Here is a 45020-nt window from a genome sequence, read left to right on the forward strand (position 1 = left end):
GTACAGGATCACTTTCTTTCGTATTTTTTGTTTGCAAACTTATTATACATCAGAAAGTCCTGTATGACATTTTTTTATGGAAAAGTTGTAAAGTGGTGATAGTAAGGATATTGAAAGAAATTATGGTGTGACACTACAAATGTTTAAAAGTCTTGTACATATGAACAGAATACGCCTGAAATTGATCTTCACCCCATTCAGAACAAGTCTGGATAAAAGCTGGCAAACGCACAGAGGGAGATGAGATAAGTGAAAAAAGGGACTGAAAGAGAGAAATTTCACAATTATTACGGTTTTATATGCCATAGGGAGCCAGACAAAAAATTTGCGTTAAAGTTACAGCGCAAATTGGAACGATACCGCATTCCGGGGAAAATCCGAAAGGAGAATGGTATTAAAACCAGCCATATCCGTCATATTTTTGTAGATAATCCGGATCTGTATGGGGCGGAATTAAAACAGAATATTATAGACAGCCTTAACATTTCAGATAAATTGATTGTGCTATGTTCCCGGGCAAGCGCTTCTCCGGTAAATGGGGAAAAAGAGTGGAGCAGTCCCCAGCAGATAGATTGGAGGCAGAATCCAGCAGAAACAGGTTGGATTGGATTTGAGATCCGTACTTTTATGGACAAAAATCCAGAGGATAAGCCTTATAAAAATATCATCCCAGTTGTCATAGACGGAGATCCGAAAACGGGAGACTGTTTTCACTATCTTTTAAAGGAGTACATAGACAGGAATGAAATCAGGTGGTATGACTTCAGGGAATGGGGAAAATGGAAGGCTCCCCGGAACAGGCAGGGAAAGCGGGATGCATGGACCGATCTGATCATTGAACTGCTGTCATTATCGGATGTGGAGGAATTCAGGAGAAGGGACAAAATAAGGCGTCGGCTGCAGACGGTTTCTGCCGGCATGGGTGCGGCAGTTTTGGGGCTGTGTTCTGTCTGGGGATATGATTACTGGGTACCCCATGAAAGGATTTATCAGGATTATGTTCTTGTAGATGAGAAACCAGTAGGCGTCCATGAATTGTCAGACAATGAGAGGAAGAAAGTTTCGGATTATTACAGCATTACCACCAGAAAATCCAGCAGGACGATTCGGTTAGAGCACCTTAATTCCTGTAACACGCCGGTGGAGGAGGATGCCTGGAATCATCCATATGGGCCGATGATTGCTGTTTACAAATGCAGGGATAATGGAAAGCTGGATGTGGCGGAGTATTTAGATCGGAATGGAATCGTGCAGATGACCTATTCTTATGCCACGGATATGGCGTTCGTCAGTTTTCAAGAGAATCAATATGTCAGCAGGCAGGTATATCCCATTTCCAGTATAAATGCTTATGGAATTCCCAACCGGATGAAAATAGACAGGTACGCCCTGAACATGGATGAAGAGGGAAAATTGTTTCGGCGCATGTATATGTCCGGGGTAAATTATGCCATCAATGAAGAAGGCATTGCAGGCGAGGAGTATATCTATGATTCTCAGGGGCGCATTACTTCTGTTTACTTTCTGAACAGAAAAGAGGAGAGAACGGTAAATCAAAATGGGGTTTCCGGTTTGAAGCTGACCTATGGAAAGAATGGCGCCGTCAGCTGTGCGGCTTATTATGGGCTGGAAGATGAACTGACCTATGGGCCGGATGCCTTCGCTTATATGAAAATGAAAGAAGATGGAGCGGAAAGGGTTACAGAATATTACGGGATAGATGGAAATTTAGTGATTTCAGGAAAGGGATACGCTGTCTGCCGGGAACGATATAATGATAAAATGCAAATAGAACACAGGGCTTATTACGGAACGGAACAAGAGCCTGTATTTTGTGAAGATAAATTTCACGCCGTTTCCTTTCAATATAATGAATTTGGCGATCCTGCTGTGACGGAATATTTGAATGGAGACGGGGAACGGATCTTGTGCAAAGACGGATATGCTGTCCTTAAGCTGGATTATGATCCCTGCGGGAATATTTTACAGGAAGATTATTACGGTTCAGACAATCAGCCCCTTGTGATGGACAACCAGGCGTTTCGCATCAAGCGTAAATTTGACGCCAAAGGGTATTTGAGGGAGGAGGCTTATTATGGCGTTTCCGGGGAAGAGATTTTTTCCAGGGAAGGATATTTCTGCAAAAAAAATGAGATTGACACGAAAGGGAGATTAGCGTCAGTGTCTTATTATGGGACAAAGGGAGAGTCTGTGTATTGCACTGAGGGCTATCATAAAGCTGCTTTTGGATATGATGATCGGGATAACCTGTGGCTGGTTGAGGTTTATGGAACGAAAGGGCAGTTAATTCCCTTCAGCGGCTCCTGGGCCAAGCAGGAATTATATTATAACGGCGGCGGAAATGTTGAAAGCGTCACGTATTATAACCAATTTGATAAATTAGTGAACGTTCCAGGCAATTATGCGAGGATAGAAAATGAGTATGACGACAGGGGATTGCTGGAATCCACATCCTATTATAATGCAGAGGGAAAACTGTCAGCGGATCGTTCCATGGATGCATCAGGCGTTCAGTCAGGAGAACGTTTTTTTGCGAAAGTGGTCTTTGCATATGACGAAGGGGGAAATCCTGAGAAAACAGAATATTATGACGAAGAAGGAAACCTGACGTCAGACTATCCCTTTTCCGCAAAACTCCAAAAATATGATGAGACAGGAAAATTAATCCGGGACAGTTATGTATTGCCGGATGGGACAGGGCCGGAAAATTATTTTAATGATGTGTATTATACCTATGACGATTACGGGCATTTGTCAAAAGCAGAGTACTATGGAGCGAAAGAAGCGCCTATGGAGACCCGGACCGTAACCGGAACAAAGGCTCACAGGATTATACAAACCTTGGATTACCGGGGGAATGTGCTGGATCGGAAGGTCTATGACAAAGAGAAGAAACAGACAGAGCATGTGAGATATCAGTATAATAAGGATGGATTTGAGACTTTCAGGGAGTACCTGGATGAAAAGGGGCAAAAGACTTTGTGCAGGTACGGGTATGCAAAGGCAGAAATGGAATATGACAGATGGAATAATCTGATTGGGTGTGCCTATTATGACGAAAATGATAACCTGACGGTTACAAAGGTGGGATATGCCTTTTATCGATGTGAATTTGATAAAAATGGCATGATGACAGAGCTCTCATTCTTCGGTGCGGACGGGAAATCGATTAAGATTCCAAATGGATATTCTTGTATTCGTGAAACTGTGGATCAAAGAAGAAATATTACAGAAGCAGTATTTCTGGATGAAACAGGAGAAGAAATCCTTACCTATCATGTGTCCTATAATGAAAATGGGCAAAAAATAATGGAATCCCGGGAGATTTCGGGAGCGCCGGATAATGTCCAGCGGATAGCCAGGAAAAATCTGTACTATGATTCTTATGGAAACCAGTGCCGGGAAGAATATTATGACGAGGCAGGAAACCCGGTATTAGCATATAGCGTACTCGCCGGATGGGAGTCCGTATACAATGAATTAGGTTTGGAAACAAAAAGAACTTATTTAGACACGGATTTGAAGCCGGTGTGTATTCCGGAAGGGTTTGCTTCTGCAGAATTTCAGTATGATGACTATGGAAGGGAAAAAGAGAGAAAATTTTTGGATGAAAATGGGATAGAATCAAATTGTAAGTTTGGATTCAGCCGTTATGAAATTACGTATACGGAAAATGGTGAAATTAAAGATACGGTGTTTTATGATGCGGCAGGGAACGTATTGACGGACGTGAACGGGGAAGTATCATTGGCAGAGTTAAATATCAATGGGCGTACAAATCCGGACGGCGCAAGATACCATGCAGAGTTGGGGCAATGGAGCAGAGGCCCTGTAGTGAGCCAGTCCCGCAGGGTTACCCGCATTGCGTTTTACGATGAGGATGGAAGCTGTGATTTAATGCTTCAGCCCTATGTTCCTTTGCGGCCTTATGGAATGTAAGAAATTACTTTGCAGACTGGAAAGTATCCTGAAGAAGATAGAAAAACACGAAATAAAGGGGCTGCCGGGAAATGGCTGTTTTTCGCAGCATATGGTGAGCGTTTTGATATTATGGCAATCTATTGTGAGCGAATTCCATTTTCCGACAGACACCCTTTATTTGGAAGCAGCAGTTGTTATGTGTGAAGTGCTGTGCGGTTAGATTTCAAGGTTCATGCACATATTTCAATCTATCGCATTTAACAGCCGCCGAATCATCAGGCGGTGATTCACATTATAAAACAGACTTTCATTGAGATCCTTATCCCAGGGATTCAATTCAGACCAGGCATCTTTTTGAATCATTTCATAAGCGTATTCGCTGGAACGTCCGCCTACTGTTCCAACTAAAGCGACCGGAAGATTTACGCTCCTTGCCAGCTTGACTTCTCTGTCCACGCCCTGTTTGGATTTATCTTTTTTTATTTTTCCGCCAAGGCAAATTAATAGTTCGCTTTTTTGGCGGCAAATCATATTTTCACGCATTTCCTGCAATCCGTCTGATAGTATAAGCGTACATGTTTCTTCCAATTCTTCTAAATTATATTCAGGAAGATATGCTTTGTCCATGTGCATTTCAATGGAATACCTGAGATCGGAGGCATATAATGTTCCAATGTCAAAGATAAGTTTTTGAAAGGTTGGATGCGCCCCGAAAACCAATGTATATCCATTTTTAATGATTTCCCTGGAGTATACCAGAACTGCTTCTAACAAAGAATTTTTGTAAATCTCATCACAGTCCGGGAATGCGCCGGAAAGAATAATTCTCTTGTTGCGTTTTTGGCGTTTCACACCGGATACATTTTCAAGATTCATAATATAATCATCAAAATTTTCTTCTGTTACCTTTGCATCGCCTATGGATTTTTCCCTCTGCCCATGGTTGGAAAGCAGGAATAAGCGGTCGCTTTTTTCGTATGTCTGTGCTTGCTTTACCTTTTGAATAAATCTGTCTATGTCGCTTTTTTGGGGATTTCTTCCAAAACATTGAATGTAATGTTTTTTAATTCCTTTGTCATAGATATCCTTTGTTTGTTCTTTATACTCTATCTCATAGGCCAATATGGCATTTGTATCTCCTATTAATTTTATCTTTTTTGCATCGTCTAAGTCCCTGAGACATTCAATATAGGAGAATACCTGATTGGATGAGTTCATGATAAGTTGAAAACATGTTTCTTCAATCTCATCAGTAATTTCAATTAACCGTTCCTGACAGTCAAACTCTTCGCTTTTATAGCAGAGCATGGGACGCTCTCCTGGACGTATTTCCATATTGGAATAAGGTGCATTATCAATTTGAATCCACAAAATAGGGATATCATAAATTAGCGCGTAGCATAGCTCTTTCATAATATAAGGAGAATTCTGCGCTTCCTCTGTCTGCAGAAATATCAGCACATCGCTCATGGCAAGATTGATATCAATATCTTTCTGGGCGTCGTCTCCCACCTCCACATGAACCACATCCCGGTAAACATTCCGTTCCCTTGTTAAATGCTTCAGTTCATCTGCAAGCTTTGCCGCTATATGCTCTCCGTCTATGCGCCGGTGGCTGATAAAATATAAAACTTCGTCGCGATAGAGGGGCGAAAGAGTTTGGGCAATGATTTTTCTGGCAAAAATCTGTGCGATTGCCCTCATATTGTTTTTCAGCGGGTTTCGGTTCTCATTCCGGCAGGATACGTCAAAACTCTGTTTGTCAGACACCGGCTCTGGAGGACGTCTGCATTCCGGATTTTTTTCCATAGCGATTGCCCATATCCGGCTTTGAACGTCCGCATATTTTTTTATCAGCTTGAGGAAATTCTTTTGATAAGCGCCTTTTTCTGAATTGAAAAAAATAAAAATATCATTGGAGTCGGCAGCATCTTCTAAAAGCTGAGCTATTTGAAAATCTGTGGAAATATATAATCTGTTTGTTACATAGGTATCTAAAATTTCACGGCATGACGCAAAAAAAGCATTTGCATTGTCAACTGTTTGCATGGTTAACTGTGGTTCGCAAAAAATTACTCTCATGATTCTCCTCCTTCTATAAAAATTATTGTTACACACAAATAAAGTTATACCTCATATCCTGTAACCGTTCTTTTTTATTTTATTACTCCGGCGGTTAAATATCAATGATTTTAACCGCCGGAGTAATATACTGGCGTTATAAGGAAAACAAGGGAGGAATTCCATTTACATGGATTTTTACTGGATGAGTTTGGAATAGTTCTTTCAATCATTATGCTGCCATGATATAATTCAGACATGGAGGAATGACTTCGGGAATGATTTATGGATATGCTATGATAGATGAGAGACGGAGAATGTTTTAGGTGAACCGAATATTTATTATGGAAAAGAGAGGAGAAAAGTATGCCGAATTATGGAAATGAAATTGCGTCCATCAGCCTGGGCAGCATTATCGGAGGGGCGCTGAACGCCATCGTGGAGGCTCAGAGCCAGGCGGCTAATACAACGGTGGAATTTATCAAGTCCGTGGGCTTTACCACTGATAAGGCCACAGGCGTGATGGAGCCGGTTTATGTGGATTTTCAGTATGCCAAAGGGCAGGTGGAGAATGAGAAGGGAGAAAAGACGCAGACAGTGTCCAATCTGAAGGTGCCGGTTCTTTCCATGGTGCCGATTCCCTTTATCCGGGTAGACGACGCCACCATTGATTTTAATGTGAAAATCAATTCCGTGGAAGAGACGAAAAGTTCTAAGGATACTACGGCGGGCGGAAGTACAGAGGCCCACGCAGGCTATAATGGATGGAAATTTAAAACGGGAATCAAGCTGAACGCTTCTTTTTCCAATCAGAAGAAAAGCAGCATGTCAGATACGGTGAAGAAGGATTATTCCCTGAATGTCCATGTCCATGCCGTGCAGGATGATATGCCGGCAGGGGTGGAGCGGCTGCTGGGAATTCTGGAGGATTCCATTATCCAGGTGACAGAGGAAGGAAAGAAACAAACGGAAAAAGATAAGACGGAAGTTGCGGAGGAATCGTAAAATGATAACGTTAGGTGAATTTACAGGGCTGTTAATGTCTGATTTTCTGCAGGCAAGAAAGATGGCGGACGCATGCGCAGCCTCTATTTCAGAGGAATATCATGTGAATCCGCTGTTAAAGGGAATGCCGGTTCCGCGCTATACCATTTCAGAAGCGGAAATAGACGTTCCGGTTCAGATTGCAGGCGTGCAGCAGGTGAAGGTGGGCGAGGAAGAGATGAAAAAGCTTTTGATGAAAATAGAAAAAGTCCTTCCCACGCTGTTATACCGCAATATCAAAAACTGTTACTACGAAAAGCAGGAGGAGCGGGTATTCAGGCAGAACGGCACAATTGAGCCGGAGGAGGTGGGAGTGAAAATTACGGCTGATTCCGGGGAGAAAGAAAAAGCGGTGGTGATCAAACTGAGTGAGCTGCCGGACTTGAAAGAATCCTATAAACGGTCGGCGGCTTCCATCTGCACATTGATGAACCAGTATATGGACACTTATATTAAGGAAAATGTGATTTCCGATATGAAGCTTCTGGATTTTACAGATGTATTTACAGAGACGTTAAAGAGCGTGACGAAACAGGAATTCGGCATATATCCCGATGAGCAGACGCCTTTTATCAATAAAAATTCCCTGAAGAAAATGTGCCGGATTATAGGAAGCACAATGTTTTTTGAATTCAAGGAGATTTTTGAACAGCAGGAGGGAGTGCTGATTATTCCGGAAACCGGCAAGATGGAACAGAACTGCACGCCGGAGCAGGTGATGCGGATGAAAATTAAAATCCGGGAGCAGGACGTTGATTTTATTGTAAACAGAGATGATGAAACAGGAGAGACAGACAGGTTTTTAGCCCTGAGTTAATAAGAGTATGCTGAGTATAAAAGTAATAGAAGAATTTCATTCCCTGTTAATCAAGCTGCCCAAAGCTGCGGATTTGGTGTCTGCCGGCTCCTATTCTGCCATGGGAGCGGCGGCAGAATGGCTGTCAGAGGCAGAAAGGCTTGCAGAAAAGCATCAGCTGCCCATCTGTGCGGATTTTGCTCTGATACGGGGAGAGATGCAGAATTATCTTCCGGCCAGAAGGGAATCGGGCTATGAAAGCGGAAGGACGGCGCGGCTGATGAAACAGAAAAACGGGATTGAATGTCTGAGGCGGGCGAAGGAGTGTATCGGGCAATATTTCAGCGGGACGGAAACTTTAATTTCCGAGAGCAGCGTATTATGCAGAAAACTGGCTGCTGTGGCTGTTTCAAAAGGATATGTGAAGGGGACTGCCCAGGCAGAGGATGTGGGGGCGCTTATGGAGATGCTTCAGCGGGATACAGAGCTGATGCCGGCGCTTACCAATGTGATAGGAACAGTGGGCTATGGCAACGCCCGGTGTCTTTTGCAGAAAGAACTGCGGACGGTTCTGCCGGATGAGTGACAGTTCGATACGCAAAAGACAGAGGAGAAGAACAGGAGGAAAAGGATGTATAACGATAACATAGGATGTATTGCCATGCTGGATATTTCAGGCTCCATGCAGGGAGAAACAGTAGAACTGGTGAAACTGGACGCCAAAGCTTTTGTGGATAAATTTTATGACGGGGATCAGATGGGAGTAAATGCCTTTCATTCAAAAGCAAAATGGATTTACCCGGAAGGCGCCAGTCCCCATATTGTGACGGTAAATGTGGAGGAGAGCGGGGGCGTGGAGACCAGCCGGGAAAAGGACGAGGCCAGAGCGGCCATTGACAGGATTTCTGCCGGCGGCCGAACTAATATTTCATCTGCCCTTACCCTTGCAAATGAAATGATCAAAACATCCGACGCAGGAAAAAAGGCTTTTTTCCTGTTCAGCGACGGCTGTCACAATGAGGGGCAGAATCCCTGTGAAGTATTAGGGCCAAAGCCGCCCATTTACATCGGGGCTCTGGGAAACTGGATCAAGGAGGAGTATTTTAAAGAATTAAAGGATAAGAATAAGAAAAGCAGAATCTACACCAGGCCCACCCGGCAAGTGGAAGTGCCTAATTCAGTATGCGGGCCTGGGAGATGATATGGGCGGTACCATCGGCGCTGTTTCGCTGGACTGCAAGACAAAAATCGACATAATAGCTCCGGGAGTTTCAGAGAGAAATCAGCCGGTATCTTTCCGGCTGCAGGCGGAATGTGAGAAAGAAATCTTAGAGGGGCTTACGGTGAGCGCTGTTATACGCAAGCCTATTCTGGAGAAGCCGGAGGTTCCGGGGGTGTATGAGGCGGAGTTTACGGTGGAGGGGATCAATCAGGTGACGGGACAGCCCTTTTCCTGCGTAAAATCAGAATCTATATGGATCGGATAGGAGATGGAGCATGACAGAGAAGGAGCGCAGGCAATATGATGCTGCAGTGGGAAATCTGAAAATCAGAATCGGGGAGAACTTTGGCGGAAAAAATGTTTCCAGTCATCTGAAAAATCTGGAACGGTTTTACTGCGGAGAATGCACCCAAGAAACAAGGGAAGGGATTATCTGCTTTCTGGAAACGCTGCAGACCGGGCAGGATTTTGCGTACTTTTTAGAGTCCTGGGAAGTCCTGCAGAAGGTGGAAGGGTCTCTGGGAACCGGGTTTTCCATTTGCAGAAAGAATCCCTATATCATTCAGTATCTTCTGCAAAAGACAGCAGAACTGCGCCGGGTGTTTCAGGAGCGGGCATATCAGGCGGTGTCATTGCTGTTGGGAATGGGGACAAGACTTGAACTGGATGAGAATTACAGAGCAGATATTCAGTCCAGGTTCTATTTTTTGTTTGATCAGAAACACAGGAATTATCTGAAAAGCTATGAAATGATCCGGGAAAAATTATCTGCCGTGACCGGGGAAGCACAGCTTTTGTTATATCCCACCAGCGGAGATTTGCACTGCGGCGGGAAGAATCCATATGTTTTTATATGGAAGGGAAAGCAATATGTGTATAAACCCCGGGATATGCGGGCGGACGCCCTGCTAAATGAGGCTTTGATTCAGTTTAATGAACTGCTGCCGGAAGAATTGAAGATTCCGGCGGTAGGGATTACCCTGCTGGATGATGAAGAGCATACTGGATATATGGAGTATGTAACCTTTGCCGGGGCTATGAGTGAACAGAATGCGGCAGCATATTACAGAAAATTCGGCGTTTTATTGTATTTCTGCAAAATATATGGAGTCAGCGATCTGCATTACGAAAATATAATCGCCACAGAATCCGGGCCTGTGCTTATCGACGGGGAATGTTCGTTCCAAAAGAAAATTACGATGAGCAAGAAAATGAATGATATGAGCCTGGAGATATTGAAACACGCGTTTCTGCCGTCCTTTCGGATAGAAAATCAGGTGAATTTTGAGGTTGTGGAGGATGAAACAGGAGCAAAGAGAACACTCAGATTCAACGATCCGCTGATTCGGGAAAATGTGCTTGAGGGATTTCAGACAGCAGCTTCCCTGGGCAGACAGGGAAAGGAAAAGCTCGGAAAAACTTATGCTGAAATTCTGGGCAGGGAATATCTGGCCAGAATTGTTCCGGTAAAGACCGGGGATTTCTATTCAAAAATGGAATTTTGCTGTCGGGAATCTCAGAGGCGGGGCGAGATGATCTGCGTTACAGCAGAGGAAATTTTAGAAGAGCTGAAGCGGATATTTCAGGGGGCCAGGCTTATGGAGGAGCCCCAACAGCTAGAACAGCGGCTGGCTGGCATCGTGGAGCGTGATTTTTTTCAGGGAGATATCCCCATGTTTCAGGTAAAAAATGAAAATGGAGTAATGACGGGGCTGTATGCAGACGGCAGCCTGCTGGTTCCGGTAGAAGAGAATGGCTTTAAGATCAATGAATGGACGGTTATTTTAAAAAATGAGATAGAATGGTGGGCGATGGCAGAGGCGAAAGAGAAGGTGGAGGGGATTTTTTGAGTGCATTCCGGGAGACTTTCGGCAAGAAAATTTTTTTCCTGCAGCAATGGGGTGTATTGCTGCAGCTGCCGTTACCGTTCTCTCCGAAACACTTGGAAATTCTCCGTTTCCCCCACCAGTTCATATCCCATAGTTCCAAAATAATCTCCCAACCCTTTATTCTTATTGGGAATGGCATACTGAATCTGATGTTTGTCCATTTGTTCTTCCAGAATGGCAGGCTCGATCTGAAGTCCGTAGTACATGACAAGCGTCAGAATCCGCCGGCTGTTTTTCTTATTGAGAACCCGCTGAACCCAGTCCGGGTCTGCAGGATTTACCTGCCAGTCTGCCATATCTTTTCTTCGGATGGCGTTTAAAAGTGAAGCGTCATACTGACGCAGCTCCAATAACTGCAAATCTGCAAACAGGCAGGATTTGGGTTCGTCAGTGCCGGCGTCTTTTTCAATCATATCGGCGATTTCTATTGTTTCGTTTTTAATTTTATATCCGTTTTCAGCGGGAACCATATGCTTCCACTGGCTTTCGCCGAAAAAGGCAGCCGCAAGGATACACAAACTGACGGCTGCGGCCTGTTTCCACCGTTTGGACAGCACGTAAATCAGCCACGTCATGGCAAAGGCCAGTACCAGATTCACCGGCAGAAGCCAGTAAATCCGCCGGATTCTGGGGGCAAGTCCGATTTTGTCCGCAATGGGTATCATAAGATAAGGATTGAACACCGTAAAAAATGCAAACACAGCCGGATATACAAAGAATGATTTCAGATTTTGTTTTTTCCGGAGCCAGAATACGGCCAAGGCTGCGGCATAGGCCAGGAAGAAGAACTCTATATTTGAGAAAGAATCATCAAAAGCTTTATTCAGGAAATCCATTCCCAGTTCATATAAATTCTGCATTGCGCGCCTCCTATGTGTAGAAAAAGAAGTAATGTTTGGTCACAAGATAAGCCCCGCCGTACAGGATACAGGGAATCATGCAGAGGGCATACCGAAACCAGATGGAAAAACTTTTCTTTGACAGCCCTAAGGGAATCAGGCAGATGCTGAGTTCAAAGGGCAGCATATAAATCGCTGACATATTCAGTCCGAAGCTGGCGGATATGACTAAAAGCAGCTCCCACCAGTGACTGCGCTTCTGGTGGTTTCCGGCGATTTTCAGAAAAAGGAGAAAGACCATCGGCAGAATGATGCAGGCCAGAACGGTTTTTCCTTCAAAAGCCCGGAAAAATAAAAATTCCGCGCCGGTATACAGATTGAAGCTGAACAGGTTCAGCAAGAACAGGAAACAGACAAGGGAAACGCCTTTTTTTCGGTAATTTTTCCCAAAAAGCTGCAGGCCAAGCTGATAATAAATCAGGTTAGCCAGAATTACCATTATGGAAGCTTCTGCAATTCTGGTTTCCATTAACGGGGGAACTCTCAGTAACTGGCACAGGACGGCGCTGTGGTTCTGATATGTTTCCAACAGATACTCTGCATTTAATTTGCTCAGCAAAGCGCCGGTGTAAGGGTCATACTGGCTGATGGAATCGGTATATACCGAAGCGCTGACGTCTCCGATATAATAAGACTGATCCCACAGGGCGTAAGTTTCTCCGTTATAATTCACCATGATAAGCTGAATCAGGATGATCAGAACCAGGCACAGAAGGGGCCGTTTCTGTTTTGCGAAAAGCTCCTGCAGGTAAGCTTTCTGCACCGGAAAAGTTTTGCGGCGCAGAAAAGAAAACAGGATCATCACTGCCAGAATAAAAATCCACCAGAGCTTTGTCAGCAGGGACAAGGGCTGAAGGGTCAGCTTCAGCGGAATGGCCATAAGCTGAAACAGAAAATAATAGCAGAAAAATCCAAGCAGAACCCGGTAAGAGACAGATTGCTCCTCAGAGGATACCATGTGCAGAAATAAATCTCCCAGCATGTAGCTGATGGTCAGATAAAAGAATACAATTCCCAAACATAACAGATAGTAAATCATATCAATTCCTCCAAAGTGATTTCATGGCAGTGCTTATCTTGTTCCAGAGGCGCTCCGTGTCAAGGATACTGTAAAGGAACAGCAGAATCGGATACATGGCCGCAATCTGCGCCCGGGAGGCAGAGGCTGCGTGGGCCAGTCCCCGGGCGGGAGTCAGCAGATAAAACACAAAGGGCAGCAGGCTGAGAAATACCAGGGGAACCAGGGCCAGGCAGGCATTTTTGATTTTGTGGCCCACGGCAAATAAAGCAAGGTATGATACTGTTAAAATCAACAGCAGAATGGCCAGCGTTTTGATTCCGAAGTCTGCCCGGGAGAGAAATTCTTTCAGGTTACTGTACAGAGATAGTAAAATCTGGGGCAGAGAACAGGCGGTGCCGAAATTCTCCTCCCACAATCGGCGAATATATTCCGGAAAGAAATTTTTCCCGGTGGCCCAAAGGGCAATCAGCCATTTGGATGCCGTCAGCAACAGACAGCCAAGTCCCCAGAACAGGGAGCAGCGGGCCAGAATTTTCCGGATGCCGGTCATATTGCTGAACTTTCGGATGGAAAGAAAAGCAATGGTAAGGGGGATGCCCAGCGTAAGGATTGGGATTGTTCCATCGTCCAGAAAAACAGTTGCCGCTCCAATGGTGTAAAAAATCAGGTATAAACGCTGGGGGTCCTCTTTCTCATAGCGGGGCGTTTTACCCAGCAGCACCAGAACTGCTGAAAATGTGATCAGAAAACAGCCTGCCTGGGACAGAGAATAGGACACCGGCAGAATATCTGCCCATAAAAAGGAAAAAAAGAACATAAATCCAAAGGGAGGAGCCAGTTTTCTGCTGATTTGCATGGCGGCGCCGAAAAACAGCAGGAAAAAAGCAATCATGCACAGATAACGGATCTGGGCGGTGTGAAACAGGTATAAAAGGGGGCGCAGCAATACCTGGATGCCGTTCCAGCGGTAGCCGCTGTCCTGATTCAGCAGGCTGTTCCAGAGTGTGGAATATTCCGGATTGTGAGGAAGAAAAGAGCTGGAATGCTCCAGAATCCGTTCTTCCGGTATCCAATTTGCTGCAAACAGCAGAAAAAGGAATAAAATAGTCAGAAAAAAATGTAACTTGCAAAAAGAAAGAAATTTATTTGAGACAGATTTCATGATTAATACCCCGAATCTTTTGCTTTTGTTGCTTGCACGTTGTATTTCTGGTAATGTAAATTACATTACTAGTGTAACCTAGTTTACATTACATCAGGCAGGAAAGCAATAGATGAAATGGAAAATATGTGTAGAAAAACCCCTTGTTTTATGGTATACTCACTAAGAATCAGTGGGAAAACAACATAATATTTGGTTTACAGGTAAGAATAAGAACTGGTAAGGAGGACAGGAACATGGCGAGAAATACAGGGAACCAGACAGAATACAGCAGAAGGAAAAAGAAGAAAACCAACCGGAAAAAGCGTCAGCAGAGGAAGGTTATACTGGCAATACTGGCGGTAATCCTTGCATTAATTGGACTGGCAGCGGCCTATGTCTGGAGTAAATACGGAAAGATGGGAAGAATTGACATCAAGGACAAGGATGTTAAGATAAATGATTTGTCTGTGGATACAAAAAAAACATTGGACGGTTATGACAATATTGCGCTTTTTGGACTGGACAACCGTTCCACCGGCAATTTTGAAAGAGGAAACAGCGATACAATTATTGTGGTGAGCATCAGTAAAAAATCAGGCGAAATTCGAATGGCTTCCGTTTATCGGGATACGTATCTGGATATCGGAGACAACACCTTCCGCAAGGCCAATGCAGCTTACGCCAACGGCGGGCCCAAGCAGGCCATTGAGATGCTGAATAAGAATCTGGATTTGAATATTACGGATTATGTCAGCGTGGATTTCAGCGCGCTGGTGGACGCTATTGACGCTTTAGGCGGCATTGAACTGGATATTACGGCGGAAGAGGCAGAATGGCTCAACGGCTATATTGTGGAAACCAACGAGGTAACCGGCCATAACAGCGGCCCGGTGTCGCCGGGAGAAAATGTCCATGTGGACGGGGTGCAGGCCACTTCATATGCCAGAATCCGTTACGTGGGCCTGGATTATCAGAGAACGGAGCGTCAGCGTACGGTGATTACCAAGATGTTTGAAAAGGCAAAACAGTGTGATTTGATGACGTTAAACGCTCTTCTGGACAAGATGCTGCCCCAGATTTCCACCAGTTTAAGCCTGACAGAGATGCTGGGGCTTGCGGGAAATATCACCAAATATCATATGGGAGAGAATACGGGCTTTCCATTTGATAAGGCAACGCCAGGCAATGTGGGAAGCGCCGGAGATGCGGTGGTTCCGGTGAATCTGGCAGAAAATGTGAAGCAGCTTCATGCTTTTTTGTATGACAATGAGAACTATACGCCTTCAGAGACAGTTCAGAGCGTCAGTGCAGCCATTCAGTCCAATACCGGATATTAATATAGGAACAGATAAGTTGTGCCTGCGGTATCCCTTCGGGGAGGCCGCAGGCAATTTTGTGTAAAATTTATGTAAGTTTCTGGCAGATGGTTGTGCGGGAGAAAAAATTATGATAGGATAAAAAACGACCCGAGATGACAGGATGTACAAAGAATTTTGAACAGAAACGGAGTGTACAGAGATGAAAACGTCAAAAAGAATGGCGGCAGCCCTTTTAGCGGCATGTATGATGATTACTTCCCCTGGAACCCAGGCATGGGCGTATCAGGGAGAGAAGGCTTCATCCGAGCCGGCAAAACTGGAACGCAGGCTGAAAGACACAGAAGAAATCACGGATGAGACAGTACTAACGAAGAAAGATACAGGAGAAATCACAGATGAAATAGAATCACCTGCGCAAGATACCAAAACAGCGGAGAAAGCTGCGGAAGAACCGGGTATTTTAAACTTTATTATGCAGGAAAGCGAATGGATTCAGACGCCGGGCATACAGAATATTGCAGTCAGTCTGGGAGAAGAAGGAAGCGCCCTGGAGTCTGCCATGCTTTGGTATCAAAACCGGACAACCGGACAGGAGCTGACCGCTCAGGCAGCGGGAATTGCCGGCAATATGGCGCGTTTTTCCATGGAGTACCAGAGTGAAGATTCGGCAGGAATTTACGAACTGACGAAAATTACCTGGGAGCAGAACGGCAGGTCTTACCGGGCGGTTCTGGCTGAAACCGATATGGAAGTGGTATACGGCGTCAATCAGGCCGTGGAAGCTGAGCCGGATGAACTGCTGCTGAACCAGGAATTGTTAGAAGAAGTAAAAGCCAGCGTAGTGACCATGGATGAAAACGGCAATCCTGCTTCTGAGGACAGCGTTGCGGGTGTTCTGGGGAACACAGAGGGCAATTTGGGCCTTTCCCGCAAATTTACAACCCGGGGCGCAAAGAACATGGTGATTATACTGGACCCGGGCCATGACAGCACCCATTCCGGGGCATCCTACCATGGATACAAGGAACAGGATCTGGTGCTGAAAATTGCCAAATACTGCAAAACAGAGCTGGAGAAATACGGCGGCATCACCATTTACATGACAAGGGAAACACAAAGCTGCCCACATGGAGGGAATATTGTGGATTCCGGAACCTGCAATGCCAAACGGGTGGAATTTGCCGCAGCCAAGGGCGCAGATGTTTACGTAAGCTTTCACTTAAATGCAAGTGCAAGCAGCAGCGCCAAGGGTGTTGGGGTGTATTATCCCAACAGCAATTACCGGCCGGCCATCGGCGCAGAAGGGAAAGGTCTGGCAACCTCAATTTATCAGAAGTTGGCTTCACTGGGACTTTCCACCTGGGCCACGGGAGTTTTAATCCGCAATTCAGAGACAAATACCCAGTATCCGGACGGTTCCCTGGCAGATTATCTGGCAATTATCAGAAGAAGCAAACTGGCAGGTTTTCCGGCAGTGCTGATTGAACATGCATTTTTAAGCAATTCCGGAGACGTCAGCAAATTTTTGAACACAGACGCCAAGCTGAACAATCTGGGAGTTGCAGACGCCCAGGGGATTGCAGCCTATTATGGATTGACGCTGAAAGGCGAGGCGGATGAAAATGAAAAGGACGCGCCGGAGATTTCCTCGATTCAGTCCAGAAGCAGCACGCAGCTGAGAATTATCTGGAATGAGGTTCCCGGTGCAGTGTCCTATGAGATTCACCGGAGTACGGCGGAAAATGGAACTTATGCCCCTGTGGGAACCACAGCCAAAACCCAGTATGACGACGGCACAGCGGCGGCAGGAACATATTATTATTATAAGGTATGCGCGGTATTTGAAGATGGGGAACAGTCGGAGCTGTCCGGCGTTCATGCAGGCAAAACCCTGACGCAGCCAAGCATTACAAAAGCAGTGTCCGTATCAAACGCACAGGTGGATCTGGCATGGAATCCGGTTGCAGACGCAACAAAGTATGAATTGTTCCGCAGTGAGGCGAAGGACGGAACTTATACCAAGATTGCCACGCTGAAATCGGGGAAAACTGCTTACAGCGATAAAAATGTCAAGGCCCAGACTACATATTATTACAAGCTCAGGGCCAGAGGCGGAGAGAAAACCGGCTACAGCAGTTATTCTGCCGTTTATTCCGGCTGGGCGGTAAAGAAAACGAAGATAGAAAGCGTAAGCTCCAAGACCAGCACTTCCCTGGAGATAAAATGGAAGAAGGTTTCTAAGGCATACGGGTACCGGGTGCAGAGAAGCGCCTCCAAAAACGGCAGGTACAAAACCGTTGCTACCATTAAGAATGGAAATACCACGAAATATGTAGATAAGAAATTAGTAACCGGAAAAAAATATTATTACAAAGTACAGACCATGAATCGGGTAAATAAAAAAACAGGTTACAGCGGGTACTGTAAGGCAGTCTCAGGTTCTACCATTACAGGAACCACCATGGTATATGCAAGATCTAAAAGCAGCGCCAGTATGGAAGTATCATGGAACCGGGATTATAAGGCTACAGGCTACCGGATTAAACGCAGTACCTCCAAAAAGGGAACTTACCAGGTGATTGCCAATATTTCCGGAAACAAAACGGTGAAGTATACGGACAAGACCATTTCCACCGGAAAAAAATATTATTATGCGGTGGAAAGCGTGGTGAAGAAAAACGGCGTATCCAATTACAGCGGCAATTCCAAACCGGTGACTGCAAGAAATCTGAAGCGTGTCTCGGGCATTGCCATGGAGACAGGCGAGTACGGGGTGGTTTTAACCTGGCTGGATGTGATTGCAGCAACCGGTTACCAGATTATGCGCAGTGAGGAAGAAGGCGGGCCTTACCGGGAGATTGCCAAGCTGAAAACGGATGAACCCGGCTATTCTGACACTACGGCAGTGGTGGGAAACAGGTATTATTACAAAATCAGGCCCTATCGGAGCGGAAAATATACAGGATACGGAAGCTACACAAAAGCATTGGAAAAATGGGTTTTGGAGACGCCTGATAATCTGACAGCGGCTTCCCAGTCCGGGCAGATCAAGCTGTCCTGGGGAAAAGTGCCGAAAGCCGTGGGCTATGAGGTATTTCGGAGCACAGATGAGGAAAGCGGTTATGAGAGCATTGGAGAAGTAACCGGCAGAAGCGTATGCACCTATACAGATGACACGGCTTTGCCGGAACAGGTATATTATTATAAGGTAGCAGCCATCGGGGACAACGGAGAAGCCACCGGCAATGGGGACGAAACAGATCCGGTGTCCGCACAGATTGAGAGCTGAACAGGAAAGGAAGAATGAAATGGGCTTGGGAAAGAGCAGAAAATATGCGGCAGTGCTGCTGACGGCTGCCATTCTTTCCGCTGATGTTTGCGGAGCAGGCAGTACGGTCTATGGGGCGCAGCCAGAAACACAGACACAAACAGACCAACAGACATTAAAGGACAGCGAGCCGGAAAATACACAGAACCCGGCAGAAGCAAAACAGGATAAAACGAAGGTTCAGCCGGAAGAGAAGCCGGCAGAAGCAGAATCAGAACAACCGGAAGATAAGCCGGAGCAAACGGAGCCAGAACAACCGGAAGAGAAGCCGGCAGAAGCAGAATCAGAACAGCCGGCAGAGAAGCCGGAACAAACGGAACCGGCAGATACCGGGAAGGATGCAGCAGAAGAAGCAGTACAGGAGAAAAGACTGCAGTCAGAGCTGGATGAACTTTCAGAAACTCCGGCTGCAGAGGCAGAGAATCCGGAGGAAGAAGCAAATATTCAGGCCGAACAGGCATTTGCGGAACTGCTGAAAGAATATGAGATGTACGGAACTCTGACAAATGATGTCACATTCCCCATTTATCAGGAGCCCTCCCTGGAATCAGCAGTGATACAGGAGCTGTCCAGCGGCTGGCAGGTAAGGCTGACGGGCGTAAAGATTCAGGCTGACGGAGTATGGTATCAGATTGCTTTTGCCGTATATGATCAGGAATACAGCGGGTATACTCCAGGGGAATATGTGATCACCCAGGACGACAGAATGACAGAATGGGAAGAGAAGTATCTGAACGGGGGCATGGAAGCCAGAACCTTTGCCAGAGGAAGCGCAAGGGGAAGCACCCAGTTATCTGCCTTTCCGGCCAGTTATCAGAGCGCCATTCAGAAATTGATTCAGGCCCATCCCAACTGGACCTTTGTGCCCATGAACACAGGACTGGAATGGGCGGAAGTTTTGGAAAATGAGATGAGAGACAGCGTGAATCTGGTGGAAACTTATCAGCCGGACACCTGGAAATCCACCGCACCCAAAGATTACGATATGAGCACCGGCAAATGGATTATTAAAAACGGCACCAACTGGGTGCAGGCATCGGAATCCATTATCAAGCATTATTTAGATCCCAGAAACTTCCTGACGGAAGATTCTGTGTTTCAGTTTGAGCAGCTGACTTACAGCAGTTACCATACAGAATCCGGCGTGGAAAAGATTTTAAGCGGAACCTTCATGAGCAATAAGAAGCTGGAGGACGGTTCCGGCGGCGGAATTACCTATGCCAAGGCATTTATAGAGATTGGGAAAGAACTGAAGGTCAGCCCCTATTTTCTGGCCAGCCGCGTGCGTCAGGAGCAGGGAGTAAAGGGGGATTCTTCTCTGATATCCGGCACCTATCCCGGCTATCAGGGATACTACAATTACTTTAATATGGGAGCTACGGGAATCGGCATTGACGTGATTACCAGCGGATTGACAGAGGCCAAAAATGCAGGATGGGACACCCGTTATAAGGCATTGAAGGGCGGAGCTGAAAAAGTGTCATCCAAATACATTGCCCGGGGGCAGGATACCTTTTATCTGCAGAAATTTGACGTGGACGCTTCCTACGACGGCCTGTACTGGCACCAGTATATGCAGAATCTTTTAGCGGCAGACAGCGAAGGACGGGCAGTACGCAAGGGTTATGCAGAGATGGGAGCCCTGAACAATAAATTCGTGTTTAAGGTTCCGGTGTACAATAATATGCCCGCATCTCCCTGTCCCAAACCGGAAGCGGATCTGAGCAAACCGGTTCTGAAAGCGGAAAAGAGCGGATACGGCCTTGTAAAGCTGTCCTGGAATGAAGTTGCAGCAGCCCAGGGATATCAGATTTACCGTTCGGAAGGCAGCGGAGCATATAAAAAGATAAAAACCATCAGCAATGCAGGAACCCGTTCTTATGAGGACCGTTCGGTGGTTCCGGGAAAAGTGTATAATTACAAAGTCCGGGCCTACTTAAAATTCAGTGAAGGGAACAAATATTCCCCATATTCTGAGGTAAAGACGGTTAATCTTACCATTCCTGCCACGGAATGGAGTAAATTTAAGATTAAAAATTACAGAACCATTGAGATGTCCTGGAAGAAAAAATCCGTGGACGGCTATAAAATTTACCGAAAAACCGGAAGCGGCAAATATACCTGCATAGCAACCATTACAGGCACCAGTTTCAAGAATACCACAGTGAAACCGGCAAATACCTACATGTACCGGGTGCGCGGGTATGTATCCGTAAACGGAAAGCTTTATTATTCTGCTTATACCCCGGTGAAGCAGGCAGTGCTTAAAATGGCGAAGCCCCAACTGAAGAAGGTAAAGGTTTCCGGCGGAAAAAAAGTGAAAGTAACCTGGAAACGGGATTCCAAAGCAGACGGCTATTACATTTACCGGGCCACATCCAAAAAGGGCAAGTATAAGAAGGTTAAAACCATTACCAAAAATAAAACTGTAAGCTGGTCTGACACCGGCATTACCACCGGAAAGACATATTATTATAAGATCCGTTCTTATGTAAAAACGTCATCAGGAACGAAATCTTCCGGTTATTCCAGTGTTTTAAATGTAAAAACTGCATTAAAAACACCGGCGGTTACCTCCATTACCGCTTCTTCCAAAGGCCGGGTGAAGCTGAAGTGGAGCAAGGACGGCAATGCAGCCGGTTATAAGATTTACCGTGCATCCTCCAAAAACGGCAAATACAAAGAAGTGAAAAAAATCACAAAAAATACAACCCTCACCTGGACGGATAAAACGACCAGAGCGGGGAAAAAATATTATTACAAAATCAGAGCCTATTCCATTAACCAGAGCAAAGTGAAATATTCCGCATACTCTGCGAAAAAAGGCATTCGGGTAAGCGAATAGGAATCGTAAAATTTCACAATGTCTGAAGTTTGCAGTCTGACGGTTTTGAGAAGCGTGAGGAAAGAGGAATGAAGATTACACCCTATCGGATTAAAAAGGGAATCAAATATTTCAGGCATTATGGGGCGAAGGCGTTTTTTAACCGTCTCCGGGATAAGATGGAGCCGGATCAGGTGCCTTACGGCCCCTGGTTTGAAAAGTACAGGGCAAAGGAAGAGGAACTGGCGCGTCAAAGGAGGCAGAGCAGGAAACTGCCCTGCCAGCCTTTGATCAGCGTGGTGGTTCCCTGTTATCAGACGCCGGAGAATTATCTGTTGGAAATGATGGATTCTGTGCGGAAGCAGTCTTATGAAAACTGGCAGCTTTGCCTGGTGGACGCAACGCCTTCGAACAAGGTGGAGACAAAGGTTCTGGCCTATTGCGAACGGCATCAGGAACAGCGGATTTCTTATAAACATCTGGAGGAAAATCTGGGAATTGCAGGAAACACCAACGCAGGCATTCAGGAAGCCCGGGGAGAATGGATTGGATTTTTGGATCACGACGATTTGCTGGCGCCGGAAGCATTCTACGAGATTGCAGCGCTGATTAATCGGGAGCCGGATGTGGAAGTGATTTATTCAGACGAAGATCAGGTGGAGGAAACCAGACAGGGGCTGAAACATAAAAAGCCCCATTTTAAACCGGATTTCAGTCCGGATTTACTGTGCTCCAACAATTATATCACTCATTTTCTCTGCGTGAAGCAAACCGTACTGCAGCAGGCAGGAGGATTTCGGAAGGAATTTGACGGCGCCCAGGACTATGATTTTATTCTCCGCTGCACAGAAGCGGCCAAAAAAACCGGCCATGTGCCCAGAGTTCTGTACCACTGGCGGGTGCACAGCAATTCCACCGCAGACAATCCTTTAAGCAAAACATATGCATATGAGGCGGGGCAGCGGGCCCTGGAGGAACATCTGGCAAGGACAGGGAGAAAAGGAACTGTAGAGCAGCTTCCCCATTTCGGTTTTTACCGGGTAAATTATACAGTGGAGGGAGAGCCTCTGGTGTCCATTTTGATTCCCAATAAAGATCAGGCCACAGTGCTTCGGCGCTGTCTGGAATCAGTACAGAAATCTTCGTATCAGAATTATGAGATTATTATTATTGAAAACAACAGCACAGAGCCGGAAACCTTTGCCTATTATCAGGAAATCTGCGCAGAGGGGAGACTGCCGGGCGGCCAGAGAATCCGCGTTGTGGTGTGGGAGCAGGAATTTAATTACTCTGCCATTAACAATTTCGGGGCGTCTTATGCAGAAGGCAGTTATTTTATCCTGCTCAACAATGATATAGAAATCATCACCCAAAGCTGGATCGAAGAGCTTTTAGGCAACTGCCAGAGACCGGAGGTGGGGATTGTGGGTGCGCGTCTGTATTATCCGGACAATACCGTGCAGCATGCCGGAATTGTGGTGGGAATTGACGGAATTGCAGCTAACATGTTTCCAGGGCTTCCCCGGGGCCGGGAAGGATATTACCACAAGGCGGCCATACAGTTGAATTACAGCGCGGTAACGGCGGCTCTGATGATGGTTTCCAGAGAAGTGTTTGAAGAGCTTCATGGATTAGAGGAAGAGCTTACGGTGGCCTTTAATGATTTGGATTTTTGTCTCAGGGCCGGGAAAGCCGGTTATCTGGTGGTGTACAATCCCTTTGCGGAGGCGTACCATCACGAGTCAAAGACCCGGGGCGCAGAGGACACCGAGGAAAAACTGCGGAGGTTTGGAAATGAAATTGAATTTATCCGCACCCGTTGGATTGATCTTTTAAAACAGGGAGATCCTTATTATAATCCTAATTTTTCACTGAAAAAATGTAATTATGCATTAAAACCGTGAGAAGGGTCAGTTCATCAGAACTGCAGCGAACAATCTTATCGTTTCGTCCTTAATTCAGATATTGGAACTTCGCTGCAGTATTAGAACTTGCCCTTTTTCCCATTCAATGCTACAATAGAGTGAATTGAATTTGGAAGTTAAGAAAATACAGAGTTGATTGTGAGAAGAAACCTATGATGAAAGTATTTATCTGCCCGGAATGCGGCAGCATTACAACAGTATCCAGGAGGAAAGGAATCAGCTGCCATAAATGCGGAGGAACGGAAATGATTCCCTCCAAGCTGACTTTTACGCAGTATACGGATATGGACGAGAAGCAGAGAAAGGACTACTCAGACAGCTGGCTGTACATACGGAATAAAATGAATAATCAGGACAGCAAATAGATACCTGAATGCCATATGGCAATATTAAGGAAACCCTAAAAGATACCTGAATGCCATATGGCAGAATTAAGGAAACCTTAAGATTGTATCCATTGTTTTCCTGGGGCAGAATTGTGTAAAATAATTCCGTATACTTTGGATAATGAGGACGAAAGATTATGTATAAGAGACAGAAAAAGAGCTGGGTAAAACATCTGGACTTCCTGATTGTGGATATTCTCTGCCTGGAGATTGCTTTTTACAGTTCCTGCCTGATCCGTCTGGGAAATATAAGAAGGCTGCCGGTTCTGCTTGATTATTACAACCGGCTGGCAGTTGTTCTGCTGTTGGTGGATATCTGCGTTGTATTTTTCTTTGAGGCGTATACCGGAATCCTGCGGAGAAATAAAGTGCAGGAATTAAAGGCGGTTCTGATGCACTGCTGTATTGTGTTTGCAACTGTTACCGTCTATGTATGGGCCACCAAGCAGTCGGAGATTTATTCCAGGCAGGTTATTTTGGGGTTCCTGGGCATTGCGGTGGTCATCGAGTATTTTTCCAGGTGTCTCTGGAAAATCAACATCCGGCAGCGGATGATCAAGGGAAAGAAATTTTCCCAGCTGCTTGTGGTGACGGAAGAGTGTTATGCAGAGGAATGCGTGTCAGATTTTCAGCATGACCGGTATAAGGAATTTGAAGTGATCGGCGTGGTGATTGTGGACAAGAACCGGATTGGAGATGAAATCTGCGGCGTTCCGGTGGTGGCCAGCGCTGACAGTTTTCTGGAATATGTGCGCGTCAATGTGGTGGATGAAATCTTTATCAACGGAAATACCAGAGAGAGCAGCGAGGCTCTGGCCAATGAGCTGTTGGAACTGGGGCTTACCGTCCACTTTAATCTGGTGCGGGAATCCAGGCTGATGCCCAATAAACTGGTGGAACGGTGCGGAAAATACATGGTATTGACCACCAGTATGAAAATTGCAACCACCCGGCAGGTGTTTATTAAGCGGTGTATGGATATTCTGGGGAGCCTGGTGGGGCTGTTTCTGACAGGAATTGCCTTACTGGTCTTTGCGCCGGTGATAAAATATCAGTCTCCTGGGCCGATTTTCTATGAACAGACCAGGATCGGGAGAAACGGCAGGAGATTCAAATTCTACAAATTCCGTACCATGGTTGTGGGAGCGGATCAGATGAAAGAAGAACTGATGGAGCAGAACGAAATGGATGGGCTGATGTTTAAGATGGAGGACGATCCCAGAATTTTCGGCATTGGAAAATTTATGAGAAAATATTCCATTGATGAACTGCCTCAGTTCTGGAACGTGCTGAAAGGGGACATGAGCCTGGTTGGGACAAGACCTCCCACGGAGGAAGAATTTGTGCAGTATGAGCTGCACCACAAAGCGCGGCTTGGCATCCGTCCGGGGCTTACCGGTATGTGGCAGGTCAGCGGCAGAAGCGATATTAAAAATTTTGAAGAGATTGTGGCACTGGACACCCAGTATATTTCCAACTGGACCCTGGGAATGGATGTCAGAATTTTATTTCGGACCATAGGGGTGGTGCTGACAGGTAAGGGATCGTCATGACAGATATTTCAATTACAATCGTAGCGTATAATAATGAAGAAGATGTGAGAAATGCGGTATGTTCCATTCTGGAATGTACCGCTGTCACTATTTCCAGGAAGTTATATCTTGTAGACAACAGCAGTCAGAAAAATTCCCTGAAAGAACTGGAACAGGAATACCCGGAGGTCACTTATCTGAATCCCGGGAAAAATCTGGGATTCGGCGCCGGCCATAATTACGTGCGTTCCATGCTGGACTCTAAGTTTCACGCCATTGTCAACCCGGATATTATTCTGACCCAGGACAGCCTTTCGATTCTGATGGATTTTATGGAGCGGATGGAATGCAAAATGGCAGTTCCCAGAATGACAGATGAAAAGGGAACGCTGCAGGCAGCCTACCGGCGGGAGCTGACGGTTTTAGATATGGGAATCCGCATGTTTCTGCCGTTTTGTTTCAGGAAACGGCAGGCTTACCATACCATGCAGGATATGGATTACCAAAAACCATTTCCGGTGCCCTTTGCCCAGGGCAGCTTTCTGGTTATCAGCACCGAATTATTTCAGCAAATCGGCGGGTTTGACCAGCGTTATTTTATGTATATGGAGGATGCGGATCTCTGCAGGCAGGTGAATAGACAAGACAGCCTCTGGTACTGTCCCGATACCACAGTGATCCATAAATGGGAGCGGGGTTCCCATAAAGATAAAAAACTGATGAAGATTCATATTGTATCCATGATACGGTATTTTCAGAAATGGGGGTGGAAATTGTGGTAGAAAATCCGCAGAAGGGAGCAGTCCGCGTTTCCGTCGCCATGGTGACCTATAACGGGGAACCTTATCTCAGAGAACAGATGGACTCTATTCTGAACCAGTTGGGAGAGTTGGATGAACTGGTGATTTCCGATGACGGATCGAAAGACCATACCCTTGAGATTCTTCGGGAATATCAGGCAAAAGACCCGAGAATCCGTCTGTGTTCCGGGCCTGGCCGGGGCATTAAGAAAAATGTGGAGCATGCGGTTTTAAAAACAGAAGGAAATTATATTATTCTGGCGGATCAGGACGATATCTGGCTGCCGGGGAAAATAGATAAAGCGCTGGAGGCATTTGAAAAATCAAACGCCATGGTGGTAATCCACGACGCCCGGGTGTTTGCAGGAGAAACCCCCGGCAATATTGTACTTGAATCCTTCTATCAATTCCGCAGTTCCGGAGCAGGTATTTGGAAAAATATGGTAAAAAACAGCTATATCGGATGCTGCATGGCATTTCGCCGGGAATTGAAGGAGCTGATTCTGCCCATTCCGGCTCAGATTGAAATGCATGATCAGTGGATTGGGATTCTGGGAGATTATGCGTCTGGAAAATCTTGTTTTCTGCCTGAAACGCTGTTACTCTACCGCCGTCATGGAGATAATAATTCCAGTATGAAACATTATGGAATTGGTAAAATGTTACGAAACCGTCTGGTGTTTTTCCGTTGCTTTTTCGTGAGAATTGTACATTTTCGACAGAAAAGGCATGGGTTTTTGGGAAATTTCAAGAAAAATAACGGTTGATAAATGGCTTGAAATATTATAAGATAAGTCATATGTATAAAACGTGCATAAAATGCAGGACGGATGAAGGATTGAAAAATCAAAAACAGATAGGGTGAAGGTATGGCGAATCAGAGCAGAACACAGGGGCGAAAGCCCATGAGTAAAAAGGAGAAAAAGAACAGAAGAAGAAAACGGAAAATCATTATTGTCATTATTGAATTGCTGATCCTGGCAGGCGTACTGGTCTGGATTTGGTTCAACGGGAAGATGGATAAACTGAATACGGACGTGACTTTTAAAGGGCAGGATGTGAGAGTGGAGCTTCCGGAGGAAACCCAGGACGTTCTGGGAGAATACACCACCATCGCGTTGTTCGGACTGGACAACCGGGATGAGAATTCTTACAACGGAGGAAATTCCGACGTTATTATGGTAGCCAGAATTGACAAGGATACCAAAGAAGTGCGGCTGGTGTCCGTTTACCGCGACACATTTTTGAAAATGGCGGATTTGAAGAATACGGATGCATACAGCAAGGCCAATGCAGCCTATGCAGTGGGCGGGCCGGAGCAGGCAGTGCGTATGCTGAATACCAATTTGGATCTGGATATCCAGGAATATGTTTCCTTTGATTTTTCGGCAGTGGCGGAAGCAGTGGATATTCTGGGCGGCGTAGAGGTTGAGATTACCAATGAAGAGGCGGGACACCTGAATAATTACTGTGTGGAAACGTCCAAGGTTACCGGCAAGAGTTATTCCTCCCTGCCGGGAGCGGGAACTTATAACCTGAACGGCGTGCAGGCTGTTTCCTTCGGCAGAATCCGTTACACCGCGGGAGATGATTTCAAGCGGACGGAACGGCAGCGTCTGGTTGTGGAGAAGATGGTGGAAAAGGCACTGGCCTCTGATGTGGGCACCATCAATGAGCTTATCGACAGTGTGTTCCCTAAGATTAAGACCAGTCTGTCCAAATCAGAAATACTCAGTCTTGCAAAAGACGCGTTTAATTATAAAATGGGAGAGAATGCCGGATTCCCCTTTGACATAGAGAATGAGGTGGTAAGCATTTCTTATCAGAAGGGCAGTCAGGACTGCGTCATTCCGGCGGATTTAGCTGCCAATGTGAAGCAGCTTCATGATTTCCTGTATGGAACCACCAGTTATCAGGTGACCGACAGTGTGCAGAGCATCAGCGACGAGATTGTGTACCGGACGGGAGTGCGGGCGCAGAAAGATTAATAACAGGAGGATTTCATATGTGTGGAATTGTAGGATATATCGGAGAATCACAGGCAGCGCCTGTTTTGTTAGACGGCCTGTCCAAGTTGGAATACCGGGGATATGACTCAGCGGGAATTGCCGTATACGATGGAGAAAACATCCGGGTACAGAAGGCGGCAGGACGGCTGAAGGTGTTGAGTGAGCTGACCCATGACGGCGCAACTATGCCGGGAAGCTCCGGGATTGGACATACGCGGTGGGCAACCCACGGGGCGCCTTCCAATCAGAACGCCCATCCCCACTACAATCAGGCGGAGACGATTGCAGTTGTACACAATGGAATTATTGAGAACTATCTGAAGCTGAGAAAACGGTTGGAAAAGAAAGGATATCAGTTCCAGTCGGACACCGATACGGAAGTAGTGGCTCATCTTCTGGACTATTATTACAAGGGCGATCCCGTTGAAGCCATTACCAAGATTATGCACAGGGTAGAGGGTTCTTATGCCCTGGGAATTATATTCCGGGAGCATCCCAAACAGGTATATGCAGTCCGGAAGGACAGCCCCCTGATTGTGGGCCGCGGCAAGGACGGAAACCTGATTGCCTCTGATGTGCCGGCGGTGCTTAAGTATACCAGAGAGGTATACTTTATCCAGAATGAGGAAATTGCAGTTTTAACGAAGGAATCCATAGATTTTTATAATGTGGACGGAGAGGATATTCAGAAGGAATCCACCACCATAGACTGGGATATCAATGCGGCGGAAAAAGGCGGCTATGAGCATTTTATGTTAAAAGAGATGTATGAGCAGCCCAAAACGGTGCGTGATACCTTAAATCCCAGAATTAAAGACGGCGCCATTGTGATTGAAGAGCTTGGCATGAGTGAGGAAGAGATCCGCGGAATCCGCAAAATCCACATTGTTGCCTGCGGCTCTGCCTATCATGTGGGCGTTACCGGCAAATATGTCTTTGAAGGCATGGCAAGAATTCCGGTGGAGGTGGATCTGGCATCGGAATTCCGTTATCGGAATCCCATTCTTTCGGGAGATGAACTGGTAATTATTATCAGTCAGTCGGGAGAAACAGCGGATTCTCTGGCTGCTTTAAGAGAAGCCAGGGATAAAGGGGTAAAGACCCTTGGAATTGTCAATGTGGTAGGCTCCTCCATTGCCCGGGAGGCTGATAAGGTCATGTATACCTGGGCGGGGCCGGAGATTGCCGTGGCCACCACCAAAGCGTACAGCGCCCAGTTGATTGCGGAATACCTTCTGGCGGTGAAATTTGCACAGGTACGGGGCCAGATAAGCGACGGGGAAGTGGCGGCATACCTGAAAGATTTGCAGAAGCTTCCGGAGCAGATAGAGATGCTTTTAAGCAATAAAGAGAGGATTCAGCATTTTGCCAACCGCTATATTGCGGCCAAGGACGTATTTTTTGTGGGAAGGGGCATTGACTATGCCATTTCTCTGGAGGGCTCTCTCAAGCTGAAGGAGATTTCCTACATTCATTCTGAAGCGTATGCGGCAGGAGAATTGAAGCACGGAACTATTTCCTTGATTGAAGATGGAACGCTGGTGGCGGCAGTGGTAACCCAGGAGGATTTGTATCAAAAGACCATCAGCAATATTGTGGAATTAAGCAGCAGAGGCGCCTTTGTACTGGCGGTGACCAATGCGGGGAACCATGAGATTGAGAAAGCGGCGGACTATGTGATTTACATTCCGCTGACCAATAAGTATTTTACCAATTCTCTGGCAATTATTCCGCTGCAGCTTTTCAGCTATTATGTGTCTGTGGGCAAGGGCTGCGACGTGGATAAGCCCAGGAATCTGGCCAAGTCTGTGACAGTAGAATAGAAACAGAGTGATGAAAGGGACTGTTCCGAAATCCGGGGGCAGCCCCTTTTTTATCACGTTTTTTTAAAATTGTTGTCACATTTCTGTCACAAATATTCCGTAAACTGCTTAATAGAAACGAAGCAGAGACAGACGCTGATTCAAAAGCGAAAGGAGAAGGCATTATGGATAACAATTTTAATGGAAATAATAACAGCGATAACAATAATAACTCAGATTCCTTATATTCATACAGTTATCTCAATCAGGAGAACCAGGAACGCAACCCGAATTATTACGAGAGACAGGAAGCCAATCAGCCGTTCACAGGAAATGAGAGAACTTACACAGCAGAACAGCCTGCAGGGAATGAGAGAACTTTCATCGCAGAACAGCCTGCAGGCAATGAGGGAGCCTATACCGCAGAGCAGGCTCAAGGCAATGAGAGAACTTATATTGCCGGAGAAGCTTCGGGCAAAGCTCAGGGAGCGCAAAGAGATGACAGCCAGTTTTACAATAGCGGGCAGTCCCAGGCTTCTTACAGCAGTCAGTGGAACCAGACTTCAGACAGCGGAAAGCAGAAAAAGAAAAAACAGAAATTTTCCGGAGAAAAGAAGCCGCATGGCTTTGGCGTGACACTGGGAAAATGCGCGGCCCTGGCGTTGGTATTCGGACTTGTTTCCGGTACGGTGTTTTATGGAACGGGACTTGCTTTTGAATATACCAAAGGCTCCGGAGCTGCAAAGCTGGAGACTACTGCAGGAGAAAACGGCAAAACAGACGGCACCACTTCAAGCGGTATTTCCGGAACCGGCGTCAGCACAGCAACCACCATTAATGATGTGACTGACATTGTGGAAAATGTAATCCCATCCATTGTATCCATTACAAATATGGGGCAGCAGGAAATGGGAAGAGATTTCTTCGGCCGCTCTTATATGCAGGATACTGAGAGCGCAGGCAGCGGAATTATTATCAGCCAGACAGAAAAAGAAATCTACATTGCCACCAATAATCATGTGGTAGCCAATTCCAGTCAGCTGACGGTGAACTTTGTGGATGACCAGTCTGTGACGGCAGAAATCAAGGGAGCAGACCCAAGCACTGATTTGGCAGTAATTTCCGTGAGAATTAAGGATATTCCGGCAGAAACACTGGAAAAAATAAAAGTAGCGACCCTTGGCAATTCTGAGAATGTCAAAATGGGTCAGAGCGCAGTGGCAATCGGAAATGCCCTGGGATATGGACAGTCTGTGACCACAGGAGTAATCAGCGCCCTGGATCGGGAGGTAACCGTACAGGATGAAAATACAGGAGCATCCATTACCAATGCCCTGATTCAGACCAGCGCGGCAATCAATCCCGGAAACAGCGGAGGCGCGTTGGTGAATATGAACGGAGAAGTGATTGGAATTAACTCTGTAAAATACAATGATACCAGTGTGGAAGGCATGGGATTTGCAATTCCCATTTCTGCAGCGGAGCCGATTATCAATGACCTGATTACAAGAGAAGTGGTAGACGAATCAAATTCTTCATATCTGGGCGTATCCGGACAGGATGTGACAGACGATTTATCAGAGAGTTTTGGAATCCCGGAAGGGCTGTACATTACTATGGTACAGGAAAACAGCGCTGCTGAAAGAGCAGGAATCAGGAAAGGAGACGTTATTACAGAATTTGACGGAAGAAAAATTCAGTCCATGGACGGTTTGAAAGAAATGATGCAGTACTATGCGGCAGGAACCGAAGTGGAGATTATCATTCAGACGAATCAGAACGGAGAGTGGCAGGAACAGAAGGTCACTGCAGTGTTAGGGAAAAAGAATAGCTGATTTTTTCTTTTAAAATACAGGAAAGTATGGTAAAATAAATACAAAAAACGAAAATGCCAATCTGGAAGAATCCGGATTGGCGTTTCGGCTTACAAAAGAGATTGCAGAGAAAATTGCTTTTGCGGCAGAAATAAGCCGGGAACTGCAGAATGGTCAGTTCCAAACAGGGAGGTTTCTGAAATGAGAAAGAAAAAAATCGTAATTGCTCTGGGACATGATGCATTAGGCACCACATTGCCGGAGCAGAAAAAAGCTGCCGGAAGAACGGCCCGGGCGGTGGCGGATTTTATCAGAGAAGATTATCAGGTGGTGATTTCCCACAGCAACGGCCCCCAGGTGGGGATGATTCACACGGCAATGGCGGAATTTTGCAGGATTTACCCGGAATATACGGCAACGCCCATGTCGGTATGCTCTGCCATGAGCCAGGGATACATTGGCTATGATTTGCAGAATGCCATCCGTACCGAGCTTCTGAACCGGGGAATTTACAAACCGGTGTCCACAATTCTGACCCAGGTCTGCGTTGATCCCTATGACGACGCGTTTTACCATCCCACCAAGGAGATCGGCCGTGTGATGACAGAGGAAGAAGCAGAGGCGGAAGAGAAGAAGGGCAATCATGTGGTGAAAACCAAGACGGGATACCGCAGAATTGTGGCTGCGCCGAAGCCTGTGGATATTGTGGAAATTGACGCAATCCGCGCATTATTGGAAGCAGATCAGATTGTGATTGCCTGCGGCGGAGGGGGAATTCCCGTGCTTGCCCAGGGACACAGGCTGAAAGGAGCAAGCGCCGTAATTGAGAAAGATTCTGCGGCGGCAAAGCTGGCAGACTTGATAGACGCGGACCGTCTTGTGATTTTAACCGGAGTGGAAAAGGCATGTCTGAATTTTGGAACCGGCCAGGAGGAACCTCTGGACGAAATGACCACGGCCCAGGCCAGAAGCTATATAGAAGAGGGACAGTTTGAAGCGGGCACCATGCTGCCTAAGATTGAAGCCGCCATTGAATTCATTGGAAATTCCGCAGTGCGCAGCGCATTGATTACCCGGTTGGAGCCTGCCGGGGAGAAAATGAAGCGAAATACGGGAACCGTAATACGGAAATAATTCCCGAAATAATAAAATCAGGAAAGGAAACTGTTATGAAAAATTTAAGAAAAACAAAGATTATCTGCACCTTAGGGCCATCCACAGACAAAGGCGAAGTATTGAAGCAGCTGATGTCAGAGGGAATGAATGTGGCCCGGTTTAATTTTTCCCACGGCACTCATGAAGAACAGGGAGAAAGGCTGAAGCAAGTCAGGAACATGCGGGAAGAGCTGAATTTGCCGGTGGCAACCCTGTTAGATACCAAGGGGCCGGAAATCCGCCTTCGGGATATCAAAGACGGCAAAACACAGCTTGAGGCAGGCCAGAAATTTACCCTGACGACAGAAGAAATTCTGGGAGATAAGGACAGAGTTTCCATTACGTATCAGGATTTGGTGAAGGATGTGGCGCCGGGATGCAGGATTCTCATTGACGACGGCCTGATTGAACTGGGAGTGGACGAGGTTACAGATACGGATATTGTCTGCCATGTGGTAAACGGCGGCATGATTTCCAATAAGAAAGGGGTTAATGTCCCAAATGTGGAATTGTCCATGCCCTATATCAGCGAAAAAGATTACGAAGATATCCTGTTCGGAATTGAAAATGATTTTGATTTCGTTGCGGCCTCTTTCGTCCGTACGGCAGATGACGTACTGGAGATCCGCAAGATTTTTGAAGAGAAGAACTGTAATAATATCAATATTATTTCCAAGATAGAAAATATGCAGGGCGTGGAAAATATTGACGAGATTATCCGGGTATCCGACGGAATCATGGTGGCCAGAGGAGATATGGGCGTGGAGATTCCGTTAGAGGACGTGCCGGTGATTCAGAAAATGATTATCAAGAAAGTTATCGACGCCGGAAAACAGGTAATTACCGCTACCCAGATGTTAGATTCTATGATGAAGAATCCAAGACCCACCCGTGCGGAGGCTACCGACGTGGCCAACGCCATCTATGACGGAACCAGCGCGATTATGCTGTCCGGAGAGACGGCGGCAGGTCTCTATCCGGTGGAAGCCTTAAAAACCATGGTGAAAATTGCAATCCGCACAGAGCAGGATATCAATTATACCGCCCGTTTTAAATCCCGGGAGAATCTCAGCAATCCGGATATTACCAACGCCATTTCCCATGCCACCTGCACCACGGCAAATGATTTGAAGGCAGCGGCTATTATCACAGTAACCCAGTCCGGCAAAACCGCCCGGATGATTTCCAAATACCGTCCGGACTGTCCCATTATCGGCGGAAGCATGTATCCCAAGGTATGCCGCCAGTTAAACCTTTCCTGGGGCGTTACGCCTCTGCATGTGGAACTGAAAGACGATGCGGACGAATTGTTTGATCATGCCGTAGATGCAGCCCAGGCGGCAGGACTTGTATCCATGGGAGACATTACAGTTATTACAGGCGGCGTTCCCTTAGGCGTGTCCGGAACCACCAATATTCTGAAAGTTCATGTGGCAGGCCATATTCTGGCTACCGGAACAGGCGTCAATGACAAAATTGTGTCTGCAAACCTCTGTGTCTGCAAAAATATCCAGGATTTGCGGAGAGATTTTAAATCGGGAGATATCATTGTTGCCAAAGAGACAAACAATGAGATGATGGAGCAGATTCGGTACGCTTCCGGCCTGATTGTAGAAGACGGCGGTTCCAATTCCCATGCTGTCATTGCAGGGCTGAGTTTGGATATCCCGGTAATTACGGATGCAGAGTACGCAGTTTCCATTTTAAAAACAGGGGCCTATGTGACCCTGAATGCCAAAGATGGAATTGTAAGCTGCAACCAGTAATTTTCCAGTCAGGGAGAATAAGGATGAAAAAATATAAATTATGGCTGCCGGTCTTACTGGCTGCGGTTCTGGCCTTTGGCGGCTGCGGCGGCAAGGGACAAAAAGCCGGAGGAGACGTATCTGATAAAACTGAGACTCAGGAGAATGGCGGGAGCTTCGAAAAACAGGAGACCTCCGAAAACGGGCCGTCAGAAGAAGAAAACAAGGATTCAGGGAATCAGGCTTCAGCGGAGGAAAACAAGAGCTCCGAAAACGGGCCGTCAGAGGAAGAAAACAAAGCTTCCGGGGATCAGGCTTCAGCGGGAGAGCCGTCCCCGGGACCAGCATTAAATGAAGAAACTGTGGTGCGTGCCAGAGAGGAAGTGGTAACAACTTCTTCTGTAAACATCCGGACCGCGCCTTCTACAGACAGCCAGGTATATCAGACTGTGGCCCGCAGAACAGAATTAATCCGCACTGCAGACGACGGAGTCTGGAGCGCTGTTGAAATCGACGGAAAAGAGTATTATGTTTCTTCAGAATATCTGAAATTAAAATCAGAAATGACAGACAACGGATATCTGGTAGTCATTGACGCAGGGCATCAGGGAAAGGGCAACAGTGAGCAGGAGCCCATCGGCCCGGGAGCTTCCGAGACGAAGCCCAAGGTGGCCAGCGGAACCTCCGGCTGTGTCAGCGGCCTGAATGAATATGAGCTTACCCTGACAGTGTCCCTGAAACTGCAGGAGGAACTGGAGGCCAGAGGCTATCAGGTGATGATGGTCCGCACCAGTCATGATGTGAATATCAGCAACAGTGAGCGGGCGGCAGTTGCCAACAATGCAGGGGCAGACGCATTTCTCCGGATTCATGCCAATGGTTCTGATGACAGCGGCGAAAACGGCATTCTCACCATCTGTCCCACCTCCGGCAATCCCTATATGGGCAGTCTCTACAGTCAGTGCAGGAGCCTTTCGGAATGCGTACTGGACGGGGCTGTCAATGCCACAGGAGCCAATAAGAAATATATCTGGGAAACGGATACCATGAGCGGCATTAACTGGTGCACCGTTCCGGTTACCATTGTAGAGATGGGCTTTATGACCAATCCGCAGGAGGACAGCCGAATGGCGGAGGATGGATATCAGAGTCAGCTTGCGGCAGGGATTGCGGATGGCGTGGACGCCTATTTTGGGAATTAAGTGTAATTATGGGAAATTCCCGGTATGGAACACGCCGCTTTGTTTAAAGGAGAGCATGATATGAAAAAATATACAAAAATCCCACGGAGCCTGTCTCTTCTGCTGGCGGCAGTTTTGCTTGCCGTTGGCTGCAGCGCAGGAAGCATGACGGTGCATGGGGCGCCGAAAACCACCCGGATCAAACTGAATTACAGCAAATATACGATGGCGGTGGGGGATAAGCGTACCTTAAAGGTGACATCCGTACAGCCTGCGGGCGCATCGAAAGATGTGGTCTGGCGTTCCTCCAATTCAAGCATCGCCAGAGTAAAGAAAATGCCCTACGGCGGAAAAGTCTATGCCAAAAAGAGCGGGACTGCCACGATTACAGCCAGATCCAAAAGCAATTCCAAGATTAAAGCCTCCTGCAGAATTAAAGTCTGCAGGGCAACGGAAAAAATAGAATTAAAATCCAAAAAATCCTGCACCCTGAACATGGGGGAGACAAAGCGGCTGAGCGTAAAGACAAAGCCGAAAAATCAGCCCGTCATCTGGAGGACCTCGGATCAGAAAGTTGCATCTGTTGACAGCAAAGGCAAAGTGACGGCGGTATCCCGGGGAACAGCCACTGTCACAGCCACATCCGGAGGGAAAACGGTGAAGGTGTCTGTAAAAGTAGAAGGGAACGGCCATCTGGTGGTGATTGATGCAGGCCATCAGGCCAGAGGAAACAGTGAGTCAGAACCCATCGGCCCCGGAGCGACTGAGCGGAAGCCCAAAGTAGCCAGCGGAACTTCCGGATGTGTCACAGGGCTCAGCGAATATGAGCTGAATCTGATGGTTTCCCTGAAATTGCAGGCAGTTTTGCAGCAGCGGGGATATGACGTTTTGATGATACGCACCAGTCATGACGTGAATATCAGCAACAGTGAACGGGCGGCCATTGCCAATCAGGCGGGGGCCCATGCCTTTATCCGAATTCATGCCAACGGCTCCTCCAACAGCAATGAAAACGGCATTCTGACCATCTGCCCCACCCCAGGAAATCCTTACATGGGTCATCTGTACAGCCAGTGCCGGAGACTTTCAGAGTGTGTACTGGACGGGGCTGTCAATGCCACAGGGGCCAATAAGAAATATATCTGGGAAACGGATACCATGAGCGGGATTAACTGGTGCACGGTTCCGGTTACCATTGTGGAGATGGGATTTATGACCAATCCGGATGAGGATCGCAGGATGGCGGACGACGGGTATCAGAATCAGCTGGCGGCAGGAATTGCAGATGGGGTGGATGCGTATTTTGGGTATTAAAAGCATAAATGCAGCAGACAGGAGAGCAGAATGAAACATTATTTTAAAATAGAAAAGTTTGGAAAAATTGAAAGCGCAAAGATAGAGACTGCTCCGCTTACTTTATTTGTGGGAGATAATAACAGTGGAAAAAGTTATCTCCTTTCTCTTCTGTGGGCTATTTATTCTGCAGATGAAACGTCTGTCCTTTTTTCAGGCTTGCCGGAACTGGAATGCAGCGCTTATACAGAAGTCTGCGGAGATATCAGTAATTTATTGCAGAATTCGGAAGAAGAACAGGCGATAGAAATATGTTCCGCTGAATTTTTGGAAGTGTTAAATGCTGCGTTAGAGAAAAATAAAGACAGATTTGTAGCGGAAATTTTCAATTCCGGGCAGGTGACGATTCAAAAACTTTCTGTAGAAATACAGGAGGAATTTGTCCTGCGCATAAAATGTGAGAAGAAAGAGAGACGCATGGAAATTTTCATTTCCCAGCCTGAAGGAAGAAGTGGGATTTCATTTCCCTTCGAGATGGTAGAAAAGAGCAGGGAATTTATAGTCAGCTTAATTTGCAGAGATATTTTATTAGGGCTTTTGAAGGGAAAAAGAGCTTATTGCAAAGACTCCAATGTCGTTTATCTTCCGGCGGCAAGAACAGGCTTTATGTTGGCAAAAAATGTAATCAATAAAGTGGGACGTCAGATGACCTATGATGTATCCGGTTTTTATGAGACAGAAAGTGAAGTGATGGAACCCTTTACCAAACCCATTATACGTTTTTTGGATGCATTGGAAAGTTTATCTTTGGGCCATAAATCAGAGTATGAGGAAATTGCGGCATGGATAGAACAGAAAATGGCGCATGGAAGTGTTCAGTATGGCAGCGAAGCAAACGGAAGTGAAATCTGCTATGTTCCAGATGGAAGCAGAACAAGCCTGCCTTTGCGCAGAAGTTCTGCCGTGGTAACAGAGTTAACTCCGTTATTGCTGTTGCTGAAATATAAGCGGAGACTGAAAGCTATTTGTTACGAAGAACCAGAGATGTGCCTGCACCCGCAATTACAGCAGGAGATGGGCAGGCTGCTGATACGTCTTGTGGGCAGCGGAATTTTTATGATTGCTACGACACACAGTGACATTATGATTCAGCATATCAATAATATGTGCAGGCTAAGTGAGAGGAATGTTCCAGGCGATTTTATGAAAAATCTGGGATTAGTTCCGGAGGATTTGATTAATGCCAAAAACGTGGCTGTTTATCAGTTTACAGATAAGGGAACTTCATCTTTAGTGGAACAGATACTTCCAGTCAGTGGGGAATTTAGAGTGGAGACATTTACAAATGCGCTGATGAAGATGTTAGAGCAGACATCAGAAGTTCAGGAATTTGAGGGGGAATAAAATGATTCCGTTGCATATAGAGGAAAAACTGCAGATGTTCCAATGTGAGAAATATGTGGTTTTAAGGGAAAAGGAACAGAAGGAGTTGGTGGAAAAGAGCAGGAGCGGAAAAGTAAAACTTACATTTACTGCATTGGGTGATACATTGATCCTGCTCTCTCCAGAATGTAATGTGCTTCCCTATTTGGATGAAAAACAAAAAGGGGCGACCTCCTGCGCGGATATTTTTATATACAGGCGGAGGGACGAGGGAACATGGGATTTGCATGTCATTGAGTTTAAGAAAACCATCAATACAGCATCTCTTGGAAAGTCAAGATGGCAGTTTATAATGGGAATTTATAATGCCCGTGCCGTTGCAGCGTTTTTGGGAATGGAACTGGAAAACATCTATTTATATTCCGGATACCGGAAAGATACCTTAGCTGATATGGAACATGCCTCCCTGATTGCGCTGCGTGCCAGCAATAACAGCAGCGCGTTAAAAGAAATAAAACAATGGAATAGCGGGAGGTGTGAATTAATATTGGATGGAAACAGCAGGGTTTTGGCCCTTCAGAAAATTCAATTGGATCAGGACGGGGAGGGGAGTCTTTCTATTTAACTGCATTTCACGCGATTTGCTCTTTCCGCAATGTGTTCCATGTAGCAGATATATTCACTTATCATAAAAACCTGTTCAGCAGACTGTCAATTCCCAGAAGCACAAAGGAAAGCAGCCCCCATCCCATAGAAAAACATGCCCAAAGCAAAACTAAAAGCTCCGCCAGATCTGGTTTCCCGGAGAACCATAAATATCCCATAGGAAGCAGTATCAGCAGGCCGAAAACAGTGGACAGCAAAACGCCCGCATAACCCAGATACGTCAGCTTTCCCATATCACGTTTCAAAATATCCTTTTCACACTGCATCAGCGTAAAGAACCGCTGATAAGGAGATTTTGCAGGGAAAGCTTTTACATATTTGTGCCCTCCCCGATAGGCTCTGTATTCGCATCCTGCAGACAGGGAAAAATACGAGCCGGCAAGACAGAAGGTAAGTTTGAGAATTGTAAGAATCATATGCAAATCTTTTCATGCCCCAGCAGCCATTCTTTGATATCCAGTCCTCCTGCATAGCCCACAAGGGCCCCGGTGCTCCCAATGACCCGGTGGCAGGGAATCACAATCATAATGGGATTGCGGTTGTTGGCCATGCCTACGGCCCGGCAGCCTTTGGGATTCTGAATCTGAAGAGCTATTTCTTTGTAGCTGCGTGTCTCTCCATAGGGAATCGTACACAGCGCATCCCAGACTTTTCTCTGGAACGGGGTGCCAACAGGCTGCAGGGGAAGCGTAAAAGCTTTCCGTCTGCCCTGGAAATATTCTTCCAGCTGCGACTTTGCCAGGGCAATCAGCGGCGTGTTCTTTTGCTCGGCCGAATCTATAGGGCGCTTGGCCGGTTTGGATATTTTTTCGGATAATTCCAGACCTGTAATCGCACCATTTTCCTCTGTCACCATCAGAATTCCCAGAGGGGAAGAATAATAATCAAAGTATTGCATGGCATGGCTTCCTTTCTTTATTATTAGCAATTAGTTCTGAGTGCTGTCTTTTTTCTTATACGAATCAGTATACAATAATATTCAGGAAAAGAAAAGGAGAATGTACAAATGAAAACTGCAGATTTAGAAACGTCCAGGGAATGCAATATCAGAATCCGAAGGCAGTTAGAGCAGCTTTCAGAAGAAAAGTTTCGGCAATTCACGGCAAAGCTGCTTCCGGGAACCGAACATATTCTGGGTGTGCGCCTGCCGGTTCTTCGGAAAATGGCGAAGGAGCTTGCTAAAGGAGACTGGAGAACGTATCTTTCCAATGCCTCTGACGGCAGCTATGAAGAAATTATGCTGCAGGGAATGACGTTGGGATACGCCAAAGGAAATCTGCAGGAAAAAAAGGAGTGCCTGGAGCGTTTCATCCCCAAAATAGACAACTGGTCAGTCTGCGACAGCGTATGTTCCACCATCAAAACAGCTCAAAGCCAGCCGGAGGAAATGTGGGAATTTCTGGGGCCGTATTTAAACAGCTCCGAGGAATTCCACATCCGCTTTGCGCTGGTGCAGCTTTTGGACTATTATGTAAATGAAACTTACCTTGGAAGGGTGCTGGAGGTTGTGCAGCAGGTGAAACAGGAATATTACTATGTTAATATGGCCCAGGCATGGCTGATTTCCATCTGCTACCGGGAATTCCCGAAAGAGACGCTGCCGGTTCTGGAACGCAACGCCCTGAATGATTTCACCCATAATAAAGCGATTCAGAAAATTACGGAATCTCTGAAAGTGCCGAAGGAGGGAAAGGAGCGGGTGCGCAGGCTGCGGCGGTAAAGCGCGGCGAATTTAGGAACGGTTCTTTGGACAGAGGTCTATCAAGTTTGGAGGGAGCAGAATGGTAATAGGAATTTGTGATGATAATGAATCAGATCTTTTAAGGATAGAGAGGTTTTGCGAGACATATATGAATGAGAACGGCGTTTGCTGCCAATATAAACGGTTTTCAGAGGGTGAGGAAGTGATTCAATATTGTAAAGACCCGGAGAATCCAATCATTCATTTGCTTTTTTTAGATGTGGAACTGCCTGGTATCAATGGCATTGATTTGAAAGAAAGAATTATGAAAAATAATTTAATCTACCGCATTGCATTTATAACAAATTACAAAGAAAATGTGTATCGCGCGTTTTCCCTGAAAACAATTGGATTTATTGATAAACCCTTTGCTCAGGAAGATATCTCTAAAATGATAAATCTCATGCAGGAAGAATTAAAGGACAATATTGTAATTGAGTATACAGGATATCATGGGGAAAAAATCAATGTTCCGATAGAAAATATTTTGTATTTTGAAGCAGATGGGAGCTATACAAAAATAGTTGCCTATGGACAAAATGGCGGCGCCTGCCAATTGATATCCCAGAAGCTGGGGCAAATCGAGAAAGAGATGAAAGAGTATGGCTTTATCAGGGTACATAAATCATATCTGGCGAATGCGGCGAATATGGTTGAGGCGGGAGAAAAAATTCGTTTCAGGGACAGCGGATTAACGATTCCGGTTGGGAGAAAATATAGAGAACAGGCGAGAAAATGCTGCCTGTTATTTGGAAAGGAACAAATGAGGAAACGCTTATGATAGGGGAAATCTTGCGCTTATTGGTATATCTATTTCTGGAAATCATGAATTGCTTTCTGGCTTACGTTTTGTTTTTTGGCGCAAAAGTCACAAGTTCCAGGAAAAAAATTATATTTTGTATAGGCAGTTTACTGATGCTCCATTGCTTTATTTTAATTGCATGGGATATGGAGGCTGCCAGCGCAACCCCCATGTTTACGATGATTCTGATTCCGATGTTTCTGTTTGAGGTTTTTGACATCCGTTATCTGTATATTTATCCTTTTGTTGCACTGGCGTCTTCCATTTTAGGAATCAACGCGTCTTATTTTCTGGAAATTGCTCTGGAACTGCCGGTTTCTGAGATTATTCACGGAAATTGGTATACAGTGATATGTCAGAGTGTGCCGACGATTGTGATGTTGATGATATATCTTTTGATTAAATTGAGAAAGTGCAGGCCTTTTCAAATTAATCTGGACTTAAAGCAGTATATTGTTCTTTACGCAGCCGCAATTGGATTGTTTTTTATGGTGGCGCCTATGCAGAGCATAGCAGAAGGCGATTTTGATGAGTGGAATATCAATGCTGTTGGAGCTGCTTCCTCTATTGGCTGTACGGTGCTTGTTTTTGTTACGATATGGCAGGGAGTTTCGGTCAAAAAAGAAACTGAACAGAAAGAAAAGAGCGTCATGTTTGAGAAATATCTGAGCATCCAAAGGGAATACTATGAAAGTTTACTGTATCAGGAAGAAAGAATGAGGAGATTTTACCATGATATGAACGCGCATATTACAGCATTGCAAGCCTATGCGTCAAACCAGGAAATAGAAAATCTGCAGATATATTTAAGCAGAATAAGCTCAGAGTCAGCGATTGATTATGTACATAAATTTACTGGAAATAAAATTGTGGACGCGCTTATTACAAAGCTGAAAGAAGATGCGGAGCAAAAAGATATTTTGTTTGAGGTTCAGGGATATTTGCAGGAAGAATCGGCTGAAAAATCATATGATTTATGCACCATAATTTCAAATCTTCTGAAAAATGCAATAGAAGCCTGTGAGGAAATAGACGTTCCGGAGAATAGAAACATTTCCTTAAAAGCAAACATGTATGAAAAAAGAATCTGCATCATTGTAAAAAACAGCGTAAAAGAAAGAGTGAAATTAAAGGAAAAATTTCCGGTAAGAACAAGAGAAGCCGGCATTTATCATGGCTTGGGATATGGAAATCTAGAAGCTACGGTTCAGAAGTATGATGGCATAATCGAATGCCGCGCGGATGAAAAAGAATTTGAAGCGGAAATTGTAATATAAAATGTATGCAGAAAAAAGCGATTTGTGTCGTTCATGGGTGGAAAAGTGTCGTTCATGGAACATGAGTTGCTTTTTTTGTGTAAATATAATATCGTTTGAGTCAGGAAGTGAGGTGATTAAAAATGATATATATTCTGGATTGGGATTGGAACTTGAAATTGTTTAGATAAGTCTATACTATACCCTTTAGTTTTAAATGGGGTATAGTATAGAATAAATATTCAATGGATTAATATTTTTTAGGAGAATAGAATATAGCAACAGTATAGAGTGAGGGGGTTCATAGAAATGAGAAAAGTAAGTCATTTTATTCAAAACTGTGAATGGAATGAAATTTTGAGGATTTTTGGGGATGGTCGTAACAATACAACTAGAAAACAATAAGTGTTAAAGAGGGAAAATGATTAAATACATACAAATTAGACAAATTGTTGCAATTAGTCTAGTACTCCATCTGGCCAGAAATTACAGTTGTGCTCTGCCTGCTCCGTACCATTGTGGTGTTAAAATTTCTAGTCGATGGAACATATCGCCGTCAAAATTGTGCTTTGCAATGGCACGAATCATGCAAAGCACAACTGTAATTTCTAACCGGATGGAGTGCTAGTGCGTTATAGAATTGGTGCTATGACATGCTAAATTGAGAAAATCGAAAGGAGGTGAAAGTTATGGCAAATCAGTTTGAAACAATTGAGGAACTTCTTGGAAATGAGACAGAACCAGATATGAGACACTGTGTATGGATGGAGTAGTTTTTATGTTATTCATGTGTGAGGAATAGCAAATTATTCAGTGAATGGGGCTGTCGGGAAATGGTAAATTTCTACAATATATAGCTGTGAACCGTTAAATTTCGTAACAATATATTGTATGTAAATTTCATTTTCCGACAGCCTCATTTTTGTTAAGGATTTTTAATTTTTTAGGACGCTTGGCCAAATAAATTTTGACGTGTTATTTACTCAAACTTACCTTGGGGATTTCCGATGGAAATCCTTGAGAATATTGTATAATTTAACCATAAAAATGGTACATTGACAATAAAAAGCACTGCTCTATGGTATCATAAGATTAGCCAAAATTCAAATCTCACTGAAGAAGAGCGCCTGATTTTATGATACAACATAACGGAGCAAAAGAAAAACCCATCACGAACTTAACATGAGTTTTATTGCCGCCATCAAGGAACTTGACATAAGCGGGGATGTAGCCTTTATCGGTATCTAGGCTGCAAGAAGCTAAAAAGTTAAGGAAAGGAATATGGTGCTTAAATTATTTGCATCATGATTGAAGTGTATGAAGAAAGATTATAATCTATATTATTCTAGTAGAATTATAAGTGGAATAGGAGATGCGCTACAGGATATTGCAGTAATTACAATAATTGCGCTATTTACTAATTCAGCGGCTATTTCTGGACTTGTTGTTGCATCAAATGCATTGGTAAGAATTATATGTTCTCTTTTTGCAATTAGTAACACGTATGTGAAAGATTGTAAGAGGGTTCTGACGTATTTAAATTATTTATATGCGTTTATTACAGGTTTGTTTTATGTGTTTTTAATATTTGATACTCCATTACTGGTATTGAAAATAAGTGTTGTATCTTACGAAACAATATGTAGTTTAATCTATACTTTTTATAAAATATATCAAGATATGATAGTAAAGGAAGTGTCAGATAACAATGAAAAAATTGCAAGGTTGTATGCTACGGACAATGTAATAAAAGTTTCAACTTCACTTATATCAACAATTTTACTAATTATTATGTCTTATAAAGGATTTTTAGTTATAAATGCAATATCCTTCTTGATTTCTGGAGTTATTGTTTCTAAGTTAAAAGTGGATATGTCAATGAATAAGACACAGCTAAAGAAGAGTGGGCATTTTAAAGTAATAAATAATATAAACACCAGTTTACAACTATTATAAATAGTGCTCCTTTTGCTGAACAAGGTATTTTAAGGCTTTCATAAGGGCAGATGATTTTATTATACTTTCGCTCTTTTTCACGAAA

34 protein-coding genes are annotated in these 45020 nt (G+C 45.3%); 28 read left to right on the forward strand and 6 right to left on the reverse strand.

Annotated elements, in window-relative coordinates; translation table 11 throughout:
* Positions 1 to 249 precede the first annotated feature (249 nt).
* Complete coding sequence (locus ACTO17_RS13265; RefSeq protein ID WP_482558262.1) at positions 250 to 3960, forward strand: toll/interleukin-1 receptor domain-containing protein; 3711 nt, start codon at positions 250 to 252, stop codon at positions 3958 to 3960.
* Positions 3961 to 4185: 225 nt separating this feature from the next.
* Here the strand turns inward: ACTO17_RS13265 and ACTO17_RS13270 are convergent, their stop codons facing one another.
* Positions 4186 to 6024 (reverse strand): toll/interleukin-1 receptor domain-containing protein, encoded by a 1839-nt coding sequence (locus ACTO17_RS13270; RefSeq protein WP_482558263.1) that lies wholly within the window; start codon positions 6022 to 6024, stop codon positions 4186 to 4188.
* Between the two features lie 345 nt (positions 6025 to 6369).
* Between ACTO17_RS13270 and ACTO17_RS13275 the strand changes: the two genes are divergently transcribed.
* From ACTO17_RS13275 to ACTO17_RS13300, 6 genes are read left to right on the forward strand one after another with little or no spacing between them, the layout of a single operon-like run.
* Positions 6370 to 7008, forward strand: coding sequence for a DUF2589 domain-containing protein (locus tag ACTO17_RS13275; protein WP_482558264.1), 639 nt, complete (start codon positions 6370 to 6372; stop codon positions 7006 to 7008).
* A 1-nt stretch (position 7009) separates the two neighbouring features.
* Positions 7010 to 7864, forward strand: a complete 855-nt coding sequence (locus ACTO17_RS13280; RefSeq protein WP_172539173.1) for a hypothetical protein — start codon at positions 7010 to 7012, stop codon at positions 7862 to 7864.
* 7 nt (positions 7865 to 7871) lie between these two features.
* On the forward strand, positions 7872 to 8429 hold the full coding sequence (locus tag ACTO17_RS13285) for a hypothetical protein (RefSeq protein WP_482558265.1): 558 nt from the start codon (positions 7872 to 7874) through the stop codon (positions 8427 to 8429).
* A 45-nt stretch (positions 8430 to 8474) separates the two neighbouring features.
* Positions 8475 to 9044 (forward strand): vWA domain-containing protein, encoded by a 570-nt coding sequence (locus ACTO17_RS13290; protein WP_482558266.1) that lies wholly within the window; start codon positions 8475 to 8477, stop codon positions 9042 to 9044.
* 1 nt (position 9045) lies between these two features.
* Positions 9046 to 9330 carry a hypothetical protein gene (locus tag ACTO17_RS13295; protein WP_482558267.1) on the forward strand — a complete coding sequence of 95 codons (285 nt, stop codon included), beginning with the start codon at positions 9046 to 9048 and terminating at the stop codon, positions 9328 to 9330.
* A 10-nt stretch (positions 9331 to 9340) separates the two neighbouring features.
* Positions 9341 to 10915, forward strand: coding sequence for a DUF4135 domain-containing protein (locus ACTO17_RS13300; RefSeq protein WP_482558268.1), 1575 nt, complete (start codon positions 9341 to 9343; stop codon positions 10913 to 10915).
* A gap of 71 nt (positions 10916 to 10986) precedes the next feature.
* On the opposite strand, the gene ACTO17_RS13305 is transcribed toward ACTO17_RS13300, so the two are convergent.
* Genes ACTO17_RS13305 through ACTO17_RS13315 form a run of 3 tightly spaced genes read right to left on the reverse strand, consistent with a single transcriptional unit; the run spans position 10987 to position 14036 of the window.
* On the reverse strand, positions 10987 to 11814 hold the full coding sequence (locus tag ACTO17_RS13305; RefSeq protein WP_482558269.1) for a hypothetical protein: 828 nt from the start codon (positions 11812 to 11814) through the stop codon (positions 10987 to 10989).
* Positions 11815 to 11824: 10 nt separating this feature from the next.
* Positions 11825 to 12892, reverse strand: a complete 1068-nt coding sequence (locus ACTO17_RS13310) for a DUF6077 domain-containing protein (protein WP_482558270.1) — start codon at positions 12890 to 12892, stop codon at positions 11825 to 11827.
* Position 12893: 1 nt separating this feature from the next.
* Positions 12894 to 14036, reverse strand: coding sequence for a hypothetical protein (locus ACTO17_RS13315; RefSeq protein ID WP_482558271.1), 1143 nt, complete (start codon positions 14034 to 14036; stop codon positions 12894 to 12896).
* A gap of 236 nt (positions 14037 to 14272) precedes the next feature.
* Between ACTO17_RS13315 and ACTO17_RS13320 the strand changes: the two genes are divergently transcribed.
* From ACTO17_RS13320 to ACTO17_RS13400, 17 genes are all read left to right on the forward strand, one after another.
* Positions 14273 to 15355, forward strand: a complete 1083-nt coding sequence (locus tag ACTO17_RS13320; protein WP_482558272.1) for an LCP family protein — start codon at positions 14273 to 14275, stop codon at positions 15353 to 15355.
* Between the two features lie 181 nt (positions 15356 to 15536).
* Entirely contained in the window at positions 15537 to 18626 is a 3090-nt protein-coding gene (locus ACTO17_RS13325) for an N-acetylmuramoyl-L-alanine amidase (RefSeq protein ID WP_482558273.1), read from the forward strand.
* A 19-nt stretch (positions 18627 to 18645) separates the two neighbouring features.
* Positions 18646 to 21510, forward strand: a complete 2865-nt coding sequence (locus tag ACTO17_RS13330; RefSeq protein ID WP_482558274.1) for a hypothetical protein — start codon at positions 18646 to 18648, stop codon at positions 21508 to 21510.
* 68 nt (positions 21511 to 21578) lie between these two features.
* Positions 21579 to 23393, forward strand: coding sequence for a glycosyltransferase family 2 protein (locus ACTO17_RS13335; RefSeq protein WP_482558275.1), 1815 nt, complete (start codon positions 21579 to 21581; stop codon positions 23391 to 23393).
* 173 nt (positions 23394 to 23566) lie between these two features.
* Positions 23567 to 23779 carry a DNA-directed RNA polymerase subunit M gene (locus ACTO17_RS13340; RefSeq protein ID WP_482558276.1) on the forward strand — a complete coding sequence of 71 codons (213 nt, stop codon included), beginning with the start codon at positions 23567 to 23569 and terminating at the stop codon, positions 23777 to 23779.
* Positions 23780 to 23937: 158 nt separating this feature from the next.
* Positions 23938 to 25353 (forward strand): sugar transferase, encoded by a 1416-nt coding sequence (locus ACTO17_RS13345; protein ID WP_482558277.1) that lies wholly within the window; start codon positions 23938 to 23940, stop codon positions 25351 to 25353.
* Positions 25350 to 26114: a glycosyltransferase family 2 protein gene (locus ACTO17_RS13350; protein WP_482558278.1), complete on the forward strand. Its 765-nt coding sequence runs from the start codon at positions 25350 to 25352 to the stop codon at positions 26112 to 26114. The genes ACTO17_RS13345 and ACTO17_RS13350 overlap by 4 nt, the downstream gene beginning before the upstream one ends.
* A complete protein-coding gene (locus ACTO17_RS13355) occupies positions 26108 to 26899 on the forward strand; it encodes a glycosyltransferase family 2 protein (protein ID WP_482558279.1) in 792 nt (263 codons plus the stop codon). The genes ACTO17_RS13350 and ACTO17_RS13355 overlap by 7 nt, the downstream gene beginning before the upstream one ends.
* Positions 26900 to 27037: 138 nt before the next feature.
* Positions 27038 to 28120, forward strand: coding sequence for an LCP family protein (locus tag ACTO17_RS13360; protein ID WP_482558280.1), 1083 nt, complete (start codon positions 27038 to 27040; stop codon positions 28118 to 28120).
* Positions 28121 to 28137: 17 nt separating this feature from the next.
* Entirely contained in the window at positions 28138 to 29964 is a 1827-nt protein-coding gene (glmS, locus tag ACTO17_RS13365) for a glutamine--fructose-6-phosphate transaminase (isomerizing) (protein ID WP_482558281.1), read from the forward strand.
* 164 nt (positions 29965 to 30128) lie between these two features.
* Complete coding sequence (locus ACTO17_RS13370) at positions 30129 to 31778, forward strand: S1C family serine protease (protein ID WP_482558282.1); 1650 nt, start codon at positions 30129 to 30131, stop codon at positions 31776 to 31778.
* Between the two features lie 180 nt (positions 31779 to 31958).
* Entirely contained in the window at positions 31959 to 32891 is a 933-nt protein-coding gene (gene arcC, locus ACTO17_RS13375; protein ID WP_172535805.1) for a carbamate kinase, read from the forward strand.
* Positions 32892 to 32926: 35 nt separating this feature from the next.
* Complete coding sequence (pyk, locus tag ACTO17_RS13380; RefSeq protein ID WP_172535806.1) at positions 32927 to 34678, forward strand: pyruvate kinase; 1752 nt, start codon at positions 32927 to 32929, stop codon at positions 34676 to 34678.
* A gap of 23 nt (positions 34679 to 34701) precedes the next feature.
* Positions 34702 to 35859 carry an N-acetylmuramoyl-L-alanine amidase gene (locus ACTO17_RS13385; protein WP_482558283.1) on the forward strand — a complete coding sequence of 386 codons (1158 nt, stop codon included), beginning with the start codon at positions 34702 to 34704 and terminating at the stop codon, positions 35857 to 35859.
* 60 nt (positions 35860 to 35919) lie between these two features.
* Entirely contained in the window at positions 35920 to 37152 is a 1233-nt protein-coding gene (locus ACTO17_RS13390) for an N-acetylmuramoyl-L-alanine amidase (RefSeq protein ID WP_482558284.1), read from the forward strand.
* A gap of 30 nt (positions 37153 to 37182) precedes the next feature.
* Positions 37183 to 38535, forward strand: a complete 1353-nt coding sequence (locus ACTO17_RS13395; RefSeq protein ID WP_482558285.1) for an AAA family ATPase — start codon at positions 37183 to 37185, stop codon at positions 38533 to 38535.
* Between the two features lies 1 nt (position 38536).
* Positions 38537 to 39139: a hypothetical protein gene (locus ACTO17_RS13400; RefSeq protein WP_482558286.1), complete on the forward strand. Its 603-nt coding sequence runs from the start codon at positions 38537 to 38539 to the stop codon at positions 39137 to 39139.
* Positions 39140 to 39200: 61 nt separating this feature from the next.
* Here ACTO17_RS13400 and ACTO17_RS13405 read toward each other — a convergent pair whose 3' ends face one another.
* A complete protein-coding gene (locus ACTO17_RS13405) occupies positions 39201 to 39596 on the reverse strand; it encodes a hypothetical protein (protein ID WP_172535811.1) in 396 nt (131 codons plus the stop codon).
* Positions 39593 to 40078 (reverse strand): methylated-DNA--[protein]-cysteine S-methyltransferase, encoded by a 486-nt coding sequence (locus ACTO17_RS13410; protein ID WP_482558287.1) that lies wholly within the window; start codon positions 40076 to 40078, stop codon positions 39593 to 39595. Before ACTO17_RS13410 ends, ACTO17_RS13405 begins: the two co-directional genes overlap by 4 nt.
* A 108-nt stretch (positions 40079 to 40186) precedes the next feature.
* On the opposite strand from ACTO17_RS13410, the gene ACTO17_RS13415 reads away from it, so the two are divergent.
* The 4 genes from ACTO17_RS13415 to ACTO17_RS13430 all read left to right on the forward strand — a co-directional run bounded on the left by ACTO17_RS13415 (position 40187) and on the right by ACTO17_RS13430 (position 44935).
* Positions 40187 to 40900, forward strand: a complete 714-nt coding sequence (locus ACTO17_RS13415; RefSeq protein ID WP_482558288.1) for a DNA alkylation repair protein — start codon at positions 40187 to 40189, stop codon at positions 40898 to 40900.
* A 61-nt stretch (positions 40901 to 40961) separates the two neighbouring features.
* Positions 40962 to 41702 (forward strand): LytR/AlgR family response regulator transcription factor, encoded by a 741-nt coding sequence (locus ACTO17_RS13420; protein WP_482558289.1) that lies wholly within the window; start codon positions 40962 to 40964, stop codon positions 41700 to 41702.
* Positions 41699 to 43000 (forward strand): sensor histidine kinase, encoded by a 1302-nt coding sequence (locus ACTO17_RS13425; RefSeq protein ID WP_482558290.1) that lies wholly within the window; start codon positions 41699 to 41701, stop codon positions 42998 to 43000. The genes ACTO17_RS13420 and ACTO17_RS13425 overlap by 4 nt, the downstream gene beginning before the upstream one ends.
* Positions 43001 to 44296: 1296 nt before the next feature.
* Complete coding sequence (locus tag ACTO17_RS13430) at positions 44297 to 44935, forward strand: MFS transporter (protein ID WP_482558291.1); 639 nt, start codon at positions 44297 to 44299, stop codon at positions 44933 to 44935.
* The last annotated feature ends 85 nt before the right edge of the window (positions 44936 to 45020 follow it).

The organism is Petralouisia sp. (assembly GCF_056822245.1).

What these genes read in the sequence shown, in the direction of transcription:
- ACTO17_RS13270 (WP_482558263.1), bottom strand. Translation starts at nt 6,024, where the DNA reads ATGAGAGTAATTTTTTGCGAACCACAGTTAACCATGCAAACAGTTGAC.
- ACTO17_RS13275 (WP_482558264.1), top strand. Translation starts at nt 6,370, where the DNA reads ATGCCGAATTATGGAAATGAAATTGCGTCCATCAGCCTGGGCAGCATT.
- ACTO17_RS13280 (WP_172539173.1), top strand. Translation starts at nt 7,010, where the DNA reads ATGATAACGTTAGGTGAATTTACAGGGCTGTTAATGTCTGATTTTCTG.
- ACTO17_RS13285 (WP_482558265.1), top strand. Translation starts at nt 7,872, where the DNA reads ATGCTGAGTATAAAAGTAATAGAAGAATTTCATTCCCTGTTAATCAAG.
- ACTO17_RS13290 (WP_482558266.1), top strand. Translation starts at nt 8,475, where the DNA reads ATGTATAACGATAACATAGGATGTATTGCCATGCTGGATATTTCAGGC.
- ACTO17_RS13295 (WP_482558267.1), top strand. Translation starts at nt 9,046, where the DNA reads ATGGGCGGTACCATCGGCGCTGTTTCGCTGGACTGCAAGACAAAAATC.
- ACTO17_RS13300 (WP_482558268.1), top strand. Translation starts at nt 9,341, where the DNA reads ATGACAGAGAAGGAGCGCAGGCAATATGATGCTGCAGTGGGAAATCTG.
- ACTO17_RS13305 (WP_482558269.1), bottom strand. Translation starts at nt 11,814, where the DNA reads ATGCAGAATTTATATGAACTGGGAATGGATTTCCTGAATAAAGCTTTT.
- ACTO17_RS13310 (WP_482558270.1), bottom strand. Translation starts at nt 12,892, where the DNA reads ATGATTTACTATCTGTTATGTTTGGGAATTGTATTCTTTTATCTGACC.
- ACTO17_RS13315 (WP_482558271.1), bottom strand. Translation starts at nt 14,036, where the DNA reads ATGAAATCTGTCTCAAATAAATTTCTTTCTTTTTGCAAGTTACATTTT.
- ACTO17_RS13320 (WP_482558272.1), top strand. Translation starts at nt 14,273, where the DNA reads ATGGCGAGAAATACAGGGAACCAGACAGAATACAGCAGAAGGAAAAAG.
- ACTO17_RS13325 (WP_482558273.1), top strand. Translation starts at nt 15,537, where the DNA reads ATGAAAACGTCAAAAAGAATGGCGGCAGCCCTTTTAGCGGCATGTATG.
- ACTO17_RS13330 (WP_482558274.1), top strand. Translation starts at nt 18,646, where the DNA reads ATGGGCTTGGGAAAGAGCAGAAAATATGCGGCAGTGCTGCTGACGGCT.
- ACTO17_RS13335 (WP_482558275.1), top strand. Translation starts at nt 21,579, where the DNA reads ATGAAGATTACACCCTATCGGATTAAAAAGGGAATCAAATATTTCAGG.
- ACTO17_RS13340 (WP_482558276.1), top strand. Translation starts at nt 23,567, where the DNA reads ATGATGAAAGTATTTATCTGCCCGGAATGCGGCAGCATTACAACAGTA.
- ACTO17_RS13345 (WP_482558277.1), top strand. Translation starts at nt 23,938, where the DNA reads ATGTATAAGAGACAGAAAAAGAGCTGGGTAAAACATCTGGACTTCCTG.
- ACTO17_RS13350 (WP_482558278.1), top strand. Translation starts at nt 25,350, where the DNA reads ATGACAGATATTTCAATTACAATCGTAGCGTATAATAATGAAGAAGAT.
- ACTO17_RS13360 (WP_482558280.1), top strand. Translation starts at nt 27,038, where the DNA reads ATGAGTAAAAAGGAGAAAAAGAACAGAAGAAGAAAACGGAAAATCATT.
- glmS (WP_482558281.1), top strand. Translation starts at nt 28,138, where the DNA reads ATGTGTGGAATTGTAGGATATATCGGAGAATCACAGGCAGCGCCTGTT.
- ACTO17_RS13370 (WP_482558282.1), top strand. Translation starts at nt 30,129, where the DNA reads ATGGATAACAATTTTAATGGAAATAATAACAGCGATAACAATAATAAC.
- arcC (WP_172535805.1), top strand. Translation starts at nt 31,959, where the DNA reads ATGAGAAAGAAAAAAATCGTAATTGCTCTGGGACATGATGCATTAGGC.
- pyk (WP_172535806.1), top strand. Translation starts at nt 32,927, where the DNA reads ATGAAAAATTTAAGAAAAACAAAGATTATCTGCACCTTAGGGCCATCC.
- ACTO17_RS13385 (WP_482558283.1), top strand. Translation starts at nt 34,702, where the DNA reads ATGAAAAAATATAAATTATGGCTGCCGGTCTTACTGGCTGCGGTTCTG.
- ACTO17_RS13390 (WP_482558284.1), top strand. Translation starts at nt 35,920, where the DNA reads ATGAAAAAATATACAAAAATCCCACGGAGCCTGTCTCTTCTGCTGGCG.
- ACTO17_RS13395 (WP_482558285.1), top strand. Translation starts at nt 37,183, where the DNA reads ATGAAACATTATTTTAAAATAGAAAAGTTTGGAAAAATTGAAAGCGCA.
- ACTO17_RS13400 (WP_482558286.1), top strand. Translation starts at nt 38,537, where the DNA reads ATGATTCCGTTGCATATAGAGGAAAAACTGCAGATGTTCCAATGTGAG.
- ACTO17_RS13405 (WP_172535811.1), bottom strand. Translation starts at nt 39,596, where the DNA reads ATGATTCTTACAATTCTCAAACTTACCTTCTGTCTTGCCGGCTCGTAT.
- ACTO17_RS13410 (WP_482558287.1), bottom strand. Translation starts at nt 40,078, where the DNA reads ATGCAATACTTTGATTATTATTCTTCCCCTCTGGGAATTCTGATGGTG.
- ACTO17_RS13415 (WP_482558288.1), top strand. Translation starts at nt 40,187, where the DNA reads ATGAAAACTGCAGATTTAGAAACGTCCAGGGAATGCAATATCAGAATC.
- ACTO17_RS13420 (WP_482558289.1), top strand. Translation starts at nt 40,962, where the DNA reads ATGGTAATAGGAATTTGTGATGATAATGAATCAGATCTTTTAAGGATA.
- ACTO17_RS13425 (WP_482558290.1), top strand. Translation starts at nt 41,699, where the DNA reads ATGATAGGGGAAATCTTGCGCTTATTGGTATATCTATTTCTGGAAATC.
- ACTO17_RS13430 (WP_482558291.1), top strand. Translation starts at nt 44,297, where the DNA reads ATGAAGAAAGATTATAATCTATATTATTCTAGTAGAATTATAAGTGGA.